This window comes from Alteromonas sp. G4i13 (genome assembly GCF_054960505.1).
In genome coordinates this window covers 1-43,311 of the sequence record NZ_JBHNYX010000040.1, presented here as the reverse complement: position 1 = coordinate 43,311, position 43,311 = coordinate 1, and the positions used below count along the sequence as shown (strand labels likewise).

General features: G+C 45.3%; 35 protein-coding genes, 1 tRNA gene, 1 pseudogene and 2 riboswitches. Of the genes and pseudogenes, 30 read left to right on the top strand and 7 right to left on the bottom strand.

Annotation, left to right across the window (positions count from 1 at the left end; translation table 11 throughout):
* Window positions 1–180: 180 nt before the first annotated feature.
* Window positions 181–2,442: a tRNA(Met) cytidine acetyltransferase TmcA domain-containing protein gene (locus tag ACFI6J_RS16990; protein WP_348670624.1), complete on the bottom strand. Its 2,262-nt coding sequence runs from the start codon at window positions 2,440–2,442 to the stop codon at window positions 181–183.
* 59 nt (window positions 2,443–2,501) lie between these two features.
* On the opposite strand from ACFI6J_RS16990, the gene ACFI6J_RS16985 reads away from it, so the two are divergent.
* From ACFI6J_RS16985 to ACFI6J_RS16940, 10 genes are all read left to right on the top strand, one after another.
* Complete coding sequence (locus tag ACFI6J_RS16985) at window positions 2,502–2,927, top strand: acyl-CoA thioesterase (RefSeq protein ID WP_012517742.1); 426 nt, start codon at window positions 2,502–2,504, stop codon at window positions 2,925–2,927.
* A gap of 130 nt (window positions 2,928–3,057) precedes the next feature.
* Window positions 3,058–3,161, top strand: a riboswitch (TPP riboswitch).
* Window positions 3,162–3,216: 55 nt separating this feature from the next.
* Window positions 3,217–5,307: a TonB-dependent receptor gene (locus ACFI6J_RS16980; protein WP_156078056.1), complete on the top strand. Its 2,091-nt coding sequence runs from the start codon at window positions 3,217–3,219 to the stop codon at window positions 5,305–5,307.
* Window positions 5,308–5,324: 17 nt separating this feature from the next.
* The gene (locus ACFI6J_RS16975) at window positions 5,325–5,588 is read left to right on the top strand and encodes a hypothetical protein (RefSeq protein ID WP_014948708.1); all 264 of its coding nucleotides are present in this window, start codon (window positions 5,325–5,327) and stop codon (window positions 5,586–5,588) included.
* Window positions 5,588–6,232 (top strand): nicotinamide riboside transporter PnuC, encoded by a 645-nt coding sequence (pnuC, locus tag ACFI6J_RS16970; protein ID WP_039226441.1) that lies wholly within the window; start codon window positions 5,588–5,590, stop codon window positions 6,230–6,232. The genes ACFI6J_RS16975 and pnuC overlap by 1 nt, the downstream gene beginning before the upstream one ends.
* Window positions 6,198–7,040 (top strand): phosphotransferase, encoded by an 843-nt coding sequence (locus ACFI6J_RS16965; RefSeq protein ID WP_156086082.1) that lies wholly within the window; start codon window positions 6,198–6,200, stop codon window positions 7,038–7,040. The genes pnuC and ACFI6J_RS16965 overlap by 35 nt, the downstream gene beginning before the upstream one ends.
* Before the next feature lie 211 nt (window positions 7,041–7,251).
* A tRNA-Trp gene (locus tag ACFI6J_RS16960) sits at window positions 7,252–7,328 on the top strand.
* Between the two features lie 318 nt (window positions 7,329–7,646).
* Window positions 7,647–8,375 carry an alanine acetyltransferase gene (locus ACFI6J_RS16955; RefSeq protein ID WP_348670623.1) on the top strand — a complete coding sequence of 243 codons (729 nt, stop codon included), beginning with the start codon at window positions 7,647–7,649 and terminating at the stop codon, window positions 8,373–8,375.
* Window positions 8,376–8,383: 8 nt separating this feature from the next.
* Complete coding sequence (rimI, locus tag ACFI6J_RS16950) at window positions 8,384–8,884, top strand: ribosomal protein S18-alanine N-acetyltransferase (RefSeq protein ID WP_239245497.1); 501 nt, start codon at window positions 8,384–8,386, stop codon at window positions 8,882–8,884.
* A gap of 128 nt (window positions 8,885–9,012) precedes the next feature.
* Complete coding sequence (locus ACFI6J_RS16945) at window positions 9,013–9,309, top strand: hypothetical protein (RefSeq protein ID WP_014975948.1); 297 nt, start codon at window positions 9,013–9,015, stop codon at window positions 9,307–9,309.
* Window positions 9,310–9,537: 228 nt separating this feature from the next.
* On the top strand, window positions 9,538–10,467 hold the full coding sequence (locus tag ACFI6J_RS16940) for a DMT family transporter (protein ID WP_014948714.1): 930 nt from the start codon (window positions 9,538–9,540) through the stop codon (window positions 10,465–10,467).
* Window positions 10,468–10,474: 7 nt separating this feature from the next.
* Here the strand turns inward: ACFI6J_RS16940 and ACFI6J_RS16935 are convergent, their stop codons facing one another.
* The gene (locus tag ACFI6J_RS16935) at window positions 10,475–11,371 is read right to left on the bottom strand and encodes a LysR family transcriptional regulator (RefSeq protein WP_348670622.1); all 897 of its coding nucleotides are present in this window, start codon (window positions 11,369–11,371) and stop codon (window positions 10,475–10,477) included.
* 192 nt (window positions 11,372–11,563) lie between these two features.
* On the opposite strand from ACFI6J_RS16935, the gene ACFI6J_RS16930 reads away from it, so the two are divergent.
* The 18 genes and pseudogenes from ACFI6J_RS16930 to ACFI6J_RS16845 all read left to right on the top strand — a co-directional run bounded on the left by ACFI6J_RS16930 (window position 11,564) and on the right by ACFI6J_RS16845 (window position 35,276).
* Window positions 11,564–12,763: an MFS transporter gene (locus ACFI6J_RS16930; protein WP_348670621.1), complete on the top strand. Its 1,200-nt coding sequence runs from the start codon at window positions 11,564–11,566 to the stop codon at window positions 12,761–12,763.
* Between the two features lie 80 nt (window positions 12,764–12,843).
* Window positions 12,844–12,981 (top strand): annotated as a pseudogene (gene dkgB / locus ACFI6J_RS16925) (2,5-didehydrogluconate reductase DkgB); the annotation flags it as partial.
* A gap of 30 nt (window positions 12,982–13,011) precedes the next feature.
* Entirely contained in the window at window positions 13,012–13,227 is a 216-nt protein-coding gene (locus tag ACFI6J_RS16920; RefSeq protein WP_231506427.1) for an MDR/zinc-dependent alcohol dehydrogenase-like family protein, read from the top strand.
* Window positions 13,214–13,405 (top strand): hypothetical protein, encoded by a 192-nt coding sequence (locus ACFI6J_RS16915; protein WP_231506428.1) that lies wholly within the window; start codon window positions 13,214–13,216, stop codon window positions 13,403–13,405. The genes ACFI6J_RS16920 and ACFI6J_RS16915 overlap by 14 nt, the downstream gene beginning before the upstream one ends.
* A 192-nt stretch (window positions 13,406–13,597) precedes the next feature.
* Window positions 13,598–14,623, top strand: a complete 1,026-nt coding sequence (locus tag ACFI6J_RS16910; RefSeq protein WP_416022445.1) for an IS110 family RNA-guided transposase — start codon at window positions 13,598–13,600, stop codon at window positions 14,621–14,623.
* A gap of 399 nt (window positions 14,624–15,022) precedes the next feature.
* Entirely contained in the window at window positions 15,023–16,588 is a 1,566-nt protein-coding gene (locus tag ACFI6J_RS16905; protein ID WP_014978293.1) for a SulP family inorganic anion transporter, read from the top strand.
* A gap of 311 nt (window positions 16,589–16,899) precedes the next feature.
* Complete coding sequence (nirB, locus tag ACFI6J_RS16900; protein WP_061439511.1) at window positions 16,900–19,449, top strand: nitrite reductase large subunit NirB; 2,550 nt, start codon at window positions 16,900–16,902, stop codon at window positions 19,447–19,449.
* Window positions 19,450–19,485: 36 nt separating this feature from the next.
* A complete protein-coding gene (gene nirD, locus ACFI6J_RS16895) occupies window positions 19,486–19,857 on the top strand; it encodes a nitrite reductase small subunit NirD (RefSeq protein WP_014975661.1) in 372 nt (123 codons plus the stop codon).
* Between the two features lie 87 nt (window positions 19,858–19,944).
* Window positions 19,945–22,848 (top strand): nitrate reductase, encoded by a 2,904-nt coding sequence (locus ACFI6J_RS16890; RefSeq protein WP_061439513.1) that lies wholly within the window; start codon window positions 19,945–19,947, stop codon window positions 22,846–22,848.
* Window positions 22,849–22,860: 12 nt separating this feature from the next.
* Window positions 22,861–23,844, top strand: coding sequence for a uroporphyrinogen-III C-methyltransferase (gene cobA, locus ACFI6J_RS16885; RefSeq protein ID WP_061439515.1), 984 nt, complete (start codon window positions 22,861–22,863; stop codon window positions 23,842–23,844).
* Window positions 23,828–24,814, top strand: coding sequence for a glycosyl transferase family protein (locus ACFI6J_RS16880; RefSeq protein ID WP_061439517.1), 987 nt, complete (start codon window positions 23,828–23,830; stop codon window positions 24,812–24,814). The genes cobA and ACFI6J_RS16880 overlap by 17 nt, the downstream gene beginning before the upstream one ends.
* 145 nt (window positions 24,815–24,959) lie before the next feature.
* Window positions 24,960–26,477 carry a bifunctional metallophosphatase/5'-nucleotidase gene (locus ACFI6J_RS16875; RefSeq protein ID WP_061439519.1) on the top strand — a complete coding sequence of 506 codons (1,518 nt, stop codon included), beginning with the start codon at window positions 24,960–24,962 and terminating at the stop codon, window positions 26,475–26,477.
* Window positions 26,478–26,481: 4 nt separating this feature from the next.
* The gene (locus ACFI6J_RS16870; RefSeq protein ID WP_061439521.1) at window positions 26,482–28,080 is read left to right on the top strand and encodes a GGDEF domain-containing protein; all 1,599 of its coding nucleotides are present in this window, start codon (window positions 26,482–26,484) and stop codon (window positions 28,078–28,080) included.
* 282 nt (window positions 28,081–28,362) lie between these two features.
* The gene (locus tag ACFI6J_RS16865) at window positions 28,363–29,679 is read left to right on the top strand and encodes a methyl-accepting chemotaxis protein (RefSeq protein WP_061439522.1); all 1,317 of its coding nucleotides are present in this window, start codon (window positions 28,363–28,365) and stop codon (window positions 29,677–29,679) included.
* Between the two features lie 571 nt (window positions 29,680–30,250).
* A complete protein-coding gene (locus ACFI6J_RS16860; protein ID WP_061439524.1) occupies window positions 30,251–31,660 on the top strand; it encodes a CmpA/NrtA family ABC transporter substrate-binding protein in 1,410 nt (469 codons plus the stop codon).
* An 88-nt stretch (window positions 31,661–31,748) separates the two neighbouring features.
* Window positions 31,749–32,744 (top strand): ABC transporter permease, encoded by a 996-nt coding sequence (locus tag ACFI6J_RS16855; RefSeq protein ID WP_061439529.1) that lies wholly within the window; start codon window positions 31,749–31,751, stop codon window positions 32,742–32,744.
* 16 nt (window positions 32,745–32,760) lie between these two features.
* The gene (locus ACFI6J_RS16850) at window positions 32,761–33,663 is read left to right on the top strand and encodes an ABC transporter ATP-binding protein (protein WP_061439531.1); all 903 of its coding nucleotides are present in this window, start codon (window positions 32,761–32,763) and stop codon (window positions 33,661–33,663) included.
* Window positions 33,664–34,055: 392 nt separating this feature from the next.
* Window positions 34,056–35,276 carry an alginate export family protein gene (locus tag ACFI6J_RS16845; protein ID WP_061439534.1) on the top strand — a complete coding sequence of 407 codons (1,221 nt, stop codon included), beginning with the start codon at window positions 34,056–34,058 and terminating at the stop codon, window positions 35,274–35,276.
* 58 nt (window positions 35,277–35,334) lie between these two features.
* On the opposite strand, the gene ACFI6J_RS16840 is transcribed toward ACFI6J_RS16845, so the two are convergent.
* The 5 genes from ACFI6J_RS16840 to ccoG all read right to left on the bottom strand — a co-directional run bounded on the left by ACFI6J_RS16840 (window position 35,335) and on the right by ccoG (window position 41,745).
* A complete protein-coding gene (locus ACFI6J_RS16840) occupies window positions 35,335–35,925 on the bottom strand; it encodes an HD domain-containing protein (RefSeq protein ID WP_069943743.1) in 591 nt (196 codons plus the stop codon).
* An 85-nt stretch (window positions 35,926–36,010) separates the two neighbouring features.
* Entirely contained in the window at window positions 36,011–36,643 is a 633-nt protein-coding gene (locus ACFI6J_RS16835; protein ID WP_014948248.1) for a thiol:disulfide interchange protein DsbA/DsbL, read from the bottom strand.
* 308 nt (window positions 36,644–36,951) lie between these two features.
* Window positions 36,952–38,874 (bottom strand): TonB-dependent receptor plug domain-containing protein, encoded by a 1,923-nt coding sequence (locus tag ACFI6J_RS16830; protein ID WP_216600737.1) that lies wholly within the window; start codon window positions 38,872–38,874, stop codon window positions 36,952–36,954.
* 89 nt (window positions 38,875–38,963) lie between these two features.
* Window positions 38,964–39,215, bottom strand: a riboswitch (cobalamin riboswitch).
* A 119-nt stretch (window positions 39,216–39,334) separates the two neighbouring features.
* Entirely contained in the window at window positions 39,335–40,318 is a 984-nt protein-coding gene (locus tag ACFI6J_RS16825) for a serine/threonine protein kinase (protein ID WP_014975670.1), read from the bottom strand.
* Window positions 40,315–41,745, bottom strand: a complete 1,431-nt coding sequence (ccoG, locus tag ACFI6J_RS16820; RefSeq protein ID WP_014975671.1) for a cytochrome c oxidase accessory protein CcoG — start codon at window positions 41,743–41,745, stop codon at window positions 40,315–40,317. The genes ACFI6J_RS16825 and ccoG overlap by 4 nt, the downstream gene beginning before the upstream one ends.
* A gap of 480 nt (window positions 41,746–42,225) precedes the next feature.
* On the opposite strand from ccoG, the gene ACFI6J_RS16815 reads away from it, so the two are divergent.
* Both ACFI6J_RS16815 and ACFI6J_RS16810 read left to right on the top strand, forming a co-directional pair.
* Window positions 42,226–42,597 (top strand): hypothetical protein, encoded by a 372-nt coding sequence (locus tag ACFI6J_RS16815; RefSeq protein WP_039231779.1) that lies wholly within the window; start codon window positions 42,226–42,228, stop codon window positions 42,595–42,597.
* Window positions 42,598–42,720: 123 nt separating this feature from the next.
* Window positions 42,721–43,266 (top strand): DUF3016 domain-containing protein, encoded by a 546-nt coding sequence (locus tag ACFI6J_RS16810; RefSeq protein WP_014948252.1) that lies wholly within the window; start codon window positions 42,721–42,723, stop codon window positions 43,264–43,266.
* Window positions 43,267–43,311 lie beyond the last annotated feature (45 nt).

Here is a 43,311-nt window from a genome sequence, read left to right as displayed (position 1 = left end):
TTAATTTAGTAAGTGAGCTTTTCTCGAATGGGATTTTATTTATAGGGCTTTAACACCAGTCCGCATAGGTCATTACCCACTCTGCTAGAATTAAAATGTTCGTAATCGCGACTTGTTAACGCAGGTATAGTGGCTCTACGCCAAGCTGATTATTTGTATTTTCAGGCTACAGACTTTCTATTATTTGAAAGCAGGCAGAAGTGCTTCTCTTATAACAATAGTGACTTCTTTTAACCCACTTGCTTTTAGGTTTTCTTTGTTAAATGTAGAAACAAGTTGCTTCGCATTCATATCTGAATGTGTAAGTACTTTTCTGAGAAAGCGCTTCGTGTTAATGATTTCAACAAGACGCCATAGCGTATACAGTATTGTGTTATTTGGCTTGTTCAGTTGAGTATTTGCGCTTGGTGTAGGCTGAGTCTCTGCATAACGCGCAATTTTATGTAATATCGGCCAAACATCATCTAAAGTGCGTGTGCCTTGGGTAAAATGTACTAACTTTTCTACATAGATTGTCAGTATGCTAATGGGCACGTTGTCTAACTGGTTATCGAATTTAAAGCTCTCTTTTAGCGCTACCAATTCAGAAAGCAGTTTTTTTGCTCTGTTGGAATGAGGATATAACGCTAGTGCACTGGTTTCGCCACTGGCTTTATTAGGCTTTCGCCCATAGTCTACAATCTCAAATCCATTTCTTGTCCAAAAACTGTCTAACTTAAGTGTCGTTCCATAAGAAGTACAGATAGCGTCAATACTTTGCTTCTTGGCTTCATCACTAACTCTTTGTAGCAAGTAACTGCCCATACCCTTACTCTGCGCAAGCGTATCGACGGCAATACGGTTAATACGCCAATATCTAAACGTTGCTGTTTTTGCATCAGCAGACAACAGAGCAAGTCGCTGTGCACCTAAATGCCCTTTAGGACGACGCTTTCCAGACGCAATCCCCAATGCGGTATCGTTCAGGTAGTCGCTACCTTCAGCGTTTATGATTGCAGCACCTATCACGTTGTCGTTGAATTTAAGTATGGCAACAAGTACATCAGGGCTATCCATCAAGCGCATAAAATCATCGGGCGTAGTTTGATAATGGGCTAATGAAAGTAGCGACATTATTTGCTGAAGCGCCTCTTCGGAAATGCTTTTAAACGAACTTATGGAAAAATCGTAATCTATCGGTGGGTTAATACTGTTTTTGAAATTAATCTCGCCAATATTGCGCGCCGCATCTCTGTCCTCAAATAAACAAGTCGTATTGAAAAAGGCTTCAATGGGATCATGTTCGAACCATCGTAACGGCGTTGATAGTCTTAAATGGATAGCTGATGGCGGTAAACTAGGGATGAGTTTGTGAATAAAACCACTGCCTGAACCTTCATAACCCAAAAGCGTAGTACTAAGCACCCACTGCTTGTGGTTGGCTATGATCCGGTATACATCCGGGAGGGGGATTGAAGCCGCTTCATCAACAATTACAACGTCGTACTTTTCATCTTCTGTGGTATATAACAAGGCACTGTCAGGGGGCACCCATTTTACACTGCCAAACGTCGCTGCCTCATTCTTATCACCAAGGATTAGTTGGGTTTGAATGTTAGCGGTGGATGGTTGTTGTGTTCTGACACCTGCTATTTCGTACTGGTGAATACGTGAAAGCACGTTCTTCACATTATCAAAGCGTTCACTGGTTAATAGTACATTTTTACCCTGTCTGATTAGGCTTTCAATGAATATACCTAATAATGATGACTTGCCTCTGCCTCTTGGGGCGGTAATCAGCGCGTTTAGTTTATTAAGTGAGTGTGCTTGATATAAACGACTGTATGCCTGCTCTTGCTCTTCTGATTTAAATAGTGAGCCTCTATAGACGTTTGACGTTACGCCTTGGCTAATGCGGTACATAGCCGTATCTGGAAGTGTGGTTTTTTCTTCAGTGTGAAGTGCCACGTAGTCGTTGTTACGCAGGTGCTTTATAAAGCGTTCGAGGTATCGACTTTGTGTAAGCGTAAACCCCTCCGACAGGAACGAGACCGAAATATTGTTGACCCATTCACTCAATGCAGGGCAAATAAGTATTAAACAACCACTGCGTTTAACGATCCCCGCCACTGCCATCACGTCGCCAGGTTTGAATGAATCGCGACAGTCTAATGTGGCAATGTCACATTCGCTCCCCAGTACTTGTTTGCGGTTCTTTCCCTTAAGTGTATCGCCAGCAAAATTCACAACGCTTATAGATGAAACTTCATCTACAAAGGCTTGAACGCTACGTATGGCAGCTTCACAAAAATCATCATTGCCAGATATTACAAGCATTCTCCGGTGAAGCGGGCAAGTCACGTTTGATAAGTGTGAAGCGTGAGAGCTTTTTTTGCAGCCATTTTCGCCGCTATTTTCAAAGTAGGGGGCTAATAGCCATTCGCGTAATTGAGTTAGCGCCATGAATCAGTTTTTTCGGTATAATCTAACGCTATAGTAGCGATTTATTATGAGGAATTCGAATGCGCTTTCTTTCTCGGCGTCTAGTTATGCCAAACGACCTTAATTACGCCAATTCTTTGTTCGGTGGCCGCGCGTTAGAATGGATAGACGAAGAAGCTGCAATTTGGGCTATTTGTCAGCTAGAAACTAATTGCTTGGTAACTAAGCATATTGGTGAAATTAGTTTCGAATCACCGGCTATGCAGGGTGATATCGTAGAGTTTGGTCTAGAAACTAAAGCTGTAGGCCGTACGTCTATTACCGTAAGCTGCTTGGTACGCAACAAAGCAACCAAGAAAACCATCTGTTTTGCAGACGATATCGTTTTCGTAAAGGTTGACCCTGATACGCGTCAACCAACCGCACACGGCAAAACGTTGGAAGGTTTAAAAGCACAAACTGACGATGAAGTACGTCGCCTAAATATGAATATTGACGCTGAATAGCCCTAAGCTTTCAACGCCTTATATCATATATAAAACCTTACGTTAGCTTAACGTCTTATCTGCTTGACGGCGTGTATCGAACTGGTAGACTCCGTCGCAGAAGTTGAGTTTGCTAGTTTTAGCCGCGCAACACTATACCAAGGGGTGTCCGTTTTCGGTCTGAGATCCACATTCGTGGGAACCCTTAAACCTGATCCGGATAATACCGGCGTAGGGATGGTTCACAATATAGCCTTATCACCTGCCGTTAGACCCGGATCTTTTTTCTTAAATAAGAATAAGAGATCCCATGTATAAAACACTTTTCACACTTTCACTGCTTGCTAGTTCCGTTGCGGCCTATGCGCAACAAACCAATGTAAGTAACACTTCAGATAGCACGCCATCAGATATTGAGCGCGTCATCGTATCTGGTGATTTTCGTCAAACTACACTCGACCAGTTAAGTGCTAGCGCGACCATTTTAGATCAAGAGCGTCTTCGCAGTAGACAGCCGAGCCATATCGACAGTGTGCTAAACAGTATTCCAAACGTAAACTTTGCAGCTGGTGCGTCTCGCGGCCGCTTCGTGCAAATTCGCGGTATTGGAGAGCGTAGTCAGTTCGCCGAGCCTATCAATCCTTCTGTAAGCTTTATCGTCGATGAATTTGATTTTTCAGGCCTTGCTGCGGCAGGTCTTATTTTTGATACTAAACAACTAGAGGTATATCGCGGACCTCAGGCTACCTTATACGGCACAGGTGCATTGGCCGGAGCGGTTAAACTCTCCAGTAATGACGTGGGTAGCGACGCCCCAGACTACGTTGAAGCCCGCATTGGGAACAAAGAGAGTTACCGTATTGAAGGCGCCACTGGTGATGATATCAACACGGATTGGGGCTATCGTGTTGCGCTGGTTCATAATCGCAGTGATGGCTTTGTAGAAAATACGTTCTTGAATAGAAGCGATACCGCGAATATCGATGAAACCGCACTGCGCTTTGCCGTTGAAGGCAGCGTAGATGAGCGAACCACACTTGCACTTACTTATCGCTGGTACGATATCGATAACGGTTACGATGCATTCTCGCTAGACAATGACAACAAAACGCTGTCTGATGAACCAGGATTTGACGAACACCAAACCCACGCTGTTAGCGCGCGCTCTACAACCAATACAGCAGCGGGCGACTTTATTCTAATTGCCACCCATGCTTCTCACAATATTGCTTATGGCTACGATGAAGACTGGACATTCACAGGGTTTCACCCGTGGGGTTACACGTCTTTTGACGCCTATTATCGCGATGTAGAAACACAGACCGGCGAGATGCGTTTCGTGTCGTCTGACAGTGCCGCACTTTTTGATGGTATGACTGACTGGACAATAGGCGTGTTTTATAAAAGCACGGAAGAAAAGCTGCTACGTCAATACACTTATTTGGATAGTGACTTTGCCAGTGAATACACGCCTACGACGACCGCTATCTATGCTCAGACTGAAAGTCGTTTGAACGAAAATTTAGTACTGGTAGCAGGGTTAAGAGTAGAAAACTACGATTTTGATTACGCTGATAACAACCAACTTACTCGCGCGTTCGACACCACCATGGTAGGCGGGAAAGTCGCGCTTCAGTATACGCAGGGCAATCACTTCTATTACGGCAGTATTTCACGCGGATATAAAGGTGCAGGCTTTAACCCCGACAGCCGCGTGAATGACAATCAGCGATTCTTCGACGAAGAATATAACTGGAACTACGAAATAGGTGTAAAGGGCCCATTACTTACGCCTGACCTAATTGCTCGTGCTGCAATTTTCTATATGGATAGAAAAGATACTCAGGTGAGCGATTTTGACGTTATCACTCGTGATGACGGTACGGCAGGGTTCGTAGACATTATTGATAATGCTGATTTAGGAACAAACAAAGGAGCCGAGCTGGAGCTTAGCTGGATTGCTAGTGATGCATGGCAGCTAGATGCAAGTGTTGGATATCTAAGCGCTACCTTTGAAGGGTATACGCTTGCAGACGGTACTGAAGTGTCTGAGCAAAGGCAGGCTCAATCACCTAAGTGGACCGCAAACCTGTATAGTGAGTACGCACTTACAGATAACATGCTCTGGCGTGTAGATGTAGATTACAAAAGCGAATACCGTTTTTCTGACGGCCATGATGTAACCTCGCCAAGTACTACGCTGGTTAATTCGGAGATTGTGGTGTTACACGGTGATTGGCAGACATCACTGTGGGTACAAAATGCCTTTGATCGTGAGTACTACACCCGTGGATTCGGTGGTTTCAGCAACGACCCTCGCGATGAGTATGCCTTCGATGAGCCATATTACCAAATAGGTAACGGTCGTCAGTTTGGCGTTACTGTTAAGTACGCGTTTTAAAATAAAAGGAAACAGACATGCAAGTTATGGTTGAACTGTCGTTGTACCCATTGGTTAACGAATACATTCCACCTATTCAAGATTTCATTGATAGGTTAAATAGCTATAGTGATATTGCAGTTTCAACAAGCTCAACCAGCACGCAGGTTACAGGTGACTATGGCGTGGTTATGAAAGTACTTGGCGAAGAAATGCAAAGGACCCATGAAGAAGTGGGGCAGGCTATTTTCGTTGCTAAGTTTTTAAACTTTGATGCCATGCAATCTAGAAAATCATCTTAATGGCTAACTTTTTTTCTGAGTTTACCTCACAAATTGCCGCTACTTCGCTTTTAGAGTGGGTAGCGGTTGTCCTCGCTATTGCCTATGTGCTGTTAGCCGCAAAACAGAACAGCTGGTGTTGGCTGTGCGCTTTTGTGAGTACCGCAATTTACACCTGGCTATTTTGGCAGGTGACTTTGCCATTTCAGTCTGCGCTTAACTTCTTTTATATGATAATGGCGGGATACGGTTATTATCAGTGGTCGAAAGGGGCGGAAGATGGCGATGTTAAGCCAGTGCTTCATTGGCCGTTCTGGGCTCATTTGCTCATTGTGCCGAGTATGTTATTGCTCGCTTGGGTTCTGTCTGAGGTGGCAGGCTCACAGTTCAATAGTGAGTACCTACTATTAGATGCGAGCATTAATTTATTGAGTGTAGTCACAACATTTATGGTGGCGCATAAAATCCTGCAAAACTGGGTTTATTGGTTTTTCATCAATTTAGCGTCCGCATACTTATACCTGCAAGTGGGTTATGCATTATCTGCTTGCCTGTTCTTAGGCTACGTTGGTTTTGCGGTATTTGGGTATTACCAGTGGCTAGTACAATATAAAAAACAAGGTGAACAGGTTGGATATCATCGCCACGCTGCAAAAGGCGCTTAATCTTAGTGACAGTGCGAAAATTTTGTCACACCCTGCTGGAGCGGTAAATCACGTTTACCGCGTTCAAGAGCTCGCAGATAGTCAGTTACCCTTGATTGCAAATAACCTTCAAAGTAGTGGGCAACCAAAATCGGATCATAACCCTGTCGACTTAGCGGTGAAATGGATGGGCGATGATGACTTTAGTGGGGTTAATCGTGCGCACCAATTTGCTTTGCAGCAACAGCTTTATAGGTTGGGAGTAGCGCCGCAACCTATATGGTTAAGCGATGATGAAACCATCTGGGTTGAGCAGTGGCTAGAGCACAGTGAAAGTGCGACGCTTTCAATGCTTGAGCTGGCCAACACCCTCGCTCGTATTCATTCTTTGCCCATTACCGCTAGGCCATTAGATTTAGCATCAAGATGGCAGCATTATATTAATGTTGCACAGCTCGATATGAGCGGTGAGCTTTATCTAAAAGCCCAATCATTGCGGAAACAAGTAATAAAAAGTGAACAAGACGATGACGACTATGTGTTATGTCATAATGACTTGCTAACTAATCACTTATTACTGAGCGCAGATAACTCACTCAAGATTATTGATTGGGAATATGCCGCCATGGGAAACCGCTACTTCGATTTAGCAAGTTGCTGCCTTATCAATAAACTTGAAATCAATGAAAGTAGAGAGCTCGTTAAGCATTACGCCAAGCTAATGAATATCGATGAGCACGACGCGATAGCGAAATTTGATCTGCACACCGAGATTGTCGCTATCACTAATGACCTGTGGTTTGCTGCGCTTAACGCCAATAAGGTCTAATTGGCATAAACTGCTCCGCATTTAAAAGTGACGCTGCATAGAAGTCGGTTTAAAAGCGAGCAATAAGACAAAACACAGGTGATGGATAAAGCCTATTTGGTGTTATTCGATTGAAAAAACAGCGCATTGCGTGTTAATTAAGCATGCAGTGCATGGTAGTGATAAAAAGGCTTTACCTTTTTAATGTCATCCGTATAATGCACAGCGCGCTAGGGGTGTAGTTCGAATTGGTAGAACAGCGGTCTCCAAAACCGATGGTTGGGGGTTCGAGTCCCTCCACCCCTGCCACTTTCTCTTCTTATGAACGTTTACGTTCAAATCCTAAATCGTTTCTTTGTTAAATTCTTCTTCAATTATTCTTAAATTTTATTGGTTTCTGTTGCTAGTGCTTAATTTGCTGCAGCTGCTTTATTTCCTCTTATACCAAGGGTCAGGCATTATAAATTCGCGAATAACCCTTATGAATTAACGCTTATGAATTAGCGCTTGAGCATTAAACAGCAGGTGCAACCCGAGCAAAAGAACGCGATAGTTATTCAACCAAGCCTGCAACTTTAGTAAACTAAACAAATACAATGAACTATTCACGTTAGGTGTTTTTACGCAATGTCTCTTACTTCATATCAGCAGGCGGTTTTACAGGAAATGGGGATCCCTGTTTGGATCACCAAAGACGCCTACACTGAGCTAAAGCAGGAAGACCAAGCGAAACAAAACAACGCCAATGCAGCACAACGCAACGTCGGCAGTACAACTAGTTCATCGACACAGTTACCCTACAGCCAAAACGCTCAAACCAATAAGCCGCCTTCAACGCCAATATCTCAAGAAGAAAAGCAATCACGGCTTGCTCAGTTGCGGGCAAATGTTGGCAGTAGCGCGAAAGATAAGGCTAAGCCTAAAGACGGCGGGGCAGCAAAACTTTCCACACCTGGCGCATCGCACAATGACGGGAAAGTAGGGCAAACCGAAACAGGTGCTTCACAGTCACACAACACTTCGCCGTCTTACGACAATGCGGTTGCCTCGCAAGAGTCTTTAACAAAGTCTATTGGCGCAAAAGGGCCGGTATCGCCTGAAGGTATCCCGTTAAGTGCCGAACAGAAAGCAAAATCACAGCAATGGCTGAAGGACTTACAGCTAGCCTGTGTTCAGTTGGGTATACCGTCACAGTGGGCTAGCACCATAATGATTGGCCGTACGCTATCGGTAACCGAAACGGCCATTATATTGCCAGCCACACCGCTTAAACTCACAGCTGTGCAAAAACGGGAGCTGTGGGCGCAGCTTATCAGCGCAGCACGCGAATTAAACCATTCAGCTAACGGCCAGTAGTCGCGTCGATGAAGTTAACAATCGTACCGCCACAAGGCTTTAACGAGCACATTGAACTTGCGCATGCTATCCATCAAGAGGCACAAGTGTCGCCTTGGAAACTAAGTACCTTCGCAGACTGTTTCACGAAACCCTATTACGGGGTGTTTGCCTTTGAAAATGACAAGATTGTTGGCTATGCCATCATGCTTGAGGTCGTTGATGAAGCTACGCTGATGGATATTGCGGTAGACAGTGGCGCAAGAGGCAAGGGTGTAGGTCGCGCTTTAGTTGATTTTGTCATTGAGACATCGGTAAAAAATGCAATGCGTGAAATGTGGCTAGAAGTGCGTGAAAGTAACCATACTGCTATTGCGCTTTATGAGAGCTCGGGGTTTCAGCATATAGAAACCCGCAAAAATTATTACACCGTAAAAAATAATGATGACGGGCATGACAAGAGTAATGGAAACAGCGCACAAAAAGAAAACGCTAAAATCATGAAGTGGACAAATCCCACCTTAGCCTAGTGTTTGTAATCCTAGGCATATACGTTTCGCGTATATCAAAGCATTATCTGAACTCAGCATACGCTTCCAGACCATAGCCGTGCGTGTTTAAATTAGAACACGTTCTCTTCACCTAAGGTAGAAATAGCATGGCTAAAGTGCTCAACAAGGCTTTAATCTCATCAAAACGATTTGCTATAAATGTGGTTACCTACAAAGAGGGTCATAGCGTGTTAGAACATAATGACCCTATGGGCAGCGGGCGTTACTTTAAATTTAATGTAGTACTAAAAAAGCCGAAGCGCGGCGGTCAATTTTGGGCAGAGAAAGTCATCTTTAATCTCTTTAACCGCATTTACTTTTTTCGGCCAGATAAGTACATGCACAGCGTAAGCAAAATAGAAAAAGGGGAGCGGAAGCTGCTGTCTGTTGCATTGTACCTGTAGGTCATAGTGTTTATCAGTGATTAACCACCCGTATAGCAAAGTTTCCACAAGGTTTTAAAAAGTTGACCATTTGGTCGATAAATTGGCGTCTTTGCACGGTCAGGAAGGTTTTAATCCCTTGCTAATTCACTTATATTTGCGCCCTCAAAATTCTCCGCCTACATTCAGCTTACCAGGCGGTAGAAACTTCTCTTAACGCAGTTCGTGTAATTGGATTTTTTAAAACGCATGTCTTCATCATCGGTGGCGGAAAAAGAGCAATCAAAAGGCATTAAAATGCTTTTGGTTGCGGTGTTGTGTTTAGGACTTAACTGGCCAGGCATGAAATTAGGGCTTGAGATTGTAGGGCCTGTATGGATGGTGTGCTTGCGCTTCTTGTTAAGCCTTCCGGTACTCGCGCTGTTTGTACTTATCACCAAAAAACGTTTACCGGTGCTCAATCGTAAAGATCGCTCGGTGGTGTTTGTCGTTGCCTTTTTCCAGTTTATCCTATCAATGGGGCTTATTACTGTCTCACTGCAGTTTATTCCTGCCGGCACGGCCAGTATTCTTATTTACACTACACCGCTTTGGATGCTGCTTATCGACACTCTATGGTATCGGCAACGTCCGCCTTCTAAGCGATTAATTCTAACCGGTATATCTACCATTGGCTGTGCAATGATTTTATTTGCTTCGGGACAACCGGGCGCATGGCTACCGCTCTTTGGTATGTTGCTGGCATCTGCATTGTGGGCGGTCGCTATTCGAAGAGTGTCTTTTCATAAGTGGAAGGGAAGCGTCATTGAAGCTGTCTTCTGGCAGTTTACCATCGCAGGTTTCGCCATGCTTGCTATTGCACTGATAGTTGAACCAACACCTAATTTTGGGGCTTACGATATAAGCGATTGGTTACTATTGGCGTACATTGGGCCAGTGGCAACGGGTCTCGGTTTTGGCCTCATGGTAGCGGCGGGGCCTAAATTACCCCCAGATAAAATTGTTCTTATTAGTACACTCACGCCGATAGTGGGTTATGTAAGCTCTGTGATATTGCTTAAAGAAACGCTGCTGCCTATGGTTATGGCCGGTGCAATATTGATGATAGCCGCGCTAATAGTAAATGGCCTTCCTCAAAGCACACTTAAAAAGATATTAGGTAAAGGCCACGCGAAATAAAGGTAAGTTAAAGAGTTAGTCGAGGCTGTATAAAATCTAAAAACGCAGAGATACGAGACGATACTGCACTATTTTTATAGTATACCGCTTGTACCGACTCTCTGCGGTTTGGACTGACGATATCGTCGCGAAATAGCGCTACCAGCGAGCCTGCACTGATATCTTTGTGTACCATAAAGTGAGAAAGTAACGCGATACCTTGACCCGCCAAGCACAGCTGGCGAATAGTTTCGCCGCTTGACGCACGAAGACTGTACTGCAAGTTAATATCTTGCTTGAGCGGCCATTTATTTAGACTTGGTGAGTCGCTAAAGCCAATCAGTTTGTGTTTGTTTAGCTTGCTAATTCCATCCTCACCTTCAGATATGGGATATTTTTCAAGATACTGTGGGCTTGCCACAATATGCAGCTTACTTTTTCCTAAACGTCTAGCGTGCAAGTTAGAGTCGCTTAAATCACCAATACGTATTGCGATATCGGTTTTATGTTCCAACAGGTCGATAATGCTGTCGTGACTGGTGATATCGAGTGTTATGTCAGGAAATGCTTCTCGAAATTCACCCACTAACGGCGCTAGCTGGTGGAACACAAACGGGCTCGCAGCATCAACCCGAAGTTTTCCAGAAGGAGCCCGCTTTAATAGCCGTAATGCTTCTTCACCTTTTTCTAATATATTTAGCCCGTCTCTGGCATATTGCAGGAAAAGCTCACCTTCTTCTGTTAATTCCAGCCGTCTGGTAGTGCGATTCAATAGAGTTACATCTAAGCCATCTTCAAGTCGAGTAACTGCTCTACTAACTTTTGCAACCTGCTGATTGAGTAGATTGGCAGCACTGGAAAAACTACCTGTATCCACAACGGTTAGGAACGCTTCTAAATCTTCAGTTTTTGATGAGACTGGCATCGCACACCTTATATTTTCAAATATCGCAAAAGTATTTTGTCATTAGTGCTGTTTTTTGCAAATAAATTTATCGTCAAACTGTACGCACTTTATTAATGGCTTTCAAAAAACGGTGTAGTTGTTCGTTCTAGAAGCCAATGGTGGCGTTGTTAATCAAGCCATCTCGTTAATTACTTTTTGAGGATAATTGAAATGCCTATTGCATTATTTGCGTTAACGTTAAGTGCGTTTGCTATTGGCACAACAGAGTTCGTGATAGTGGGGCTTGTCCCCACCATTGCTACTGATCTTGGCGTTACGTTACCGAGCGCAGGCTTACTGGTAAGCTTGTACGCCGTTGGTGTTGCCGTTGGCGCACCGGTTCTTACCGCCCTTACGGGAAAGTGGAATAGAAAGCATGTTCTGCTTAGCTTAATGGCGCTATTTGTGGCTGGTAATATTCTTGCTTGGCAAGCGCCTAGCTACGAGAGCTTAATTTTAGCTCGCATTTTGACAGGCTTAGCGCACGGTGTGTTCTTTTCCATAGGGTCAACTATTGCTACAGGGCTAGTGGCGAAAGAAAAAGAAGCCAGTGCTATTGCCATAATGTTTACGGGCTTAACCGTAGCCTTAGTTACTGGCGTACCTTTGGGTACCTGGATTGGTCAAAACTTCGGTTGGAGAGCAACCTTCCTTGTGGTTTCTGCGCTTGGCACACTTGCGCTAATTGGCAGTGCGTTGCTGGTACCGAACAACCTTAAACAAAGTAAACCGGCCACCTTGAGTGAACAAATGAAGGTGTTGGTTCAGCCTCGTCTGGTATTAGTGTATCTAATGACGATATTGGGCTATGGCGGCACATTTACGGCATTCACCTATCTCGCTCCTATATTGCAGGAAGAGGCGGGGTTTGCGCCCTCAGCCATCAGCTTAATTATGCTGGTTTACGGTGTATCTGTCGCGGTAGGCAATATTTATGGCGGCAAGCTTGCTGACAAAAAAGGCCCAATCCGCGCGTTAACTATCATCTTTTCAGCCCTTGCGGTCATCTTGTTTGCCCTGACGTTTACCATGGGCAGTAAAGTTGCCGCAGTGATCACCGTTTTAGTGTGGGGCGCCTTTGCCTTTGGCAATGTTCCAGGACTTCAGGTGTACGTTGTTCAATTAGCAGAGAAGTTTACCCCTAATGCTGTTGATGTCGCTTCAGGTTTAAATATCGCGGCATTTAACATTGGCATAGCAGTGGGTTCAATTCTGGGCGGTGCAATTGTAGACGGCATGCAGTTATCTGATACCGCATGGATTGGCGCAATCATTTCTGTTGCAGCGTTACTTGTTACACGTTACAGCGGCTACTTAGACAAGCGCGCACTCAGTACTGCGAATATGGCGAATAACACAACGAGCGCGTAGGGAGGTCATAATGACGACAAATACCTTTGATAAGCTTGCACAACACACGTTCTCAGTAGGTGTAGAGCTTCCGCTAGATAACGACTGGGCGCAAGAACCTGGAAACCAATTTCAAAGCGCTTGAACTTACCTTAGGCGCTGACGATATCGCAAAGATTGACGCGCTAGATTGTGGCGACCGTCAAGCTAACCCAGATTTTTCACCTGCGTGGGACTAATCGGAAAAATCACTGTGTTAAGGAGCTTTTATGCAAGCTAACGTTTGGCAATTTGAACAAGCTGGCGCATCGCTGGTAAAACAGGTGCGCGAGTTTTCTGAGCCGAAGGCAGGGCGTATTGTCGTGCGCAACTATGCTATTGGCATTAACCCAGTTGACTGGAAGTTTATCGATGATAACCCGCGCGACTGGGAAAAAGGGTATATTCCCGGTGTGGACGGTGCGGGTGTTGTTGTCGCTGCATGATTATGGCGATTTGTCACAGTGGCAGCGTTTGGTGAAAGACGGTGAGGCTCTACTTGAGCAAGTTGCTGCGCAAACGTTGGTTGTCGAAATACCTAACGTGTTTGAATTTGATAATTTGAACAACGCGCTGCAATTTTCAAAAGAAGACAAGCGAAAGGCAGTCGTTGCGGTTTCATAAAGCCGGAATGATTAAGGTCCTTCTCTATCCTTAGCGATCTAAAGGGCTTCCTCTGCTTGCCTAAAGGCTTCGACGATATCGTCGAAGCCTTTTTTATTGGGTCAACGATGGAATGGTCTCCCCCCTCAAACGGCATCGCAATGTGCCAAACTTGGAATTGAACAATCAAGTTAACAAGGTGAGGAGACCAAGATGGATATTACAACGATTGGGCTGGATTTAGCAAAAAGTGTGAGTCATGTGGTGTGCTGTAATCAGGCAGGCAAGATTGTGCGAAAAAAAATGTTGAGACGAACTCAGATACTGCATTTTTTTAGTGAGCTAGCACCCTGTTTGGTGGGGGTTGAGTCATGTGCCAGTGCGCATTATTGGGCAAGAGAAATAGCGAAGTATGGCCATCAGGTAAAACAAATCGCACCACAGCATGTAAAAGCGTATGTGCGGGGTAATAAGACGGATTTTAATGATGCGCTGGCGATAGCAGAAGCAGTAGTGCGCCCCGAGATGCGGTTTGTGCAAACGAAAACGCAAACCCAACAAGATATTCAGGCATTACACGTGATGCGTAAGAAATGTGAGCGGGATAGAACGGCCAACAGTAATGAAATACGGGGATTGCTCAATGAGTACGGAATAATTCTTCCGGTGGGCATAAGTCATGTCTATAAATCACTGCCTGAATTATTTGACCGGCAGGTTGAGAATGGTTTGAGTGAATTGTTCAAAGAACTGTTAGAGCGACACTATCAAAAACTTGTAGAGCTGGATGAGCACCTGAACTGGTATACAAAGAAAATTAAACAACTAAGCCAACACGAAGCTTGTAGACGACTACAAAGTATTCCCGGAGTTGGTCCAATTATAGCCAGTGCGCTTTATCAACATATCGGCAATGGCAGTGAGTTTAAGAATGGTCGGGCAGTTTCAGCATCACTGGGGCTGGTACCCAAACAACATAGCTCAGGGGGCAAGCATAATTTACAAGGGATTAGTAAGCGTGGAGATAGCTATCTAAGAACCTTACTCATTCATGGTGCCAGGGCTGTCATGCGAGTGAGTAAACATAAAGAGACGCCATTGTCTCAATGGATAAAGCGAATAGAGCAAACGCGGGGGAGAAACAAAGCCGCCGTTGCACTGGCTAATAAATTAGCCCGAATAGCTTGGGCACTATTAGCACAAGGTGGCGATTATCAGCCTGAGTTGACAACCGCTTAAGTTAATAATGAACCAGTTCACTCCCAAGGATTGCTGAATAAACATAACGTGATGACAATACGGTTAAACCGACATATCGAAAACCTGATAGGGCCTGTGGATTTTAATCCGTGTCAACGATAAGGACGATATGGGCGAAGTTCATCGAGGCTCGAAGTGAAAATACTTCAACGAGAAGCCGGATATACGGACGCAAACCATTTTAGTCAAAACAGCATGTTTACTCTTGCAATAACGGGGGAGACCATATACAGGCCCTAGTAACAATCTATTAAAAGATTTTGCGCTACAATGGTGATAGAATCGCCGAAAAAATCTCCTACCTACTTGGTGTTCTGCTTTAACGCGGTGTACGCCATGGTGGGTTGTTGTGTTTAACATCTTAGCTTCTGAGAGAACATGTTCGATTTAATTACCAGTAAAGACAGCAACGTTAAAAACGACGTGCTATCAGGTATTACCGTGGCGCTTGCCTTGGTCCCTGAAGCCGTTGCATTCGCATTTGTGGCCGGCGTAGAACCAATGATTGGTCTTTATGCGGCTTTCATGATGGGCTTAATCACTTCCGCTATTGGTGGCCGACCAGGAATGATTTCTGGTGCTACCGGCGCCATGGCCGTTGTAATGGTGGCACTGGTTGCCCAACACGGCGTGCAGTATTTATTTGCCGCGGTTATTTTGGCTGGTTTACTGCAAATAATGTGCGGTATTTTCAAGCTCGGAAAGTTTATACGTCTGGTCCCATATCCGGTAATGCTAGGCTTCGTAAATGGTTTGGCAATTGTTATTTTCTTGGCGCAATTAGGCCAGTTCAAAGTGACCAACGCAGCGGGTGAATTACAGTGGATGGAAGGTACGCTGTTATATTGGATGCTAGGGCTTGTGGCGCTAACCATGGCCATTATCTATTTATTGCCAAAGCTAACCAAAGCTGTACCGGCGTCGCTTGTAGCGATTGTTACGGTAACCTTGTTAGTACACGGTCTTGACCTTGAAGCGCGCACTGTAATCGACTTTGTTCGCGATTTGCTACCAGCTGACCAGCGCGACACCGCGACGCTAGCGGGTGAACTTCCTAGCTTTGCTATTCCTATGGTGCCGTTCACCTGGGAAACCTTCATGATCATTTTGCCTACCTCAGTCATTCTTTGCTTGGTTGGTCTAATTGAGTCGCTTCTTACTCTTTCATTAATTGACGAAATGACAGATACCCGCGGGCGCGGCAACAAAGAGTGCGTTGGCCAAGGCGTTGCAAATACCGTAAACGGTTTCTTTGGCGGTATGGGCGGTTGCGCCATGATTGGTCAAAGTATGATTAATATTAACTCTGGTGGCCGTGGCCGCTTGTCTGGTATCACCGCGGCGGTTGTATTATTAGGCTTTATTCTATTTGCTGCTCCGCTAATTGAAATGATTCCTCTCGCTGCCCTTGTTGGCGTTATGTTCGTGGTGGTTATCGCTACATTTGAGTGGGCGTCATTCAGAATTATTCGCGGCGTAAACAAAGAAGATGCGTTCGTACTTTTCCTAGTAACAGGCGTTACCGTTATCGCTGATCTGGCTATTGCGGTTGTGGTGGGTGTTATCGTTTCAGCACTGGTGTTTGCATGGAAACACGCTCGTCATATTGAAGCGAGATCCCATATCGATAACGACGGTTGGAAAGTCTATGAGCTAGACGGCCCGCTGTTCTTTGGCTCGGTATCGCATTTCAAAGACCTGTTTGATATCGCCAACGACCCTAATGATGTAGTTATTGACTTTAAAGACTCTCGCATTTGGGATTCATCAGGTATCGATGCGCTAGATACCCTTGCTGACAAATACGAAGAGCAGGGTAAAAAGCTACACATTCGCCATATCAGTGATGAATGTCGCTCACTGCTTCGCAAGGCCGATAAGTTTGTTGAAATTAACGTGGTTGAAGACCCTCGCTACCGCGTAGCGACGGATAAGCTGGCCTAAGTTATTTGATAGCCTTAATGCACCAAGTAAACACAGTTTTGCGCTTGTTTGGTGCAGTTGTGAAGTCTGAATAATGCTTATTTTGTAGTAAATCAAATAAAAACAATTATTTACGGTTTTGGCACTGAACTTGGATAGCTATAAACGTAAAGTGTGTTTTGGTGATTTGTGTCAATCGCTGAAAATTGTGTGATTTATAACACTCCGTAAAATGTGTTAGCCGACCTAAACCGTTGGCAAAATAGGCAACGAAGCCCGCATCAACGAAAGTTGAAGCGGGCTTTTTTTTGTCCCGAAAAAAGGGGAATACCATGACTTCATTGGACTCAAAACCGCAAATTGTCGTCGTAGGCAACGGCATGGTGGGGCATCATTTTGTTGAGCAGCTTCACCAAAGCGATGCCAATGTAGAAATAACCGTTTTATGCGGCGAGTCACGCCTTGCGTACGACCGCGTTTATCTGTCGTCTTTTTTTAGCGGCGCGAGTGCTGATGACTTAGCGCTTACTACTCCCGCTCAGTACGCCGAGTGGGGCGTAAACGTAGTTACCAATGCCTTGGTTACCGATATAGACCGTGACAATAATAAAGTGACGACGTCGGAAGGGCAGGTGTTTAGCTACGATAAGCTTGTGTTAGCTACGGGCTCTTACCCATTTGTGCCACCCATTCCTGGCAACGATCAAGAGCATTGCTTGGTGTACCGTACTATAGACGATCTACTTGCTATTGAAGCGTCAGCAGCGGTGAGCAAAGTAGGGGTTGTCGTTGGCGGCGGTCTTCTAGGTTTAGAAGCCGCTAACGCACTAAAACAAGCCGGTCTAGACACCCACGTGGTAGAGTTTGCCCCGCAGCTTATGGCGGTACAGCTAGACCAAGCTGGTGGTAACGTGCTTAAAGATAAAATCGAAGCATTGGGCGTAATGGTTCACACCCAAAAGGCCACCCAAACTATCGAGGCTGGTGATACCTGCCGCTATAAAATGGTGTTTGCTGACGGCACTGCACTAGAAACTGACATGATTTTATTCTCTGCCGGTATTCGACCTTCCGATCAGCTTGGCAGAAAGTCAGCGCTAACACTGGGTGAGCGCGGCGGTATTGTCATTGATAACCATTGCGTGACGTCTGACCCAAACATTTACGCTGTGGGTGAATGTGCGCTGTGGGATAACAAAATCTTTGGTCTTGTTGCACCTGGCTACACCATGGCACGCACGGCCGTAAGTCATATTACAGGTGGCGATGCCGAGTTCGCTGGCGCAGATATGAGCACTAAACTCAAGCTAATGGGCGTAGAAGTGGGCTCAATTGGCGATGCCCATGAACGCACAGACGGAGCGCTTAGCTACACGTACTTAAATCAGCCCGAGGGCGTGTATAAAAAGCTGGTGGTAGATAGCGAGCAAAAGTACGTGCTTGGTGCTGTGCTCGTTGGCGATACCAGCGACTACGACACGCTCTTACAGTATGCACTTAATAATATTGAATTACCTGAACACCCAGAAAGCCTAATTCTGCCCTCATCCGATGCCGCACCGGCGTTAGGTGCCGATGCACTACCAGACACCGCGTCTATTTGTTCATGCTTAAATGTGACTAAGGGCGACATAGTTTCAGCCATTGAAGGCGGCTGTTGTAGCGTTGGTGATGTAAAAGGTGAAACTAAGGCCAGTACAGGTTGTGGAGGCTGTGCTGCCTTACTTAAAAATGTTGTGGATAGCGAACTTGAAAAGCGCGGTGTGGAAGTATCAAAAGCCATTTGTGAGCACTTCAACCATACCCGACAAGAGCTATTTCACATTGTTAAGGTAAACGGCATTCGCACCTTTGACGAGCTACTAGAGCAGCATGGTGAAGGTCTAGGGTGTGAAATTTGTAAGCCCGCTGTCGGCTCAATTTTAGCTTCGGTGTATAACGACTACATTCTTAAGGCTTCACATCTTCCTCTGCAAGACACCAACGATATCTACCTTGGCAACATGCAAAAAGATGGCACGTACTCGGTTGTACCGCGTGTACCTGGTGGCGAAATAACGCCTGAGAAGTTGATTCTGCTCGGCGAAGTGGCAAAAGAATACAACCTGTACACCAAGATCACGGGTGGTCAGCGCATTGATTTATTTGGAGCGCGCGTAGAGCACTTACCGGATATCTGGGAAAAACTGGTCGCTGGTGGTTTTGAAACCGGCCATGCTTACGCGAAGGCACTGCGTACCGTGAAATCGTGTGTGGGCAGCACATGGTGCCGCTACGGTGTACAGGATTCTGTTGGCACTGCCATTGACTTAGAGAATCGTTACAAAGGCTTACGTGCACCGCACAAAATTAAATTTGCCGTTTCGGGGTGTACCCGTGAGTGCGCAGAAGCCCAAAGCAAAGACATTGGTGTTATTGCTACCGAGCAAGGCTGGAACCTGTATGTTTGCGGAAATGGCGGTATGAAGCCTCGACATGCAGACCTGTTTGCCACCGATCTAGATACCGAAACCCTTATAAAGTACATCGACCGCGTGCTGATGTTTTATGTGAAAACGGCTGATCGCCTACAGCGCACATCGGTGTGGATGGACAACTTAGAAGGTGGGTTAGCTTACTTGCAAGACGTTGTGATAAACGATGCTCTTGGCATTAATGGTGAGCTTGAAGCACAGATGGATGCTGTGGTTGATGCTTATCAGTGCGAATGGAAAACCACCATTGAAAACCCTGAGTCGCGCAAGCGTTTCCGTCAATTCGTAAACAGCAATGCTAGCGACACCAATATTCAGTTTGTTTCAGAGCGAGGCCAGGTTCGCCCAGCTACTGAAGCTGAAAAAGTAGCAGGTAAAGATCAGTTCATTCCTGTCTCTATGGTATAGCCACTGGCTTATCAACCCTGTTAGGAGAATCAAATTATGTCAGCAGCGCAAAATGTAATGGCGTCAGAACCACAGCAAGTGCAATGGCACTATGTTTGTGAGACGAACGACTTAGTGACAAACAGTGGGGTTTGCGCCCTTGTCGACTCACAGCAAGTGGCAATTTTCAGTTTGAAGATAAACGGCGAAACCCAGGTTTTCGCCATTAGTAACTACGACCCTATTGGTAAAGCAAACGTACTCTATCGCGGGCTTCTAGGGTCGATAGGCGGTGCGCCTGTTGTTGCTTCGCCTCTATACAAAGAGCATTACTTTTTAGAAACCGGGCTGTGTAAAGAACACGACGATGTTTCCGTCACGGCTTACGCTGTGAAGGTAGAGGGCGAAAAGGTTTTTGTCGGTGTTTAAGCAAACTGCCTTTATTTGAACGCCCACATGAAAAAAGCCTTTTAGCAAAATGCATTCAAAAGCTGTGAAACCGAAAAAGGTAATGAAATGAATATGCCTACACGACAACCCGACATGATGTCTGAACAATTAAGACAAACAACATGCCCTTACTGCGGCGTAGGGTGTGGTGTAGATATCAGTTGCAACGTAAGCACGCGTGCCATAACCCTGGACACTGTTAAAGGCACGCCAGAGCATCCCGCCAATTATGGAAGATTGTGTGTCAAAGGAACAAACCTGCTTGAAACAAACGACATAAACGGTCGTTTGCTTCACCCAACCATGGCAGGTCAATCGGTGGATTGGGACACGGCCACCGATGTGATTGCGGATAAGATCACCTCTACCATTGCGCAGTATGGCGCGGATGCCGTTGCTTTTTATGTATCAGGTCAGCTTCTCACCGAAGACTATTACATTGCCAATAAGCTTATGAAAGGTTTCATCGGCAGTGCCAATATCGATACGAATTCACGCCTATGTATGTCATCAGCCGTTGCCGCGTACAAGCGAGCCTTCGGTGAAGATGTAGTGCCTTGCGATTACACCGATTTGGAATGTACAGATTTACTGGTGATCACCGGAAGTAATGCGGCGTGGGCGCACCCAGTGCTTTTTCAACGCATTCAGCGAGCAAAGCTGAAAAATCCGAATATGAAGGTCATTGTTGTTGACCCACGCAAAACCGAAACCTGTACCATTGCCGATTTACACCTTCCTATAAAGCCGGGTAGCGACGTAGCGCTATTTAACGGTTTACTCAGCTATGCAAACGCACAAGGTCGAATAGACAAATCCGCCGTTGAGACCTATGCCGAGGGACTTGAAGAAACGCTCAAAAGTGCAAATGCCTTAACGTTAGATGACGTTGCTGAAGTATGCGACCTGGACATTAACAGCATTAAGGCCTTCTTTGATGCCTTTTGTGAAGCCTCTAGCGTAGTTACTTTTTATTCTATGGGCGTGAACCAGTCTTCTGCTGGTGTGGATAAAGCCCAAGCCATTATCAACTGTCATTTAGCAATGGATTTAATTGCTAAAGACGGTTGTGGTCCGTTTTCAATTACTGGCCAGCCAAATGCCATGGGAGGGCGTGAAGTCGGTGGGTTAGCCAATATGCTAGCTGCTCATATGGACCTTGAAAACCCTGATCATATCAGCGCTGTTAAAACCTATTGGAATGCACCCGTCATGCCTAAAGGGCAGGGGCTTAAAGCAGTTGATTTGTTTAATGCAATTGAGAGTGGAAAGGTAAAGTTCGTTTGGATAATGGGGACTAACCCTGTTGTCAGTATGCCAAATCGCGGTCAAGTTGAGCGCGCACTTTCAAAGTGTGACATGGTGGTGGTGTCTGATATTGTTGAGTCTAACGATACGCTTAACTACGCGCACATTGCCCTTCCTGCCACGGGGTGGTCGGAAAAAGACGGCACGGTAACAAACTCAGAGCGCCGTATTTCACGTCAGCGCGGTATATTGCCCCCACCAGGTAGTGCAAAACACGATTGGCAAATACTATGCGAAGTGGCGGGTAAAATGGGCTTTGGCGAGGCATTTAATTTTACCCATTCGTCACAAATATTCTGCGAATACGCTGGGCTAACCGGCTATCAAAATAACGGTAAGCGACAATTAGACCTGTCACCTTTACAAGCGTTAAGTGAAGCTCAGTACAATGGGCTATCGCCTTTGCAGTGGCCTTTTCACACAGTTATAAAAGCTGAGAATACGGCCAGTTCTAATTCTAAATCTAACCCTAACCCTCGCCTTACCAGTAAACGTCCTTTTGAAGATAAACGGTTTTCAACCCCTAGTGGCAAAGCGAAACTTATTCCCGTAACTTACAGAGCGCCACTGCAGGTAACATCAGACGCTTATCCTTTTGTTGTGAACAGCGGCCGAGCGCGAGATCAGTGGCATACCATGACGCGCACGGGTAAAGCGGCAAAGTTACTGGCTCATATGCCAAGTGCTTGCGTGCATATCAACCCTAAAGACGCTGCTGAATTGGGCGTTGAAGATGGAAGCCTCGTTTCTCTTTCAAGTGCAGTGTGTAAAGACGCCCCTGTTATTTATCCGGTTAAAGCGGATACGGATATGCGCAAAGGGGAAGTATTCATTCCTATTCACTGGTCGGCGCAATGGGGTTCGCACAGTAAACTAGGCGCACTTTACGCCAGCGCGGTAGACCCTATTTCAGGGCAGCCAGAGTTAAAACACGCGGCGGTAGCTATCGCGCCTGCTCATTTCGCTACCTACGGCAAGCTCTTTGTTTCATCAGTAAACCAATCAGCACATAATTCAAAACTTAATCCGTTTAGTGAAGACGCACTAAAGCATGCGTGTGATTACTGGAATACGACACCGCTTGAAAGCACAGAGGCGTCTTCACCTTTAAATAACTCGGATGCAGCATTATCAGTATTGAATGTTGCTTCGAACAAAGGTCGTCGGGATTTTACCCAAGGGTTGATACCTCTGCTGCCGCAAAACGCGGTGCTATTGCAGTTTCATCATCATACATACTCAGTATGCCTTGCGCTTGTCGATGATACTCTTTGTTTCGCGGCGTTTTTGGGCGATGAGCCAGAAAAGGGTGAAAGGGCACCAGCAACTGCACATACAACAGCGCAGGCAGCGCCACATTCAAAAAGCACATGGTCAGTACCTAACGAATGGCTTGCCAGTCTTCTCAACACATCTATTTCTACAGACATACAGCGCAATTTAATACGTGGCCAAGTAGACGACGCATTTTTAAATGGTGATGTAGTTTGTAGCTGCTTTGAAGTGCGCGAAAAAACCATTACACATGCCATCGAAGAAGGCTGTAGTTCGGTGGCAGAGCTTGGTGAAGCATTAAAGTGTGGTACGAATTGTGGCTCGTGTAAGCCCGCCTTGTCTCAGCTGATAGACAAGCATTTAGTCATTGAAATTCAATCTGTTTAGGAGCGTTAAATCATGTCAATTGCATCTAGTTGGTCGTTACCGTTTTTGCGCACCTTATTTAAACCGCAGAAACCTTTGTTAAACCTCTTTTATCGCGATGCTATTTCTACCACGGTCACGACCGTGACGACGCGCCAGCGCTCCGATAATCCAAAAGCTCCAGCTAAGCATTCATACTTTGGCAAGTGGTTGAAGTTAGCAAACAGGCAAACTGAAGGTCATAAACAAGGGCAGGTGTTCATCGTCGGTGCTGGCCCCGGCGATGCCGAGTTACTTACGTTAAAAGCGTTTCGTCTTCTGCAACAAGCCGATGTCGTGCTGTTCGATGCCTTAGTCAGCGAAGATATTCTCGCGCTAATTCCCTCTAAAGTGGTGAAAGAATATGTAGGGAAGCGCTGCAAAAAGCATAGCTTTACCCAAGACGCTATATGCAAGCGAGTGGTTGAATTGGCATGCAACGGTCACACTGTCGTGCGGTTAAAAGGCGGTGACCCAGCCCTATTTGCAAGAACCTGCGAAGAAACCGATGCACTCACAAAGGCCAACATTCCTTTTGCTATTGTTCCTGGTATTACGGCAGCATCGGGTGTGTCAGCCTATACGGGTATCCCTTTAACCGACAGGCGCTGCGCTCAATCGGTGAGTTTTATGACCGCACATTTTAAAGACGCGGAACAATGGCCAGAGATGGCACCTTTGGCGCAAAATGTGTTGAACCAAACCATGGTGGTTTATATGGGACTAAGCCGGCTTGAAGGTCTATGCAAAGGCTTGATTCATCACAACGTGCCAACGACATGGCCAGTAGCGGTAATTGAAAATGCCACTTCGCCTGAACAGCGCATGATTACTGGCGTGCTTGCCGATATTCATAGCAAGGTAGAAGCAGCAAATTTAACGGGGCCTACGTTACTTATATTTGGAAAGGTGGTAGAGTCTCGTCAACAGGTAAATACTCTTCTATTACATTCATCCAAGCATGCAGCAACCATTTAGTGAATACATAAAAATTATTGGCAAAGGTCAAAAAGGGGGGCGTAGCCTTACCCGTGATGAGGCTTATCATGCCATGAAAATGGTATTGGCCAATGAAGTGACAGGCGATCAACGCGGCGCATTTCTTATGTTGCTGCGTACGCGTGAAGAAACACCAGAAGAAGTTATTGGCTTTGTCGATGCATGCAGAGAGCTAATAGAGCCAGAAGTCAAAACCCTCACCCCCACGTTAGATATTGGCTGCTACGCGGGAAAGCGTCGCCAGTTACCATGGTACTTATTGGCCGTAGCGGTTCTAGCCAACAATGGTTACTCGGTTATGCTCCACGGTGCGCATGAGCCGGGTTCAGGGCGCCTTTATGCAAGTATAGCGTTACCCCAATTGGGCCTGTCTGAAGTTAGCAGTATTGAAGATGCCAAACAGCAGTTAACGGATAAAGGGGTGACTTACCTTGATTTGTCTTATTTGCTGCCTGCGCTCGACACAATTATTAAGCTTCGTGAGGTATTTGGCCTGCGTTCATGCGCTAACACCCTCGCAAGGTTGTTGAATCCCACCGCTGCACAATTTTGCGTACAGGGCGTTTACCATATGCATCTTGACCACAAACACTGCCGCGTTAATGAAAATTATCCATCTATAGATGCGCTTTGCTTTCGTGGTGATGGCGGAGATCCTGAAGTTAATGGTGAACGGGAAACTGAGCTATTTATTACCCGAAATGGTGAGACCGAAGAAGTAATAATGCCGGTGGTTGCTGACAAATGGGCGCTTAAAGATAAAGACATGAACGTTAACGACATGCTTGATGTGTGGGCGGGTAACGCGAATAGCCTTTACGGTGAACAAGCCGTTTTGAGTACACTTGCCAGCTATTTGATACTGCTACAAAAGTGTGATGTTGCAGATGCCCTGTCCCAGGCAAGGCAGCTTTGGGCACAGCGCGATAAAAGCGCAACGCCATTTTAAGGTCACCTGCGTTTTCTGAGCGGGCAATTATCTATATTGCTTGTTATAAAGCCCTTCTTTTTAAGGAAAAATAGCCAATCGTCGCATTGACTTAATCGTTGCTATACTTGTTAATAGTATTAACAAGTTTTCCTTAAGTGGTGTTATGCGAATCACGCAATGGCTCGTATTTTTAGCTAGCCTGTCGCTCTTATTTCGAGCAGGTTATGCTGTATCTGAAAATCGAGAACAGGTCACAACCTCTAGCGTAACTTTCGTACTAACCGCAGATATGCCTAATATTAGCGACGCACGCACAGGGCGTTACGCTAATCTTCAAACCCTCGTAAAACAACAGCGGCAAATTAGTGAAACCGTCTTCTTCATTTTCGGCGGCGGCTCGATTGGGCCGAGCGCGCTATCCTCGTTTGACCGTGGCTCCCACATTATTGATATTCTCAATTCCCTTGAGCCAGATGTGATGGGGGTCACAAAGAGAGAATTTAGTTTCTATGAGGATGAATTATCTCTTCGTTCTTATGAAGCAGCCTTTCCATTGGTAGCCAGCAACGTAATAGACAACCGGGTGGGGCGTTCCCCAGATGGCCTGCACACTTCTGTGATTGTAGAAAAAGAAGAATTAACACTTGGTGTTATATCAGTTTTACATGAGAGAGTGATAGAGGAGTACCAATTATCTGATATTGCTATAACGCCTCCTCAAAAAGCCATCATGGAGGAGTCTAAAAGATTGCGACAGCAAGGCGCAGATATTATTTTGCTTCACTATTCCTACCCGTTCCCTTTTATTAATACCATGCTGAACAAACGCATTATTGATGTCGCTTTTATAACAGACAGTCGCTTGGACGAGAAAAATATGCTCGAAACTACGCGTCATCCTAATAGTATGGTACTTACACAGCAGGGAACCGCTGTCGTTGCTAGTTTTGTGAAAAATACTGGGTGGCAAGCAACGTCGTATATAGAACAGCCGTTAGAAGATATAGAGGCTGATGCTGAGTTAAACGAGCAACTCATTGAGTATGAAGCGCGCCTAAAGCGGTTGTTAAATATCCAAATTGGCGAATGGAAGATTGCCGTTTCGACTGCGCGCAAAGAAGTGAGAAGTGAAGAGAATCCTTTTGTAAACTTTGTCGCGGATACCATTAAACGCTATGCCAATACTGAAATTGCCTTGATAAACGGAGGCAGTATCCGAGGCAACAAACAATATACGGCAGGTACACCAATTACTCGGCAAGATATTGTCACCGAAATGCCGTTTCGCGCGCATGTTGTGGCTTTGGATATAACTGGCGCTCAGTTAATTCAAGCTCTGGAAGAGGGGCTTTCGCAATATCAAAATTTAAAAGGTGGTTTTCCTCATGTATCGGGTATGTCTTATAGTTTCGACCCTTCAGCGAAAGTGCTTCAACGAGTAAAAAATGTCACGATTAATGGAAAGCGAATAGATAAGTCGAAAACCTATTCATTGGCTACAAGTAACTTTCTGGCTAATGGCGGAGACGGTTTCTATGCGTTAAAGAATACCGAAAAGCGTCCGGCCTCGAGCACACGTCCCCCTCAAATATCAGACCTTGTTATGCAGGCCATCGTCAATCAATACGATTTAAAGCCTAAAACTGATAACCGCATAATAAATATGGCAAAAGGCGAGTGATCAGATGCAGCATAAGAAAAAGATTTTGTATCTGTTTATCATTGCACAATGCAGTGTGATGGGATTTTTTCTTTTAATACTGGTTTTGACGCTGCTGCGTTTAAATGACGTGCGAACAGTGCTTGACGATATCACCTCGTCTTCTATCCCCACTCTTAGCCAAGCTACTGAAATTACTCGTGAAGTTCAGCACTTAATTTCACTTACTGCGCGATTAACATCGTCTGAGAGCCAATCGTCTCGGCGTATTGTCAAAACTCAGTTAGATGAAACGATAGAGCGCCTGGATTCCTCCAATTTGAAACTTGAGCAGGGAGACAAGTACTTAGCGACGCAACTGAATGTACTTACATTAGAAATAGAAGAACTAAACGCATTAGTGCGTCAGCGAATTGATGTTGAAAAAGAAGTGCGGGTGGAAAGGGAAGTACTCTTTACTTACTTGAACAATATTTTCGAAGACAATAAATCGCAGTATGTGGGTATTCAATCTTCTCAAACGCTGGTTCCTCTGATATTACAAATTGCCCAAATAAATCAGCAGTTCCAACTGCATGAGTTACGCAAGTTAGAGGACAGTATTGAAGAAAGCATCGCTTCCTTGCGTGAGGCGACATCGCTAGACAAGCGCAGCAGCGAACTGGTAAGAGCGCTAGAGGAGGGGGTATTAGGTAAATGGGGCATGATTGATAAACAAGCTAATGTCATGCGTATTCGTGGACGTTCAAGAGGGCGAGGCAGTTTTGTTGAGCACTTGGCTGAAGAAGTCGCGTCAAATATTGAGTTTAGGGCATCTTCAATCACAAAAGACACCTCTTCTTACGCATTGTCTGCCAACCAGGCCGTGTCCAAACAAATAACCCTGTCATTGGCACTCTCATTAATTGTGATGATTATTTGTTGCGCCATCATCTTCTACATCTACAAACGTATTATTCTGCGTTTAATTGCTTTAACCAATTTGGTTGAAAAAAATAGTGACGAGGTAGCAAGCTTCGAAGGCAGTGACGAGATATCTCGCCTGGCTAAAACCTTTGCACTGTATTTTGAGAGAGTGAAGAGCCAAGAAACCGAATTGATTCGTTTGTCACTTAGCGATCCGCTCACTAACATCCCAAACCGACGGGCGTTTGAAATGGAAATGGAAAAGGTAATAGCAATGTCAAAACGGTATGAATGGCCGTTGACGGTGATTATCTTGGATGTCGATAGTTTCAAACTTTACAATGACAATTATGGTCACCCTAAAGGGGATGAATGCCTGAAAGCCGTCGCTATTGGGCTTAATGAAGTTATTACCCGTAATACTGATTTTTGTGCTCGATACGGTGGTGAGGAGTTCGTAGCGATTTTGCCTAATATCGATGAGAAAGGCGCGAAGGTGAAAGCTGAAGAGATTCGAGATGCGATAGAATCATTAGGGATAGAGCACAGCAAGAGCACAGTTTCACCCGTAATTACCGCAAGTTTGGGCGTTGCAACGGTCAACTTCGTTAATCACCACAACTGGACATTAACTTCGATCCTGAATACCGCTGATAAAGCGTTGTACGACGCCAAAACGGGCGGAAGGAATCGCTGCGTGTTTTCATCGCTGCCATGAGTATTTTGGTATAGCAAAAAGAGGCGGGTTTATGTCAATGCCCAAACTGGGCTATCTTTAATCTTTATTGAACAAAAAATTTAGTTTTATTTGTGTGAAACATCAATAAACTTCACTTGCTCTGCTATCTTTAATCAAAACCAATAAATACTAGCTTATCGTTTCAGACAACTAACCGTATTTCAGTGTGATACGCCAGTGCCTATTTTGTCAGGGTGGCTTCGTTATGAGCTGAGTCGGCTGATAAATAATGCGTGAAACGAAGTTCATTAGGAGCGCAGGATGTTTTTCAAAAATAAAGAGTTGATAGCCGAAAACCAACGTTTGGAAAAGGAAATGGCGGCACATGAAACGGTTAAGGAAGAGCTTCGTGAAGAAATGTTGTACATTGAGTTGAATGCAGACGGACGTATAAGTGCAATTAATGATCTATATACTCAAGCAACAGGATTTAAGATTTCAGAGCTAGAAGGGAAGTCTCTTGAAAGCCTAATGGATCCGAAATCGCCCAAAAAATCGGACGTTCAAGATATGCTAGGCGCTATTAAAAATCATCGTCATTGGCATGGCGCAGTTAGATTCAACAATGCAAAAGGTCATGAGATTTGGGTAAGAGGAATTATACAGCCCATAGACGACGCCTATGGAAATGTGAAGTGTATTTCTTTCTATATGGCAGAGCAAACGCGCAATATTTCTTACAGTAATGAGCTTAGAGATATGATTGCCGCGCTTCATCGCTCTTCTGCTGTTATTGAATTTAACCTTGATGGCACCATCATAAAAGCCAACGAAAACTTTTTGAAAGGTTTGGGGTACAAGCTGGAGCAACTAGTTGGGAAGCATCACAGGATCTTTTGCACAGAGCAAGAGGCGAACTCGGAAGAATATAAACATTTTTGGCGTGGGCTAGCGCAAGGACAGTTAGAATCTGGACGCTACAAACGCATTGATAGCCGAGGGAATGACGTGTGGCTAGAAGCGTCATATAACCCCATCAGAAACGAAGATGGTCAGCTTTATAAAGTAGTGAAATTCGCAACGGTAATTACAGAGCAAATGAAGCGGGAATTCGCCATTTCTGAAGCCGCCAACGTTGCATTCAACATTTCGCAAGAAACTGGAGAGCAAGCATGTAAGGGTAACCAAGTGCTCGATTCTACGGTTAAGGCGATGAACGAATTAACGAAACAGATGGGCAATGCGAGTGAAGGTATTAAGGACCTAGATGAGCAATCCCAAAAAGTTGCGGATTTGGTTAAAAGTATTAGCGGAATTGCCGATCAAACTAATTTATTGGCGCTTAACGCTGCTATTGAAGCTGCACGTGCAGGCGATCAAGGGCGTGGTTTCGCGGTGGTTGCCGATGAAGTCAGGCAGCTAGCGTCGCGAACCAGTAGCGCAACTGAAGAAATCGTAAACGTCGTCGTAGAAAACAGAAAGTTAACAGAAAATGCAGTTCAGTTAATTGAAGCGGGTCAGGAAAAAGCGCGCGAAGCCTTAGAGTATTCAACGCAGTCAGGCAAAGCAATGAGCGAAATCCAAAGCGGTGCCAATGAAGTGGTAAACGCTATCGGGCAATTTACTAAACGCCTCTAGAAAATTAGCGACACAATCAGACAGCCTCAGTCATTGGCCATATTTGTTCAACCTTGGTATCTGCTTTCGCGCACCAAGGTTGAACACCCCCCCTGTTTTGGTGCACCAAAACGAATTCATTCTCACTTTTCTCTTACCTCAATAGTGTAAATATTCATAAATTTTAATGGCTTACATTTCTGGCACGATGGGTGCTAAATAATCCGTGCAACAGCAACGTTGCTGTACAATGCAACGGGTGCAAACACAAATGCGATGGCAGAGTGGAATGCACAACACTTACCATAGGGTAAACAAATAGGATTCAGCGGAGAACGGTAAGGAAGCATCATCATCTCCGGCATTTATGGCAAGTGCATAATAATAAAAAATAAAGATGGTTTTATAAGCTAAAGCTTTTAATAAACCTCCCTTAAAGATGAGGTGTGTGAGCGGGAATTCCTGACTTACCATTAACAACTTGATGCGTTTGTAAGAACTCCGATATTACAAACACGGCAACGAAGCCCACCATGCTCGACGGTTAAACGTCGTACGCTGGTGGGTTTTTTTTTGGCTACGAGGAACACGTATGACTGGGTTAAAGACAACATCACTGCTAAAACGCTTTCGAACGGCGAGTGCTGGAGTATGTGCAGCACTTGCCGTCTCTGTAGCAAGTTTTTCTGCGAGTGTGGCAGCACAAGAGCCAGCGGTAGGCTGGCCTGAAAAGGAAGAACTTAAGTTTGGTTTTATCAAGCTAACTGATATGGCACCGCTTGCTGTGGCGTACGAAAAAGGCTTTTTTGAAGATGAGGGCCTCTACGTTACATTGGAAGCGCAAGCTAACTGGAAAGTGCTGCTTGATCGCGTAATCGACGGCCAACTAGATGGCGCTCATATGCTGGCTGGCCAACCCCTTGGTGCGACCATTGGCTTCGGCACGGAATCGCATGTGGTAACAGCGTTTAGTATGGACCTCAATGGTAATGGAATTACCGTTTCTAATGAAATTTGGGACAAAATGAAGGCCCATATTCCACACGAAAATGGCAAGCCAGTTCATCCTATTAAAGCTGATTATTTAAAGCCAGTGGTTGATGAATACCGCAATGCTGGAAAGCCGTTCAACATGGGAATGGTATTTCCAGTTTCTACACACAACTACGAGTTACGCTATTGGCTTGCGGCAGGTGGAATTCACCCTGGATATTATGCGCCGCATAAAGGCGATACCGCGGGCCAAATAGACGCTCAGGCTCTGTTGTCAGTCACTCCCCCACCGCAAATGCCAGCGACGATGGAAGCCGGCACCATCTATGGGTACTGCGTAGGCGAGCCATGGAATCAACAGGCAGTATTCAAAGGTATTGGTGTGCCTGTGATCACCGATTACGAAATTTGGAAAAATAACCCTGAAAAAGTGTTCGGCGTAAGCCAGGGCTGGGCTGACAAATACCCAAATACGCACATTCGCGTGGTTAAAGCCCTAATTCGAGCGGCAATGTGGCTGGATGAAAACGACAATGCGAACCGTCCTGAAGCGGTAAAGATTCTTGCTAAAAGTAACTACGTAGGGGCAGATGAAGACGTACTGGCTAACAGCATGACAGGCACTTTCGAATACGAGAAAGGTGACAAGCGCGACGTGCCTGATTTTAACGTGTTCTTCCGCTACAACGCCACTTACCCATACTACAGTGATGCTATTTGGTACCTCACACAAATGCGCCGCTGGGGTCAAATTTCAGAGGCTAAGTCTGACGATTGGTATAAAGAGACAGCCAAAAAAGTTTATAAACCAGAGGTTTATGCTCAGGCTGCTAAAGCACTGATTGCCGAAGGTAAAGCTAAGGCGTCTGATTTTCCAGAGTTTGGGACGGAAACGGGCTACAAGCCGCCTCAGAGCGAATTCATTGATGGCGTGACGTTTGACGGAAGCACGCCTAACGCTTACTTAGAGCAATTTAAGATTGGTCTGAAGGGCGACACTGTACTGTAAGTGTCTGATTTAATGGCCCTACCTTCAGTTCTAACTAGGGCGGGGCATAAACAGCGCAAAAGCGCACATCAAGAGTCAGGAGCAAGCAATGAGCAAGATGACAACCATTCTTCGCCTTCCATCGTCGCCGTCAAACGCCAACTCTTTGTTGAGCCGTTTATATCAATCCACGCCTGCGTTGCTGCTGCCTGTTATCGGCTTGCTGATGTTTTTGGCCATTTGGAATGGTGTAGCAAAAAGTATCGACACGTCGCTGGGGCAGTTCCCAGGACCTGCACAAGTTTTCGAGCAAGCCAGTGCGTTAATTGACGAGCATATTACACAGCGTGAAAAAGCGGACGCTTTCTATCAACGTCAAGAAGCAAGAAATGCAGCGCGTGTAGCGCAGGACCCTACTTATCAGCCAAAAATTAGAGAATTCACCGGTGCGCCAACGTTTTTTGATCAGATATGGACAAGCCTTTACACCGTCATGGTTGGATTCTTAATTGCATCAGTCGTGGCGGTTCCCGTGGGTATACTATGTGGTCTAAGTAAATCTGCTTACACCGCAATAAATCCACTTATCCAGTTATTTAAGCCAGTGTCTCCATTGGCATGGCTGCCGCTGGTGACTATGGTAGTAAGTGCCCTTTATGTCAGCGATGACCCGGCGTTTTCTAAATCATTTGTCACCTCTGCCTTTACGGTTTCGCTTTGTTGTTTATGGCCAACTCTTATTAACACCGCTGTAGGCGTTTCCAATATTGATAAAGACCTAATCAACGTAAGTAAAGTATTGCGTCTTACGCCCTTTGCTCATCTCACCAAAATAGTACTTCCATCTTCTATTCCCATGATTTTTACAGGACTTAGATTGTCGCTTGGTATTGGCTGGATGGTACTGATTGCGGCAGAAATGCTTGCCCAAAACCCGGGCCTAGGAAAGTTTGTGTGGGATGAATTCCAAAACGGAAGTTCGGAGTCGCTAGCGAGAATCATGGTAGCAGTGCTCACCATTGGCGCTATTGGCTTTGTGCTAGACCGCTTAATGTTATCGATTCAGCGCGCTGTAAGCTGGGACAAGTCGAGCGTACTACGCTAATTTTGAGGAGAATTTTATGCACACTAAACACTTAGAGTTAGAGCAGGTGGGTATCGACTTCCCCACACCGAAGGGGCCATTTACTGCGCTTCAAGATGTGAATCTTAAAATCAGTAAAGGTGAATTTGTGTCGTTAATTGGCCATTCGGGCTGCGGTAAATCAACGGTGTTGAATATCGTCGCAGGTCTACATCAAGCTACCACGGGCGGCGTAATTTTAGATGGCGCAGAAGTGAAGCAGCCTGGACCTGAGCGCGCTGTAGTCTTTCAAAACCACTCTTTATTACCTTGGCTTACGGTATACAAAAATGTTGAACTGGCCGTGAAATCTACCATGCGAGACAAGAGTAAAACCGAGATGCGTGACTGGATCATGCACAACCTAGAGCTTGTGCACATGACCCACGCCCTTGATAAATTACCCAGTGAAATATCAGGTGGTATGAAACAGCGAGTAGGCATTGCGCGAGCATTGGCAATGGAACCAAAAGTGCTGCTAATGGACGAACCGTTCGGTGCGCTAGACGCCCTAACTCGCGCTCATCTTCAAGACTCGCTCATGGAAATTCACGCTGACTTGGGCAACACGGTTATTATGATTACCCACGATGTGGATGAGGCAGTATTGCTATCTGACCGCATTGTTATGATGAATAACGGCCCAGCGGCCACCATTGGCGAAATTCTAGATATTGCGTTGCCGCGTCCACGAGATAGATTAGCACTTGCAGATAACAAGCAGTACAACCACTACAGACATGAAGTCTTAACCTTTCTTTACGACAAACAAAAGAAGGTTGAAACCGTTTCGTCACGCGCAAACCAAGCGCCAACTACTAACAAACAATCGCAACAACAAGCAAAACCCAGCGGGGTGTCATCTGAAAAAAAAGACGCTAAGAAATCAGATGCCGCCTAGCTTTATCGGCACCTGACTAGGGCGGAAGCCTTTTCCGCCACCAACCAAAACCAGTACTTTTCAACCGGCATTCTAATGCTGGCTGGATAAGTTTTGACTTCTGGGCCTGTTGGCCTTTGTTGTACAAGTTTTGGTCTAAATGGAAGCCTTTTAATCGCGAAACAGTCCTGCAAGCCTAGTGGGCTAAGTTAAAGGACTGTGACAAAGAGTAAAAGGCTTCCATAACGACCCCTTCGGGCAGCGCCTGTGTGCCATCTATACTGCCGTGAATGTTTTCGATTTAGAACCACTAAACCGTCAAACATCCGCCTTGCCTAGATGGCACACAGACCGCTGCAAAAAATGTACAGCAAAAGCCAGCAGGCCCTCATCAATACCAATAGGGGATACACATGAACACGTTACAAAACTTTGGCATCAAGATGCTGGCGGCATCTGTTATGACAGTACTAGGCGGCAGCGTAATGGCTGCCGATATTCACGCCGCCCTTAGTGATTCAAAAGCATGGGCGGACCTGAATTTACGTTATGAATCTGTTGATCAAGACAATGCATTAGAAGATGCAAGTGCACTGACTTTGCGCACCCGTTTGGGCTTTAGCTCGGGTAGTGTTAATGGCTTTTCGTTTACTGCCGAGGTTGAAGATAGCCGTATTGTATTGGGGCAAGATGAGTTTACTGTGGGGCCTACTGGCTTTAACGTGGGTGAGTACTCGGTCATTGCCGACCCTGAAACCACCGAAGTTGATCAAGCTTTTATTCAGTATAAGGCAGATAACTTTACCGCCAGAGTAGGGCGCCAAGTAATTACACTTGATGACCATCGATTTGTTGGCCACGTTGGCTGGCGACAAGACCGCCAGACCTTTGATGCGGTAAGCGCAAAATATGCGGCGACCGACAATCTAGCGCTATTTTATAGCTATCTTTACAAACGCAACCGTATTTTTGCTGAGGCGGCAGATTTAGATTCTAAAGATCATATTCTTCATGCGACTTATACATCTAAAATTGGCAAGTTTGTGGCCTACGCTTACCTTTTAGAGGTGGACAACGACACGGATAACGCGTTGGACACGTATGGCGTGAGCTACGATGGAAAGACGAAAAGTGAGAGCGTGAGTTGGGCTTACGGTGGTGAGTTTGCCACGCAATCAAGCGAAGCTGGCGCGGGCGAAACGGCCAGCGACTTTGACGCCTCGTATTTAAATGCGTATGTCGCAGCCACGTTTTCTGGTGTGACTGCTAAGGTCGATTACGAAATACTAGGTTCTGACGATGGGTTGTACGGTTTTGCAACGCCGCTAGCTACGCTGCACAAATTCAACGGTTGGACTGATCAGTTCTTGGGCACGCCAGCACAGGGCTTAAAAGATCTTAAGTTATCTCTATCAGGTGGGCTAGCCGGTGGTAAATGGCTTTTGGCTTACCACGATTTCAGCGCTGACGACAGCAGTAACGGTGCTGACGACTTAGGCAGCGAAATTAATGTACAGTATACGAAGAAGTTTGCAGGTAAGTACAATTTTGGCATTAAGTACGGTACTTACGATGCGGGAGATATAAAGGTGGATACCAATCGCTTCTGGATGTGGATTGGTACACGCTTCTAATTGCAATACATTATTACAACGTTATGTTGTAATTAATACTACAGGTCTGGCTGAGTCGTTACTGACTTAGCCAGCCTTTTTCAACGGCCACATCAAGCTGATGCATAACGTAGTCCCATAAAGCCGGTGCGCAAGATTTAAGGTGAGCATTACGCTTCTCAATTTTCTCCCTTGGAATACCGTGACGCTTCCAGCTTCCTCCGTTGTCTTTCATATTTTGAAATACGGGAAGTACGCGGTCCATTGATTTTGCAAATTCTGCATCGGCGGTTTCCGCTGCTTCAAACTCAAGCCATAAATCGAGCATTTCACTACTAAGTGGACTCGGCAATAAACCAAAAATGCGCTTAGCGGCAGCTACTTCTTTCTCGGCTTGTGCGTCGTGATCTGTTTGATGATTGAAAGCAAACATGTCGCCAGCATCAATTTCCACAATATCGTGAATAAGGATCATGCGAATAACGCGGGTCACATCTATGGGTTTAGCCGCATATTCGCTTAGCATATTTGCCATTAATGCAACATGCCAGCTGTGCTCTGCGGAGTTTTCCTGTCGATAGTTATCACAGGGTAGGGTGATCTGGCGCTTAACTGCTTTTAGCTGGTCAAGTTCACAGATAAAGTCAGCAAAGTCACTTACTGCATACATTGGGATGCTCCAAGGCGTAAAAATGGGCGCCTGAGCGCCCATTTAATTATTCAAGGTCTAACGAGTGTATTGGTTATTAACCAAATTATTTTTGCTCAGATAGCCACACGATTAGGTCAGCGATGTCGTCGAAGGTCATGTCAGCAGTGAATGTAGGCTGATATTTACCGTTGATAATAAAGCTTGGCACACCAGTTAGGTGCTCACGATACTCGTCAATTTGCTGTTGATTCTTGCGCACCATGCTATTTACGCCGAAGCTTTTAGCCATTTTGTCAAACTCTTCACCGTCTACACCGTTCACAACGAAGATATTGCGAAGGTCTTTCAAGCCAGTGATAGATGCACGTTGCTTGTGGATATAGTTAAAAATAGCGCCGTTCATCGCGTCTTCTTGCTTCATAGCGCGCGCAATAAGCATGGCTTTAGTTGCATCATCTTGAACTTCAGGTCCAGTAAAACGCATAAAGTTTACGTGCACCTTATTGAATTTCGTGCCGTCGCTTTTCTTTTCTTTAATTTGCGCAACGATTGGTTCGAACTGGAAGCAGTGAGGGCACCAAAATGAGAAGTACTCAGTAATAACAGGCTTATCTGTGGCTTCTTTATCAAGCACAGTATAGTGGGTACCTTCTTTCCATTTAGACGCTGGCTCTTGAGCGCATGCTGTTAGTGGCAAAAGCATTGCCATGACAAACATTACTGCAAACTTTTTCATGGAATATAATCCTATGTTCAAAAAACTATTATCGATACCGAGATTATCACAGGCTTGTTCGCTTAACTAGGACCTGTTCTACTTCAATGCCTTACTACGCGATAAGCTCACTAAAAAACGCGATTCAAGGTTTAGGTAAATGCAGTATTTTATATACGCATGATGAACAGAGTCTGAATCATCAGGCCCTAACAGAAACTCAAAGAAAAAGGGCTATAACCATGTATAGCCCTTTATTGTTTGTCGATTTCACGTTGAGTTTTGCCTTTAAGCAACGCTCAACAGAAGGTTCATTAACGTTACATCACTTACATGCTGTAGTTAACTGAAAGTAGAGCGCGACGCTCTTGGCCTGCATAACCTACAATGTCTTCATAATCAGTATCAAATACATTGTCGACCTTCAACGAGACCTGCCACTGCTTATCTATTTGATAGCCTAAATTAACGGTTGCAAGCGTATAGGCTGACAGCGCCAGAGTCTGAGACGGTTCAGGGAAAGGAGGGAAGAAGGTGTCGTAATGACTCCCTGTGTAAGCTAGCTTGGTGTAGAAGCTGAACTTCTCCGTTCCAAAGTCAGTGTTGTAGGTTAATGAGCCTTGGTGACGGGCACGACGCAGTTCAGTGGTTGTTATACCATTGTCGGTTTGTTCCGCATCTAGATAACTATACGCTGCGGTAAAATCACCATAGCCACTGTCCCAGTTAAGTTCTAGATCAATACCTTCGCGCGAGCTTTCACCGTCGATATTATCGGCACTATATGCACCCAAATCTGACACAAATACGAAGCCATTGATTTCATCTTCAAGGTCGGTAGTGTATGCGCTGATTTGTGCAGACAGTGATTTCCAGTTTGCCTTAACGCCTATTTCCCATTCTTCACTGGTTTCAGGTTCTAAGTTTGGGTTGCCGATGAAGCTTGCAGGGAAGTAGCCAAAGCGCTCAGTAAAGGTGGGTGTTTTAACAGCTTTACCATAGCTGGTAAAAACAGCGTAGTAATCGTTAAGCTGCCAAGTGAGGCCACCGCGATAACTTACGGCATTGTCGAACTCACTGTTGTTGTCGAATCGTGCGCTTAGAGTTGCGGTTAGCGACTCGGTTAGCTGACCATTTGTCTCGGCAAATACGCTATAAGTATTGTCGTGCTGCTTCTGGTTCGGATCGCCAAATGCAATAGGGCCGCGCTGGGTAAAAAGGCGCTGTAGGTATTCAACACCGCCAGCAAAATCCCAGTTATCCATGGTATAGAAACCTGTCCAGTTTAGCTCTATGCGCTCACCAGTGGTACCGCCAGTGTCTGCACCTGACTCAGTGTTATCGTTATCGTCTTTGCGATAATGCGCACTTAGCGCTGAGCGATAACCTGTATTTTCCGGAGCAAATTCCCATCTTAATTTCGCACTAATTTGTGAACCATCCGTCACGTTATCTGAGTCAGCAGGAAGGCCTGTCGTCACAAAATCAGTGCCGTCGTAATCATTCTCGTACTGAACCGTGCGAAGGTTAGCTATTAACGTATGCTCCGACGTTGCGGCATAATTAATATTAATGCCAGCGGTCATGTTGTCGTAGCCATCATCTTCGTTACCAACACGAGATACGTTGTCGCCGTCGGTACGTATGTAGCTGGCGTATGCAGAAATACCTACGTTATCGCTTTGCGAGCGCGCGTTCATGCTGCCCTGCAACGTACCTTGTGTGCCAACGCCAGCAGAGAAGTCTACGTGTGACGCATTATCGGCAAACTGGCCTGATTTCGTAGTAATGCTCAATACACCACCGATAGCGCCGCTGCCCCATCTTGCGCTCTGCGGGCCTCGAAGAAGTTCTATGCGCACCACGTTTGCGCTAGTTAAGTGAGCAAGGTCAACTAGGCTTCCTTGGCCTACGTCGTTGGCAACAACGCCATCAATTAAAACAAGTAGATGGTTGGTTTCACCGCCGCGCACGCGCAGCTCTGTTAAGCCACCAGGACTGCCTGACTGAGACAAGCTAACGCCAGGTAGGCCGCGAATTAGATCGGTAAGTTGAAGTGCGCCCGAAGCTTTAATGTCGCTTTCAGTTAGCACCGATACTGAACCAGGAAGTTTGGTTAACGAAATAGGCAAACGCGTGCCTGTTACTGTTAAAGTTTCAATATCTTGGTCAGAAGTTTGAGCAAAGGCAGGTGTGCTTAAGCACGAAATAACTGCAGCGCTAAGGGCTGCTTTAGTAAAATGTGTACGCATGGTTTTTATGTTGTCTTTGATGCGCTCCACCCGAGCACATGATTAGGGAAAGTGCACGCATTGCTTAATTATGGATGTGAGCAAGCAAACGACACCATGAAGTACAGGCCGGTATCCGGGCTTACTCACCATTACTAAAAATGTAATAGCTCTTTTGCCTTCCCATCTAATGGCGTTTAATACGTAACGCATAAAAGACAGTGGCGTATGAAAAGAAAACGACAACGCGTTGAGTTTACCGTTGCGGGGGCAGCATCAGTTTTTCACTGATTTCCCGTTTAACCCTTGTCGCCGTAGTTAATATGGAGCTAGACAAGAGCACCTACACACTGTCGATTATATCTAAGTTAAAAAGTGATAGCGAATACGGTTTCTTATACCTTACGCTTTTTCGTAACCGCCATAAGATTATCGGCAACGGTCACCGAAAAAGCGTTTTTTCAGCAGTAAAGGGGCTGGCTCAATATCCTAATTTCAGTGGAGGCTCTTGAAGGGCCGATAGCTGTTCTTTCAGAGCAAGTATTTGGCCTTCCCAGTATTTGTCTTCAGCAAACCAAGGAAATGCCCGCGGAAAAGCAGGGTCTTCCCAGCGTCGTGAAAGCCATGCCATGTAATGCACCATTCGCATAGCGCGGAGGGGCTCAATAAGTGGCAACTGTGCAGTGTCAAACGGGTGAAACTCCTCGTATGCTTCAACCAAAGTATCGAGCTGCAATAGTTGTTGTTGGCGGTCGCCGCTTAGCATCATCCACAAATCTTGGATAGCAGGGCCCATGCGGCAATCATCTAAATCAACGAAGGTTGGGCCATCGCGCCACAGTATATTGCCTGGGTGGCAGTCACCGTGAAGCCGAATACTTGATGTTGGCTTATACGCTTTTTTCGTGGCATCAATAACCGGGTTAAGTATGGCAAAAAATGCTGTCTTTAGATGCTCTGGCAGCAGTGTGCTTTGCATAAGCACCTGCTTCGGCTCATCGAGGTAACTTTCAATATCAATCGAGGGACGATGTGCAAACCCTTTAGCATGGGCCACGCGGTGAATACGGCCAATGAAACGCCCCATCCATTCGAGTTGATCAAGGTTGTCATTTTCGAATTGCCTGCCGCCTACCGAAGGAAATAACGCAAATCGATAGTCAGTTTCGGCCACGGTGTGGTGATGCAGCGTGCTGCCATTGAGAGAAATGGGCGCAGCCAATGGAATTTCGTTGTCGATTAGCTCTGCAGCAAACGCGTGTTCTTCAAGAATTTGAGCGTCGGTCCATCGACCTGGGCGATAGAATTTTGCTACATAGCGCTGACCGTCTTCAGCCAAAAACTGATAGACGCGGTTTTCATAACTATTTAGTGCTAGTAAACCGCTTTGAAGAAAAATGCCCTGACTTTCCAGGGCATCTAATATGGTGTCTGGGCTAAGCCCAGAGAATGAAAAATCTGTCATCGATAAAGGAACTTAGTTGGCTCATCAACAGTAACCGTTTCCCCATCAATAGTGGTGGTTACACTGATAAAAATATCGGTAACCGTATCTTCCAGATTATAGGCGTCAGTTGCAACTGAAATTGGCGTGCTATACACCGCACCGCCTTCAACTGTTACAGTTTGCTCACCAATGTACTTGTAGTCAGGCAAACCTTTTACAGCAATAGAGTAGGTTTGGGTTTGCTGTGTTTTGTTAAGTACTTTTATTGTATAGACGTTCTCAATTAGCCCTTCATTCGTTTCGCGGTATAGCGAGTTTCTGTCGCGGATAATGTCAACTTCGGTGGGGCTGCGCATCCAAATATTGGCAAACAGCAAGCCTATCATCACCACTAAAACAACAAAGTAACCAATTAACTTTGGACGTAAAATGTGAGTCTTACCGCCAGCTAGCTCTTCTTCAGAAGTAAAGCTTATCAGGCCTTTAGGATAACCCATTTTATCCATAACACCGTTACAGGCATCAACACAGGCGCCGCAGTTGATGCATTCGTATTGTAAGCCATTTCGAATATCGATACCGGTTGGGCATACCTGAACACAAAGGTTGCAGTCTATACAGTCGCCTAACCCTTTTTCTTTTACTTGCTCGTGACTAAGTTTGCGTGGTCGCGGGCCGCGTTGCTCTCCACGCTTTGCATCGTACGATACAGTAAACGTGTCTTTGTCGAACATGGCAGACTGAAAACGCGCATACGGGCATATGTGCGTGCACATGATTTCGCGCATGTAGCCAGCGTTTCCGTACGTACATACGGCAAAGAAAATAACCGATAAACCTGCCCAGAAGCTGGTGTTAAATGTTACAAAATCGATAAACAGTTCATCAATTGGCGTAAAGTAGCCAACGAAGGTTAAAGCCGTTAACAGCGCTACCAATACCCAAGCGGTGTGCTTAGCTGTTTTACGCAAAAATTTATCTGCATCCATTTTGCGTGCATCTAGCGCTATACGCTTGTTGCGCGGGCCTTCGAATTTCTCTTCGAACCACGTATAAATGTATACCCACGTTGTTTGAGGACACATAAATCCACACCACACTCGACCAGCGAAAGTGGTGACGAAGAACAGCGCAAAGGCGGAAACAATAAATATATAGGCCAGTAAAGTGAGATCTTGAGGCCATAAAGTTAGTGAGAATATAGTAAATCGCTGCTCACCAATATCGAGTAGCACGGCTTGATGCCCGTTGTACTGAATCCATGGAATGATGGCAAAGAGGCCCAAAAAGAAAAGGCCAAACATGCGTCTAAACGTCTCTAGAGGGCCTTGTACAGCCCGCACATAAATACGGCTACGAGAGTCGTGGCGTTTACCCTCAGGTCCACCTTTGGGTTTATGTACTTTTACCGGTGTAACGGTCTTTACCGGTATTTGTTCATTCATAGCTTAACCTTATGTGACGTAACGAACTGCCTGTGCAGTATAACTGCGTTCAAAACGTCATGTTTAATGTAGATCAATAATGCGGCGTATGGTGTATCTTTTTAAAGTTTCAGTCAATACTGAAACTTCAGAACGTAAGTCGTTTTTTGTTTTGATTTCCTCAGTCTATGTAACTTTGTAAATAGTTAAATACAGTTACGTGAATAATGAGGATTAATATGACGGCCAGATGCCATTTGATGCCCAACATCGACGATTAGGCTTTACCTACTATACATGAGTATAGTTTGCTGTATTTACAGGTAAACCGATATGACCCTATTATCGTCGATAATAATGTAGTCAATTACCGTTTGAATCGTGTACAGTGAGCATTGTGAAAATGTAAATTGGCAAAGTGTAGTTGAGCACATAGTAAGAAAGGTGCTAAATAATTGGCGCTATTTGTAGTAAACGTCTGTCAAAGTTAGCTGAGAAGTCATGTTAAGGTTCTTTATCATCGCTGCTGAAATTATTGTTTTGGTAATTGTGCTGCGGTCCCCTTTTGTTCAGTATCTCTTTGAAGATATTCAGAACTCGCTTTCTGAATGGCTAGTTTCAATCGCAACTTTACCGGAGCGAGAGGAACTACGTAGTTTACAAGACAAAATTAATGTCCAGCTAAGTCCCCTAAAGCCTTACCAGCAAACATATGTTCAGCAAATCACCGCTGATAGCGCAAGCGTTAAACGTTTTTATCACACCTATTGTGAAAAGGACGATATAAACCCCAACTTTACGGGAACTAAACGCGTTCAACTATGCCTAATCATTAAACAGTCGTCAGTTATGCAAGTAGCAAAGCGAGACTAGCCAATTTTAACAAGGTTGGTTAAATATAAAGCTGATATAAAAGCCTACAATTGCTGCATGCTAAGCTTTCTCTAAATGTCTTGCTAACTCATAGTTTAAACGACTGAATTTAGGAGCATAAAAGTGAATAAATTACGTACTTTTTCTTGTTTAAGCTGCGCCACAGCGGTGGGACTCCTTACCGTTTTTGCTCCCACTCAAGCCGCTGAGGTGAAGATAACGTGGGAAGAACCTGAGTCTTATAGCGATGTAAGGCCAACCAATGAATCTCGTAAACGGTTCCGCGAACGAACGCTACAAGAGCTTGAAGAACACATTGTAGATTTGGCCAGTGATTTACCTGAGTCGCAAGTGCTGTCAATGACAGTAACAAATGTTGATTTAGCTGGCCAGGTTTGGCCAAGCCAGTTTGTCGGCTTCGGTAACGGTGCCGGTAGCGACGTCCGTATCATTAAGCGCGTTGATATTCCTAGAATGACATTCAGCTACTCGTTGGCTAATGCCGACGGTCAGGTCATTTTAAGTGGTGAAGATGTGAAACTTAAAGATATGGATTTTATGGAGTCGAATATTCGTCGCAATCGCACGGAATCGCTTTCTTATGAAAAAGCGATGCTTAACGATTGGTTTTCAGATACCTTTTCAACCCAAGTAGCAGCGAACGACTAATAGTTTCGTTCAAATCATAATAAAAAAGGTCACATATAGTGACCT

What these genes read in the sequence shown, in the direction of transcription:
- ACFI6J_RS16990 (WP_348670624.1), bottom strand. Translation starts at nt 2,442, where the DNA reads ATGGCGCTAACTCAATTACGCGAATGGCTATTAGCCCCCTACTTTGAA.
- ACFI6J_RS16985 (WP_012517742.1), top strand. Translation starts at nt 2,502, where the DNA reads ATGCGCTTTCTTTCTCGGCGTCTAGTTATGCCAAACGACCTTAATTAC.
- ACFI6J_RS16980 (WP_156078056.1), top strand. Translation starts at nt 3,217, where the DNA reads ATGTATAAAACACTTTTCACACTTTCACTGCTTGCTAGTTCCGTTGCG.
- ACFI6J_RS16975 (WP_014948708.1), top strand. Translation starts at nt 5,325, where the DNA reads ATGCAAGTTATGGTTGAACTGTCGTTGTACCCATTGGTTAACGAATAC.
- pnuC (WP_039226441.1), top strand. Translation starts at nt 5,588, where the DNA reads ATGGCTAACTTTTTTTCTGAGTTTACCTCACAAATTGCCGCTACTTCG.
- ACFI6J_RS16955 (WP_348670623.1), top strand. Translation starts at nt 7,647, where the DNA reads ATGTCTCTTACTTCATATCAGCAGGCGGTTTTACAGGAAATGGGGATC.
- rimI (WP_239245497.1), top strand. Translation starts at nt 8,384, where the DNA reads ATGAAGTTAACAATCGTACCGCCACAAGGCTTTAACGAGCACATTGAA.
- ACFI6J_RS16945 (WP_014975948.1), top strand. Translation starts at nt 9,013, where the DNA reads ATGGCTAAAGTGCTCAACAAGGCTTTAATCTCATCAAAACGATTTGCT.
- ACFI6J_RS16940 (WP_014948714.1), top strand. Translation starts at nt 9,538, where the DNA reads ATGTCTTCATCATCGGTGGCGGAAAAAGAGCAATCAAAAGGCATTAAA.
- ACFI6J_RS16935 (WP_348670622.1), bottom strand. Translation starts at nt 11,371, where the DNA reads ATGCCAGTCTCATCAAAAACTGAAGATTTAGAAGCGTTCCTAACCGTT.
- ACFI6J_RS16930 (WP_348670621.1), top strand. Translation starts at nt 11,564, where the DNA reads ATGCCTATTGCATTATTTGCGTTAACGTTAAGTGCGTTTGCTATTGGC.
- ACFI6J_RS16920 (WP_231506427.1), top strand. Translation starts at nt 13,012, where the DNA reads ATGCAAGCTAACGTTTGGCAATTTGAACAAGCTGGCGCATCGCTGGTA.
- ACFI6J_RS16910 (WP_416022445.1), top strand. Translation starts at nt 13,598, where the DNA reads ATGGATATTACAACGATTGGGCTGGATTTAGCAAAAAGTGTGAGTCAT.
- ACFI6J_RS16905 (WP_014978293.1), top strand. Translation starts at nt 15,023, where the DNA reads ATGTTCGATTTAATTACCAGTAAAGACAGCAACGTTAAAAACGACGTG.
- nirB (WP_061439511.1), top strand. Translation starts at nt 16,900, where the DNA reads ATGACTTCATTGGACTCAAAACCGCAAATTGTCGTCGTAGGCAACGGC.
- nirD (WP_014975661.1), top strand. Translation starts at nt 19,486, where the DNA reads ATGTCAGCAGCGCAAAATGTAATGGCGTCAGAACCACAGCAAGTGCAA.
- ACFI6J_RS16890 (WP_061439513.1), top strand. Translation starts at nt 19,945, where the DNA reads ATGAATATGCCTACACGACAACCCGACATGATGTCTGAACAATTAAGA.
- cobA (WP_061439515.1), top strand. Translation starts at nt 22,861, where the DNA reads ATGTCAATTGCATCTAGTTGGTCGTTACCGTTTTTGCGCACCTTATTT.
- ACFI6J_RS16880 (WP_061439517.1), top strand. Translation starts at nt 23,828, where the DNA reads ATGCAGCAACCATTTAGTGAATACATAAAAATTATTGGCAAAGGTCAA.
- ACFI6J_RS16875 (WP_061439519.1), top strand. Translation starts at nt 24,960, where the DNA reads ATGCGAATCACGCAATGGCTCGTATTTTTAGCTAGCCTGTCGCTCTTA.
- ACFI6J_RS16870 (WP_061439521.1), top strand. Translation starts at nt 26,482, where the DNA reads ATGCAGCATAAGAAAAAGATTTTGTATCTGTTTATCATTGCACAATGC.
- ACFI6J_RS16865 (WP_061439522.1), top strand. Translation starts at nt 28,363, where the DNA reads ATGTTTTTCAAAAATAAAGAGTTGATAGCCGAAAACCAACGTTTGGAA.
- ACFI6J_RS16860 (WP_061439524.1), top strand. Translation starts at nt 30,251, where the DNA reads ATGACTGGGTTAAAGACAACATCACTGCTAAAACGCTTTCGAACGGCG.
- ACFI6J_RS16855 (WP_061439529.1), top strand. Translation starts at nt 31,749, where the DNA reads ATGAGCAAGATGACAACCATTCTTCGCCTTCCATCGTCGCCGTCAAAC.
- ACFI6J_RS16850 (WP_061439531.1), top strand. Translation starts at nt 32,761, where the DNA reads ATGCACACTAAACACTTAGAGTTAGAGCAGGTGGGTATCGACTTCCCC.
- ACFI6J_RS16845 (WP_061439534.1), top strand. Translation starts at nt 34,056, where the DNA reads ATGAACACGTTACAAAACTTTGGCATCAAGATGCTGGCGGCATCTGTT.
- ACFI6J_RS16840 (WP_069943743.1), bottom strand. Translation starts at nt 35,925, where the DNA reads ATGTATGCAGTAAGTGACTTTGCTGACTTTATCTGTGAACTTGACCAG.
- ACFI6J_RS16835 (WP_014948248.1), bottom strand. Translation starts at nt 36,643, where the DNA reads ATGAAAAAGTTTGCAGTAATGTTTGTCATGGCAATGCTTTTGCCACTA.
- ACFI6J_RS16830 (WP_216600737.1), bottom strand. Translation starts at nt 38,874, where the DNA reads ATGCGTACACATTTTACTAAAGCAGCCCTTAGCGCTGCAGTTATTTCG.
- ACFI6J_RS16825 (WP_014975670.1), bottom strand. Translation starts at nt 40,318, where the DNA reads ATGACAGATTTTTCATTCTCTGGGCTTAGCCCAGACACCATATTAGAT.
- ccoG (WP_014975671.1), bottom strand. Translation starts at nt 41,745, where the DNA reads ATGAATGAACAAATACCGGTAAAGACCGTTACACCGGTAAAAGTACAT.
- ACFI6J_RS16815 (WP_039231779.1), top strand. Translation starts at nt 42,226, where the DNA reads ATGTTAAGGTTCTTTATCATCGCTGCTGAAATTATTGTTTTGGTAATT.